Raw genomic sequence first — 57,671 nt, forward strand, 5'->3', positions numbered from 1 at the left:
GAGACGATTGTCGATTGGCTGCCGTCGCTGGAGAAGCTCAACCACCATCACTCCTTGGCGTTGCTGGCAGGAAATCAGAGAAGTTTTGAGAAATTGCGCAAGTCCACATCGCTGCGGGTATATATCGGCCGCTCTGCGTCTGAGACCGAAGAGCTCTTCACATCTCTTCGACCCGCGTTGCATCTGCAATTCGAACAAGCAAACCTCAATCTGCGAGAACTGACTCACCGCAACGTTGTCCATGCCTACATTGGTACCGATGACAACGAGGAATGGATAAATAACAGACTTCGTGCGTTCGACGTCGTTGTAGGGGGCGCGACGACTTGCCCGGACGCGATCAGAAGTTCCCTGATCGACTTTCCTGAGCAGACGAGGATCCTGACCTTGCCGATCGACGGCGATCTGGACGAGATTCGAGCGACAGTAGTTGCGGATCTGGTCGCAAAGACAAGCTCGCTCTGAGGCCGCAATGAGAACTAATTGCGCTGAATGAGTGGAACTGTGAAAGGGTGACAGTGAAAACTAACAAGTTTGTGAAAGCCGTTAAGGACTCTCTGCCGGCACCGGTAGCAAGAAGGGCGAAAGTCCTCGCCAAGACTGTAGTCAGAAACTCCCCTGGAGCTCGGGCTCAAGTCTCAGCCGAGGTCGCAAGGCGAATGCACCGTAATCCCCCGATGCCGACTCTGGCACTCAATCCCACTGAGTCCGATTCCGAAGTACGCCTGCGACTTCCGATCCTGGGTTCCAAGGTTGTCGTGGTTGCGGTCAAAGAAGGACGAAAGTATATCGTCGGTGCAATCGGCGACAACGCAGCGGCGAAGCGCTGGCTAAACGACATGTTGGTCACTCGAACCAGACTGTATCTGGACGCACGAGGCCGCTATATCCATGCTGTCGGCAGCTCAATTGATTCCGATGAAGCTATCGATCTGTTCGATGCTTGCGTCCGACTTGTTATGTCCACTCGAGCCGCGGAAGAGAGTGCGAGCTTCGACCCGGAATCAGCTGTCAGCGCCTATTGGTCAGCCGGAGTAGTCAATTTTGGCGACTGGGCAGGCCCGCATATCCTCAGCCGTTTAACGGGACGGCAGCCGCTTTTGCCCGGAAGAGCAAAGCTCAAGACGCCCGTCGTCTATTCTGTTGGCTCAGTGCTCGGTTGGTTCGATCGAAACAACGTCGATGTTTGGGGCAGCGGGTTAATGCGCCCCTTCACCGAGGCAGAAGTGGCATCTCGCAAGAAGCTCACTGGGGTCAACATCCATGCAGTCAGAGGCAAACTCACCCAGCAGCATTTGGCTGAACAGATTGGATGGGCTGTGCCCGAAGTCTACGGCGACCCTGCGCTGCTTCTGCCTCGGCTCTACACACCTCATCGTGCCAAACAAGGGAAGGTTGCGTTCACCCCACATGGTACGCACCAGAAATACTTTACTCAGAACGTCAGGGGCGACGTCAACCTTGTCAATGTCCGAGCCGACTTCCGGGACGTGGTTGACTCAATCGCAGGGGCACGTGCAGTCGTTTCGACCTCTTTACACGGGCTCATAGTCGCGCAAGCCTACGGAACCCCATGGATATGGCTTCGAATCAGCGATCACCCTCTCTGGGGAGCCGATTTCAAATTCGATGACTTCTTCTCCACTCTCGTTGAAGATGGAATCGCAAAGAGGGATGTCTCAGTAGCCGACCTACCGTCCGTCGACGTCGAGTCTCTCGCGGCAGAAGCAAACCTGCCGGATTTAGCCATCGACCTCGACAGGCTGGCGGACACAATACCTGTTTCACCCGCACGCGAATTCAAAGGGTCGAATCTTGAGGACAGACTCGACTCACCTCTATGATGGCCCAGTCCATCGGGATAGAAGCCAAGTATACGGGGGCGTCAGATATTCAGATTCCCATAGGGTGTTCGAGAGACGAAAAGATCAGGCCAATCAGTTGGCCACTCCAACCTGTACCTGGTCGAGACGCCGTCGACCTCCACAAGCAGCCAAAGACCGATCGATCCTTATCTGATTGAGGCTTGGCGTCGTTGTGAAGCTGGAACACGTACCGGCCAGCTTCCTCCGCCTCTTCGATCGGCTGTAAATCACGATGAGCGAGCGACTCAAAAGCTTCAAGCCGCAACCGTACTCTCATGCCTGTGAGTCGGGTTCTCTGCAGTTCGACAGCGAAGAAGCCACCGTTGCTCGACAGTCGGAACTCCCGTGGCGTTGGGGCCAATCCACGCAACTGCTCGCGAAGTGGAAAGGACTTCGCAATAGAGTCATAGAGTTCCACCCATCGCTGAGAAACCGGGGCGGGCTCAAACGACCGCGCCTTTGTGCGTGCAGCAGCGCGAATCGGATCATCCGTTCCCAAACTCGCCGCTCTGCCGATGGCGGAGGCCAATGCTTCCACATCTCCGCGGGGTACGAGAAAACCGTCTCGGCCATCTGAAATGATCGATCGCGGACCATAGGGGACATCGTAGGAAACTGGGACGGTCCCTCTGCTCATCGCCTCCAGAAGGACGAGCCCGAATCCTTCATACTTGCTGGACAGTACGGAGAACCCGCCCTCGCTAAATCGTGTCTCAGCGTCATGTTGGTGGTCTTCGAAGCTGATTACGTCCTGCAGCCCGCTTTCGTTGACGTACTCACAGACGCTTGCAAAACTATCGCTATTCTGCGGACCTCCGATAATAACCAGGCGATCGACCTGTCGCTTACCATGAGCAATTGAGAAGGCTTTGACAGTGTCCATCAACTGCTTCTCCGGCGCATGTCTGGTCACAACTATCCCAGTCCTCGGCGCACGTCTTTCGTCTGATTCCGACATCGCTGGCGGAAAATTGACATTCGGTACGGTAACTACTCGGCAACTGGGTTCAAGTCTTTCCCGCAGCTTCTCTTCCTGCCGAGTGGACAATGTGACGATGGCGTCGAAGTTCCCCGACGCGCGGAATACGTCACGGTAAGTCTTGCGGAGCGGATCTGAGACGTTATTGCTACGACCGCCCTCGAGGTGATTCACATGCTGCACGAACACTTTCCCGACGTTCGGCCGTACATAGTCCTTGAACGTCCGGGCCACGCGATTGTCGTCGAACGTCAGCATCGCGTGCTGACCGCCAACCAGAGCGTCCAGCCACAGATGTTTCAACTGATGCATAGCACCCTGAAACACGATACGTTTCCTGAAACCTCGCGACAACAGAGTCACGCGGATGCTCTTCGCACTATCGACAACCAGATATGGTCGGCCCGCAGAGTCGAAGTAGGTCCGTCTTTCTACTCCGTCCTTATCGCGTCGGTCCACCTTGTACGCGTCGCCCGATCGGACCGCAGACGAAGGTTGCCGTGGGTATTCGGGGCTTTCGACCTTATCGAGCTTCCCCGCTATCCGTTCAATGGCCTTCACGGTGGCCGGGTCCGCTAACGACGAATAGAAGTTTATGACTTCGGCAGTGCCGAGATCTGGGGCCTTCCTTACCTCGTTGACGATTCGGTCACTGTTCGGCTCATCGTTGAAAGTCAGAATCGTGGTGTTGATTCCGGCTTCCTCGGACAAAGCTTTGCCCCTCCGGAAACACGCTTTGGTCATCCCCCCATGGTTGACACGCACATTGTCCAGTAATGAGAAATACTTGATCATGAATGCGCCCGAACTTCCTCAGCTGCCCCACACCCGGTCGACAACACGGCCGGCCGCTGATCCATCTTCAAGTCTGCAGAACTCTTGGACGAACGTCAGGTACCGATCTGTGGGCGTCCAATCGTCAGAGGAAAGCCTGCGGATTTCTCCAGCCACATCATCGGCATTGCGCACAATCGGTCCCGGCACTGTAGCCGTGTAGTCCAGGTAGAATCCGCGCACACCCTCCGCGTACTCTTCGAGGTCGGGAACGAAAAAGAGCATGGGTTTCTGAGTCACGGCGAAATCAAACATCACGGACGAATAGTCGGTGATCGCAACATCCGCCGCGATATACAGGTCGTTAACCTCCGGATAGTAGGTTACGTCGATGACGTTGCCCTTGCTGATTGCCGTTGAACCGGCACGCGCGTTGTGTCCGTGGCCGCGAACCAGTATCACGTACTCGTCACCCAAATCACCTGAGAGTACCTGAAGATCGATGAAACTGACCATGTTGGCAACCCACGCTTTGGCGGATTGGCTGTCACGCCAGGTTGGGGCGTACAGAATCACCTTCTTTGCGTCCGGTATTCCGAGGAGCGCACGAATGTCATTTTGCCTGGAATCATCGGCCGACGATAGGACGTCGTTTCTCGGATACCCCGTCTCCAGGATCTCTCCGTCGTAGTTGAACTCCTCCGCGAACTTCGTAGTACAGAACGCGTTCGGCGAGACAAGGTAGTCCCACTGCGCAGCCTGCCTGTCCATCCGCTCGATCCAAACAGGCTCGCGGTTCCTGTCCTCCCAGTATGAGTGGCCGATCTTCTTCAGCGGGGTCCCGTGCCAAGTCTGAACATAGGTTTGGTACGGCCTCTTGGTGAACCAGGAGAAGAAGTAGATATTGTTCACCAGGTATTCGGCACGAGACAGAATTTCAAACCACTCAGTGGTGTACATCACGACTGGGATCGCCCCTTCGGGCAACGAAACTGATGGGTCGTTCACTCCCCAATAGAGCTTCAGCTCTGGCCGCCTTCTGCGCAGCTCGTTGTGAATTTCCAGTGCCGAATCCGTAGCTTGCTCACCCAAATATGACTGGAAGAATACAGAATTGGCCATAACGTCGAAATCACCTTCGCGATGCCATCTCTGCAAGCGTGCTTGGTTCAAAGAACCTGTCTCATCGTCGGTTGAGGCAAAGCCGAACGACAGCCACAAAGCACCTCGGCGAGTCTTCGTCAGCCTCAAACGGAAGTCATTTCCAGCACTTTCGGCGGGGAGAGAGCCACCTAGGCTCCTTCCGGGCAGCAAGTTGGAGGATCGTCGTCCTTGGCTCACATTCAGCAGGTAACCGCCATACGGGAGATTACGAGACCGACCGAATTCGTTGATCTGCAAAGTGAATGTGGCAGAGAACTTCCCATCCTTCACTACCACCTCGTCGGCTTTGACTGTCGCACGATTAGAAGTCAACGACATCTCTACAGTCTCGCTACTTGAATCGAAAATATTGCCCTTAAGGCGAAGAGACAGACCGTCCATTGTCACTGAGTCCGCATACGCAAGCGGGCCTTTCCGCACCACTTCCAGAGTCGACCGACGATTTCGTCGCACACCGACTCCGTCGATTGATACCAGATCCGCGGGGAGCGCTGATTCACTGGTAAACAGACGAGTGCTCGTGGTTCCACTTTGCAGACGAAGTTCGGCATTCTTTTGAAGAGCGCCAATCTTAGCCGGTAGTGCTTTGACGGCAAGTTGAGTTCGGCGGGCGCGCCGCGCCTTCGGCAACTCTCGGCTCTTTGAGAATCGTCCGAGATTCACCGTCGTCAGTGTCGCTGGCGTTCCCGCACGTGTCCGAGCTGAGATATCAATCGCCTCACTGCGCGAAACAATATCCTCGACGTAGGTGGCTGCCCGTGTGATTGAGAACTTGAGTTCGGAGTTCTTGCGCATAGACGGGGTGATGATGACTCCGTCGTCGGTTGTCAGAGCTTCCAACCTACCGGCTGACCCGTTGGACACGGCCTTGGTCGCGAGGAAAGTCTCACTCATTCCCAGCTGGTCAATGGAAATGTATAGGCGCAGTGTGTCCTCACCTGTCGCCGTCTGAAGAATTTTTTCCACCGGAACCACTGCCCGGAAAGCTGCGCTGTCATAATTCGGCCACTTTGACTTCGCATATCTCGAAACGAAATCCGCACCTGGCTCGACAGACAAATCCAGGCGGCGACTGTTGATGTCCGATTCGAGATAAAGCCGAATCGTCGGGTTGGGCACTTCGTCCAGATTCACGTTCCGGAAGAATACCCACCCGTCGATGACGAGATTCCGATCCTGCCACAGCACTCTATTTACGGCATGCTCAACGGTCAGTTCATCCCGGCTCAGACGCAAGAGCTCGTCCGGGAACTGCAAACTCACCTCTTCCGGATACTGCGGAACGAAATATACTTGTCCGTCGTCGTCCACGCGGGTCGGAAGATGTGCACCGATCTCGTTGTTGGTCAGCATGACGTGTCCGAGTTCGGCTGGGGTGCCGTTCTTAAAAGCGTACAAAGCGCAGCGAGCTCGGACTTTGATCTTGGCCCGGACGTCTTCCGTGACGTGAGGCTCGAGAAGTCCGATCAGATAGTGGATACGATCCCGATAGTCGTCATCAGCATGCAGTGACTCGGAAATGTACGGGATGAGATCCATTCCCAGGACCTTGGCTATCCAGTACTCGCGGAATCGGCTGTCAGCGTTCTCATTCACGAATTCGTACACCGAAGTTACGACCTCGGCACGGTCGGCTACGTCGTCGTAGGAGCCCTTGTTTTGGGTAATGGAGCTTCCGTCGAACCGAATTCGCCATTTGTAAACTTTGTCCGGTATGACGTCGAAGGCCCTAGCCAGCAAATAAGCTCGAGTAATCGGGTACTGATCCTCGTAGCGTATGCCTTCAGGGAATCTCAGATCGATTCGCTCAATGAACTCCGTCCTGAACATCTTGTTCCAAGCGAAGACGTTGGCAAGTCCCAAAAGGAAATCGTTGCTGGTTGCGCCGATGATGGGTTCCGCGTGCGCGTCCTTCACCCAGCGTGGTACGTACTGCCGGAGGTCGGTCATCCGCCAGTAGGCCCCGACGACGAAGTCGGAGCCTGACTGCAGGAGAGTCTCGACCATCGTCTTATAGGCGTCCGGTGGCACGATGTCATCGGAGTCCGAGAATACGATGAAATCGCCGCTGGCGGCATCCATTCCAGTATTGCGAGCTGCACCAAGGCCAGCGTTTGGCTGCGTGATGACAGTGACCCGTCGGTCCGACTTGCTAAATTCCTCGGCGATCGAGACCGACCGATCTGTCGATCCGTCATTGACAACGATGATTTCCAAGTTCGTGTACGTCTGGTTAACTATCGACCGCAAGCACTCGTGCAAGTACTCTTCGACGTTGTAAACGGGCACGATCACCGAAATAGTCTTCGGTTGCTTAGGAAACAGCGGATCCTTTTGAATGGCCCGCCGGACTAGTGCTCTCGCGTTGACTGGAAGCCTGTCGTAAACGGCTCGACGAAGGTTTCCCTCAGAGTTAACAAAGTCGCGAATACGCGTCGTCACCTGGTCAGCGTTATTTCCCAATTACAACAATTCCCTCTACGGTCAATTTTGACGATCGGAGCCGGTATCTCTGAGCGCACCGCATCGCAGCACCTGATTCCGCTCAACTGTCAGAAGCCAGTTTGTCTGGAGTTCACGCACATTTTAACATCGCGTCACACGGTTTCCTTGGCCTTGAGCCGCCCATGGCGAGTTGTTGATCCTGCACCGGGTCGGGGTCTCCCGATAACGTAACAACAGGCAGCTTGCCGGCGCCCCGCCGGTCTGGCCGCGCCGATTGATCTACCTCACAGATGACGCGCTGGCGCGCGTCTGGTTAGCCTTTACCATTGGACATGGACCGCATTGCATTCCAAAGGTGAGGCTGCCTCACATCGAAAGGGACATCGTGAAAAACCTGATCCGGAAGTCGGCCTTGTGGGCAGTGCGCTCTTCCGCATGGAAAACCACCAGCAAATGGATCAGGGGCACCGAACGGTGGAACCGTCTCGAGGACGAATTCGACGGCAGCTACGTCAAGGCTGAGGTGGTCGTCTATTTCGGTGATCGGAGCTCGAAGTTCTACCAGCTCGAGCAGTGGATCCCTGTCCTTGAAGAGCTGCATAAGAAGCACCGTGTCGTCTTGGTGATGCGAAAGGGCTCCGCTCTGCTTCGGACAATTGAGACCACGAACCTTCCCGTGGTGTTCAAACGCAAATTCGACCCACTGCACACCTTCTATCATGCCAACGACTTCAAGTTGGCGCTCTACGTCAACAACGGGATGACGAACTTCCAGTCGCTGGCCTTCGCACCGATGGTGCACGTACACGTCAACCACGGCGAGTCGGACAAACTGAGCATGGTTTCGAACCAGGCCAAATCCTATGACAAAGTGTTCGTCGCCGGCGATGCTGCGATCGAACGACACCGCAGAGCACTCATCGATTTCAACGAATCCGCTCTCGTCAAGGTCGGACGACCACAGCTCGACATCGAGCGACCTGTGGAACTGGAACCGTCCGATGCGCGAACCATCATGTATGCGCCGACGTGGGAGGGTGAGAATGATTCCAACAACTACACTTCGGTCGATCTCTTCGGTCCCCAGATCGTCGAAGCAGCATTGCAGATTCCCAACGCCCGAGTGATCTACAAACCGCATCCCCGAGTGGAGACGTCCAAGGATCCTGCGATGGCTGAAGCGAATACTCGGATCCTCGACCTCCTCGAGACGGCCAATGAATCGATCTCAGACGAGTCCATGCAACATCAGGTGCTCATGCAGGGCGATATTCTCGCGATGTTCGATGCGGTCGACCTGCTCATCACTGATATCTCCAGTGTCGGGCTCGACTTTCTCTACCTGCACCCCGAAAAGCCGCTTGCGCTGACAGATCGCCGTAATGACACCGCTCGGCTCAATGCCGAAGCACCGATCAGTCGTGCAACGCCGATCATCGACACATCGACCGTCGACAGCTTGAATCAGATGTTCCGGGCGATGCTGTCCGAGGATTCGGCAGCAGACGCTCGTCTCGATCTACGTCGACACTACTTCGGTGACGGAGGAAAGGGGACGTCGACAGCACTCTTCACCGAAGCGGTGTCGAAGCTGATCTCCGCTCGTTCAGTCGATCTGGAGCATTTCCATTCAGATGACAGCATCAACGCCGAGTCCGAGGACGAGTCCGACGGCGAATAGCAGTTGAAGTTGGGACAGAGCCACCAATCGGTGATGTCCCACCTCCGGGCGGTCTTCCTACGTTGCTTTCAGTGGGCGTACCGAGAAGTTCCCTTGCTTCGTGGAGTACCACTCCCACTCCCCCGACTGCATCGCAGTGTGCCTTCTCGGGAGCCGGATCCTCCGCTTCGACGTCCATAGATCGCGGGGCCTCCGCAGATAGACGTCAAACGTCTCACCGATCGATTCAGAGAAATTCTCAAAGTCCACATCGAATGTCACCACCTGCCGCCGCCCCATCCGCCGGGTAGACACCGAAGTGCTTCCGCAGACGAAGAACGTGTTGATATCGCGCGCGGCAACGACCATCTCCAGGCTTTCGAGGACCTGTCGGTGGAGATGCGCGAATTCGAGCTCAATTCTGCAACCTCCAGAGATCGCTTCGCACGAGGCTCTCTTCACCGCGACGGGGAAACCTGACGTGTCGATACGGTCATCGACCAAGTGCGCAGCCGCAGGCAATTCCTCGATGACTGTCTGCCAGCGCCGGTATCCGGTCTCCGGCAGATAGCGTTCGACCGTATCCATGGCAGAATTGCGCATTTCCGCAACGGTATCCGCGCTCAACGAGAGGAATTCCTCGATCTGATCTCCGAGGGCGTCGATATCATTCCTCGGCGTGATGAAGCCGTTGTGGCCCTGCTCGATCAGGTCGCGCGGGCCATATGTGATGTCATAGACGATCGGGATGCAACCAGCACCCATCGATTCCATCATCGACAACGGCAGGCCTTCACTGGTGCTCGTGAGCATGGAGAAGGAAGCCGCTGTCAACCTGTCTGAGACATCATTGACATAGCCGGGCAGCTCCACTCGATCACGAACGTCAAGGGCATCGATGAGCTTTTCCAGTTTGGGCCGTGCCGGCCCCTCTCCCAGGACCGTCAGAGAGACGTCGACACCACGGTCACGCAGTTTCGCCACTGCCCTAATCGGATGGTCCACGCGCTTGAGGTCAATGAGATTGGCGATCATCACGGCCTTACCCACTGACCGTTCCTGCGGAGCCTCGGTCAGCACCGACCCTGCCGGCAGCTCTCCTGTCAGAAGCCTGATGCTGTCTTCAGTGAATCCGAGTGCTCGGACGGCATCCGCCTGCTGACGTGTCTGCACACCGACCACGTCGAAGCGGTCAAAGTTGCGCACAGTATCGACTCTGCGAGGCAACACCTGGCCGTGGTTGCCGTTCCACGGATGACGTAGGTGAGTTCCGTGGAGGAACAGAACGAGCGCGAAATTCCGATTCGAGATCTCGTGGATGAACTCGCTCACCTTCTTGTCATCGACGATGACGACAGCGGGTTCCTTGTTCACTACTGCCTTGGCCCAGGCGTTGTAGAAATCTCGCGGACGTCGCCATTCCGCGATCGGTGCTCCATTCGGAGCACAGAGGATGAACCTGCTGCCCAGTTTCGGATCCCGGATGTCCGCAACCAGCAGGCTCCCATCTTCCCTGTAATAGTTGCGGCGAATGATCTTGCCGCTGCGCGCATGTCGGACTACGTCAAAGAAGGCGGTGATGTTCTCGATTTCACCATCGACGTCCGGAATCGGACTCTGCGACTGTTCACCTTCGAGCTGCGCAAGTTCCTGGTCGGTCCTGCACCGCAGGTCCGACCAGATGTTCATTAGCTCGACGTCATCACGCATCCGCCCCGACGAGACCAACCGATCTCGAATCTCCTCTGTGTCCATTCGAGGGCTGAACGTCAGAATAGTCTGCGACAGCGGCCTCCCGAAATTCTGAAAGCTCCGAATCCGTCGGAGGGCCGCGGTCGTCATTCCACCCATCGATTCGGGGATCCCCCACAGGACATTGTAGACGTGCACTTCATCGGTCCCGAGCTGGTGGTCGGGCTCGTTCTGGACCTGACTGTTGTCGTTGACGTCATGCGTTCGTCGAGCCATAAAACTCACTGATGGTATCCTTCTCAGCTCTGGTCGTGCGGCAGTCTCGGCGCGCTGATCAACGTGTCAGCGTCATGCGACCGTAGTAGCGTGTCTGGCGCCGCCAGTTGACGATCTTGGGGCTGTCCGAGGTCTCCCACTTGGCGCGGACGTTCCACTCGTCGCCGATTTCGGAGTACCTTCCACCGACGATCGTCTGCATTGCGTCAACATAATTGAGCTTGAGGTCCTGCATCAGTCCGATGACCTTATTCACGAGGCCTTCGCTGCGCATTTCGCTCAGGCTGAGGACCGCAGTCTGAGGGTCGAAGGGAACAAAGTCCTCGGTGAGGCCGGCATGACTTGCGAAGACGAAGTTGAGCGCTCCGACATGATCGTTGCCGAATGAACTCGCGATCCTCCTCATCAGAGTGAGACCGCTGGAGCGGTTCTTCCGCACATCATGTTTCGCGGCGAGCAGTGCACTGCCGATTTCGGCCTTCGAGAGCTCGACGATGTCGGCAGAGAACTCACCGGCTGCGGGAACAACGACGAGGCGTTCATGATCAGGGAACAGTACCGGAAGCAGAGCCTGCACCAGGTCAGAATCTGTGGCGAGGTCGCCAAAGGAGACAGCCCCCAAGCTCCGGACCGTCCCGTGCGAGAGCTGTGCCTGGATCTCCTCAGCGCCCTCAGAACTCACTGCGCCGGAAGGCAGCCAGATTCGATACCGGCCGGAGGCGTGGGCATCGATGGACCTGATTACCGGTGCGACCAGTGACTCTTCACCCTTCTCGACAGTCATGAAGACATCTGTGACCTGTGCTTCTGGAGTTGCCTTGTCCACCTTGCTCACTGCCGCATCGATCGCAGCACTGTCTCCGAGGGGAAGCGCAGCCGAAGCCAGATATTCATCGGCAGCGACCATGTCGTCCGCGGTGATCTCTGCCCACTTCGAGTAGATCTCGCTTTCCGAAGCTCCTGTCGCGATGAGTGGAATCAGCACGGAAAGTTTGTCCAAGATCCCGTCCCGAATCGCGTCGAACTCGGCTTCGTCGATGCCGATCAGCCCGCCGAAACGTGAATCCGATTTGTTCTTCGGTTCGAATTCGACCTCGGCACCCACAGACCGTGCGGGCAGGTTCGCGTGCAGTCGCGAGGTCAGAACTCGCTTGTACTTGTAGGCGTAGTCGGCGACCCAGTTGCGGGCCAGTTCCAAGTTCTCCGGGAACGACTTGTCACGGATCGCTGTGACGGTCTGCTTCTTCTTCGGCCCTTTTCCGCCCTTGGTCCAATCGATTCGCACCGTGCCGGACCGGCGGTCGGCCGACGGTGCTGGGAACAGGGTGTCGACCGTCGTCGTGAGGCACCCGGAGAAGAATGCCGGAACGCCGACTGCTCTGAGCACGGCGACCGACTGCCAGTCACGGCATCCCACCGGGCCGTACTTCTTCAGGTAGGCGATGGCATCGGGGGTGAGCATCTCCGGGTAGCGGACGAAGACGGAGAGCAGAATGGGACGCAGGTTCGGGTGGAACGGAATATTGAATGACTTGCCGAAGATGTCATGCATGTACCAGCCGAAGGCGATGTACCAAGTGTCTTCCGGAATATCCTGATAGACGTTGCCGTCTCTGTAGACCTCAACGAGGTTGAGTTCAGCCTCAGATCCTGCGTACTTTCGTTCGTCTTTGACCGACTTGCGGAGCTTCTTGAAGAGCTCGGTGAGCCCCTGATCGCCCGTGAAACTGAGATTCTCGTACCGCAGAAGATGGCCGATCGACGCGATCGTCTGGATATAGTCACCGATGTTGCGGGAGCGGATCCCCGGCTGGTCGTAACTGAGCACACCGAAGTTGCGTGTGCCGGCTGTGGTCGGGAGAGGCTCGAGGTGCTTTCCGCCCGGAAGCCAATCGAGCATGCGGTTGAGCTCGTAGCGCACTGACGAATCCACCTGATCCGACGACCTTCCGAGACGTGACTCGATGAGGGTGCGCACATGGTCGAAGGCTCCGATGCAGAAGGCCGACTCAGCGGTGCGCAGCACTGCTTTGTCGCTCCATCGGTCGGTTTCGCCTGCTTCATTCGAGCGATCCAGGAGTGGCAGGGCTTCCTGCCCGAGGGTGTCGATCGCAGTAGGGAAGTATTCTTCGGCTGCCGAGACGATGATGTCGCGGTCATTGATCTTTGCAAACTCAGCCCACGCCACCTCCGGGTCCGATGACCGCTGATAAGCCATTCCGAGAATCACCCTGCCGGCTTCCTCAGTCGACGCACCGCTGCGGAGGTTGAGACCGATGGACACCGCCTCAGCCAAGTTGCCTTCTGCGACGAGAATCCGCGCCGCGTCGACCACCGATTCCCCAAGAGCTGATCCGTGTGCAAGTGCCTCCGAAAGTGTCGCGTGAGCCTTGACACGCGCCAACTGGCGTGCTTTAGCGTCGACTTCTCGAGTCGAGGGTGCAACCGTCCATCCGTCAGTATCTTCGGCTGTCTTGCCTCTGAGCCCTGAGGCAAGTTTGCGGTACGCGCGAGCGGTGTCCGTTGCGATCTTCTTCGAGGAACCGGCAGACTTCCCGGCCCCTGTCCCTCCAGCGGCTCGTTCACGCACGTACTTCGTCCCGGATGCTCGTTCCACCACGGGCAGGGCACGTCGTGCGATTCCGTGGACGACTGGTTTCACCAGTTCTCGTCCCTTGCTGAAGTACCGGTCTGCGGCGTTTCGTCCAGTGGTCACTCGTTCAGTCCTTTGCAGAAGTTTCGGTGATCGGTCGGTGGTTACGGTCGGCGGTCAGGGGCAATCAGGCACACGCTATCCGACTTCACTGTCAGTTCGATGAACCGTAGCGGCAGCAGTTCTCAGTCGAATGTGCCGAGTCCTGTCTTGCGGAGGCTTGCATCGAATTGCGGGGCAAGAGTCTGCGCATAGGTCGCGGTGATATGAGCGGTATCGAAGTAGGTGATGACTCCGCCGATGACCGGCTCGCATCGTCCGTCCGGACAGAACCAGTCCTGGGGGTAGATGACCGACAGATTCTTCGAATCAATTGTCCTCGCCGAGGCGGCAAGGGGATCCATCCAGTGCCATGACTCAGGAGTACCGGAGCACTGCTCGAGGTCGTCTTCATGTTTGGCAACACAATCCGGCACGGTGACATCGGCCCCGCCCGGGTATGGGGTGTCCCGAATGACCACGACGTCCAAATTAGCATCAACCCAGCGCTGCAGGATCTCACGATGCCCTTCAGGTGCCTTCTTCTCGGTTTCTTCCCAATCCATGCCTTCCAGCGGCGTAGATTGCCGCTCCGACGTGATCACTGCATCGAAGCCGCCTTCGGTCGTTCTCTTCGAGACCCAGTCCGCGTAGCCCTGGCACCCCTTGGTTTCGTCCGGCGTCGACAGGTCCTGGGGCAAGGTCGAAATGCTGCAATTCGAGGCGAGGAACGTCGTGATCGTCAGATCATGCTCGTCGGCCAAGCGCTCGAGCGTCGGCAGCCAATGACCGGCATGCGAATTTCCGACGAGTGCGACATGCTTCGACCCGTCTCCATACGTGCATTCCGGTTTGCTCGCATACGGTGCGCTGGCCCAACAGCCATCAGCATAGGCCTTGGACTTGTCCTTTTTCGCCGCAGCGGGTTCCATCTGCAGCGAGTCCTTGTCTTCGCAGTTGGGATTGTCCTTGGCGCTGGGAAGAAGAATCCCCGCGCCGAGACAGGATTCGGGGTCGTCCAGCTGGGCCTGCAGCTTGTCCTCGTTCTCTTCGACAATAGTGTTGGCGACGACCATCTGGCTGAAACCGAGTGCAGCGACCAACGCCATGGCAAGTGCCGCAAACGCGAAGGTCTTCTTCGAACTGCTGAAGAACGAAGATCTGCGGAATCGGTTCTCTACCCAGGTCGTCGAAGCCCATGCGGCAATGATCGAGGCCAAGATGATGGCGATATTGTCCAGGACGCCGAGGCTCTCCGAGCGTCCGAGCTTGGCTGAGAGGTAAGGCACAAGAACAATGAGGGGCCAATGCCAGAGATAGACGGAGTACGAGATATCTCCGAGGAACCGGATCGGCCGCAGCGACAGCAGCGGAAGCACTGATGCCCGGCCCCGGGAATCGGCAAGGATGACAAGCGCCGTTGACCCCACCGGAACCAGCGCGATGGAGCCGGGAAACGGCATGTCTGCGCGGATGAGGAAGGTGGCTGCCACAATTCCGGCGAGGCCTATCCAGCCGAGCAGAGAGCTGAACGGGAGGCGCTTTGGTCGAACGTAGAGAACGAAGACGGCAACCAGCCCGCCCGCGGCCAGTTCCCACATCCTGGTCGGGGTGATGAAGTAGGCCATCGCCGGTTCGGCAGCCGTGTACCAGATAGAGAAGACGAGCGAAGCAAGAAAGATTCCGAGGACGGTGAAACCGACGATCCTCTTGGACCGGCCGAACTTGGTCCCTACGAAGAACGCCAAACCGATGATCATCGGCCAGACGAAATAGAACTGTTCTTCGACGGACAGCGACCAGAAATGTTGGACCGGCGACGGAGCATTGTCCGCAGCCAGATAGTCGACGCTGGATACGGCGAAGTCCCAGTTGACGACGTAGAGCCCTGCGGAGAGGATCTGGCGTCCGGTATCGGCCCAGATCGATTGTGGAGCAACCAAGAAGGTTGCGATGCCGACGAGGAAGAGGACGAGCAGCGATGCTGGAAGCAGCCGCCGGACCCGTCGTGCCCAGAACTTTGCCACATCGCCCCAACTCCGTGGAGGGGACTTGATGAGGTGGCTGGTGATCAGGAACCCGGAGATGACGAAGAATACGTCGACACCGACGAACCCGCCGACGAATCGATCGGGCCACAGGTGATAGAGCAGAACGATTCCCACGGCCAGAGCGCGCAGCCCTTGGATATCGGAACGGAATCCCGAGGGTTTGGGCGCGCTCGACCTCTGTGGGGAGTTTTCAGCGACGGGGGCTGTCGACTGCATCAATCGGCTCCACTCAGTTTCTCAGTCGGTTGGTTCGGACCCGACTGCGGTCCCTGTCATTACTCGTTCCGGTCGTACGCGGCAGACAGTATGCTCTCCGGGGGACTCCCCCGGTCTGGTTCCTGCTGCTATGACGCGCACCGTTCGCCTTGGCGGCGTGAAGTTACACGATCGGCGGCCTGCCATGCCGAGACATTCGAAGCACACCTCTTCTTGACAGCTTCTGCCGGTCTTCATCTTGACCCCATGGGTCGAGGCGCCATCCGGCGCGCCACCCTTCCATCCAGGCTTTGAGCTGATGCGGCTTGTTGGCCCACTTGATGAATTGCATCAACGTCCAGGAGCCCACGTATGCCCAGCTGAAGGGCCACGGCAGATTGCGCCGCGCCAACCAGACTCGATTCCTCGCGTTCATGTAGAAGTATTCGTCGTGGCGCCTCGGATCGATCACCGGGTGGGCGACGGCGAGGTCGCCCATATACCAGACGATGTAGCCAGCGTCCCAAACCCTCCAAGCGAGTTCGATGCCCTCGTGTGCATACCAGAATGGCGCCGGCCATCCCCCGCATTCGTCGAAGGCTCGACGCTGCATGCAGACTGCGCCTTCCCACACTGAGAACACGTTCGATGAGTGGTCGGCACTTCCCTTCTTCAGTCTGGGAATCCACCGTTTCGGCGCATCCGGCCCACCTGGCTCCTCGACCCTCGGCTGGATCAGTCCGATCTGCGGCTTTGTGCGCATCAGCTGGGCCATCCGCATCAGCGAAGTGTCATCCGGCAGCCACGCGTCATCGTCGAGGAAGAACAGAAATTCGCCATCGACGTGAGGAACGCCTGCATTGCGACCGGCAGGGATTCCGAGGTTCTCCGGCAGTCCCAACTTCTTGACCTGGTCCGGAATGCCTTCCGGCTCCCATCCATTACCAACACAGACGATGTCGAGATCGACGCCCTTCTGCGCCAGCAGTGACTCGAATCCTCGGTTGAGATCGTCCAGCCGTTTGCCCTGACTGAGCACGACAACACCGAAGGTGTAGCGTTTGCTGTCTTCGAAGCGCTGGGAAAGAATCCGTGATGATTCGCTCATGACAGCCTCCTTGATGCCATGATCGACATGAAGTGTCCGATGACCGAAAGCAGGCACAGCGGAGCCATGATGATGACGAGCCACCGTTCGCCGAACAGTGGTTCGGCGCCCGCCGATACGGCTATCGCGGTGACGATGCTCGAGGCCAATGCCATCAGAGACATCTCAACGGAGTGGAAGATGCGGTGGAAAGGCACGAACCGAGCGATTCGTTTGAGCGAGGAAACGACTCCCGGGTTGAGCGCTGTCGCCTCTTTCGAATCCGCGAGTTTGTCGAGTCCGTTGAACGCGCGGGAGACATGAACCATGTCGTTGAGAGCTTTGTTGAGAAGCACCAAGCTGGCCAGGATCGTTCCTGCGAGCAGCAGCGGATAGGAGCCTGCGGGATCGTCGACGAGGTTGTTCCATTCCCCCACTGCCCGCAGTCCGAGTGCGACCGCGACCAGACCTTCGGTGGTGTAGTGGCCGACCTTGTCGAGGAACACGCCTTTTGCTCCGCTGGTGCTTCGCCACCGAGCGACCTCACCGTCACAGCAGTCGATGTACATCTGCACCTGGGAGAAGAAGACGGCAAGTACCGCACCCCAGATGCCCGGAATCAGCAGGCTGAAGGCGATGCACCAACCGGCCAGGATCATCAGGCCGGTGACTCCGTTGGCGGTGATCTTCGTACGCACGAGAAGCATCGTGAAATAGATCGAGATATGCCGAAGGTAGAGCTGCGCCGTCCAGTGCTCGGCGTTCTTCCGACTGCGGACTTCCGGAGGCTGTGCCTTGGCCCGAAGCTCCGACAGCGTCGGATGGTTCGCCGAAGACTTTTCGGGCACGTCCGTTCCTCTCAGATCCATGATGGTGTCCAGTCACGATAGCGCGAAGCCCGCGCCGTCACGGTCAGGACTTGCCCAGCTCGCTCTTGATCCGCGTCGTCGAGATCTCAGGAGTGCGCGGCAGATAGACGACCTCGCACTTGTCCTTGAGGAAGTCGAACTCCCCTTCCCAATCGTCGCCCATGACAAAGGTGTCGATATGGTATTTCTCGACGTCGGTCGACTTCTGCTCCCAATTGTCTTCAGGAATGACGAGGTCGACATAGCGGATGGCTTCGAGCATGTGCTTGCGCTCTTCGTAGGAGAAGTACGACTTCTTTCCCTTGCCAGCGTTGAACTCATCGCTCGACAGAGCGACGACCAGGTAGTCTCCCTGCTCTTTGCACCGTTGGAGCAGTCGAATGTGCCCGTAATGGAGCAGGTCGAATGTTCCGTAAGTGATGACTCGTTTCATGGCTGATTCCGTTCAGAGGTCGAAGCTCACCTCGTGAGCCGCAGATTTAGTTCCGCGTTAGTTTATCATTCTGTTACTTAAAGTTTAGAAAACGTCACACGGGTCACTCAGCACGCTTTACGCGACGTTCGTCCGTCCGAATCCCGATCACACGTTCGCTCGACTGAATGAAGCGAGCGGTCTGCTCACCAGCCGCGGTATCACCTAAGTAGAACTGCGCCAGTTCAGAGACCAAGCCGCATCGCGAGATGGCTTCGTCGATGAGGTCGACGACACTTTCCCCGCTCATCGAGTCGACGGCAGGGCAGCGATCGAGGAGTCCTCCTTCGAGCACTTCGGCGTCTGGCCCGTATGGCTTGACCATCACGAGGGGTTTTCCGGAGGCAAGCCAGTCGAAGGCGACCGACGTCATCTCGACCACGGCGAGGTCGGCCTCGTCCAATTGCCACGACACGTCTGGACTCTTGTCGAGGAATCCCCGCGGATCGGATTCGACGATCTCCGCCACGTCTTCGACAGCCTTCTCGAATTCGTGGCACATCACACCGGTGCGCGGGTGCGGGCGGAAGATCACTCGGTAACCGGCTTCCAGCAGCGAAGTGACGATCTGTGTTCCGTTGTAGGCGATGGTGCCGTACGCCATTGACGGGGAATCACCCTCCCACGTCGGGGCGTAGAAGACCGCCTTGCCGTCAGGGTGTTCGGCTTCGAACTCTTTCCATTCGGGCGGGATCGATCGCGGACGATCCAGCTGGGGCCGCCCCACATCGAACATGCGATCGTCGCTCATGCCGTACAGAGTCTGCTCGATTCGCTCTCGGGCCGCCTGACCTGCGGTGAATACGTAGTCGTAGCCCTTGAGCTGGTTGGAGATCATCGAGATCTTCTCGCTCTCACCGTGGCTGAGGTGCACATGAGCCGGTTCGGGATAGCGGAGGGCCTGAAAGTTGCTTGTCCCCTGGTTGACATAGAACACTGCCCGCAGACTCGGTGCCTGCATGAACTCGTCCAGTCCCTTCGTCAGGCGTGAGAAGCGGACAGGAAACGAGGTGACGCCCTTGAGATGTCTGGCGACGAGTGAATTCCGGACGATGATGCCGAAGGGACGGTCCCCGAAGCCGAGGTCTTTCAGTCGGGACTCGAGCTGTTCGAACGGCCACAGCCACTGTTCGAGCTGGTAGACAGAGCTGAGGTCCCCGGCAAAGTACGCTGCCGCAACGAATGCGTCGTCGTCCTGAGGATGGAAGTCATCAGATAGCCGAGATTCACGAACACGCTCACGCAGTCTCTGCGCGGCGAGCTTGGCCACTGACTGCGCGAACGAGGCACCACGAACTGCGGTGTGCGGCAATTCTGCCGGTAGGAAGGTCATGGAGACTATTGTGCATGCCTATCTGTGCTCCCCCTGAATACGCCTCCGTTCCAGGTGAACGGATGCCCGATCGACAATCGACTCATTCATCGACAATCGGCTATTTTTGGGTGAGATTCTGCGAAAGGGAGTACATGTCACCTGAAAGTCGGCAGCGGTTCGAACGGTCGTCTCTGCGGAAGCGTCCTTCGACCACGCCCCACGACAACGTCGCTCGGGAGACCACGCTGTTCAGCCGGCAGATCATCAACAGCGAACCCCAGGAGCTGACAACTGCGTCGACCTTCAGCGACGCATTGGCCGCGCATACTTCGGAGGGCACACCGACAGAAACGACCGGGTCGATCACTCAGGTGGTTATTCCGCGCTCCACTCCCGAGCTCCTCAACGAGATCGCCTCTGCGTGGGATCTCCATCCGGTTCTCATCGACGACCTATTTCATGCGAATCAACGGGCGAAGGTCGAACGCTACGACGATGTCCTCTTCGTCGTTCTGAAATCAGCGGTCTACATCGACGCGAAAGAGGAAGTCGAGTTCAACGAGTTCCACCTTCTCATGAAGGATGATGTGCTCGTCATCATCTGTCAGGGAGACCGCTTCATCGACGGAACACCGATTCCGGCGGACACCAGCGGAGTCCAGGAGTACTTCACGAACGAGAAGCGCAGCTGGGCGAAAGACCGCGAACTTCTCACGCTCGGACCGGAAGCGCTCATGTACCGCCTGCTCGACACCGTGGTCGACGGGTACTTCCCTGTTCTCGATGGACTGCAGGACGACAAGGACGGGATCGAGAGACAGGTCTTCAGCGGGGACACTGCCGCTGCCGAGCGCATCTATCTCCTCAGTCAAGAAGTCATCGATGTCCTTCACAACTCCACCCACCTCAATCGGCTGACGCAGGCGCTCGGCAACGGCGCCGCCAAGTACGCGATTCCTGACGACCTTCGCGCCTACCTCGACGACGTCACAGATCACCTCACCAGAGTTCTTGCCGAAGCCGGCGAACTGCGCGAGGCCTTGTCCCAGATCCTCAACGTCAATTCCACGCTGGTCGCCCAACGACAGAACGAGGACATGAAGAAGATCTCCGGCTGGGCCGCGATCCTCTTCGCCCCCACCCTCGTCGGAGCGATCTACGGAATGAACTTCGACGATATGCCCGAACTCCACTGGGCGTTCGGCTACCCGATGGCGCTGGGTCTCATGCTCGGACTAGGTGTTGTGCTCTACGCCGTCTTCCGCGTCAAGAAGTGGATGTGAGTCCGGTTCGGATGAAGCGACCGCTGAAGTTTCCGTACTTGGTCGAATAGAGATGCAGCTTATCTGAAGACGTGAAAGCTGAGTCTTCGGCACAGGTTATACGGACTCTTTCGAAGCCTCGGTCGAAGACGAGGTCGAGGGAGAAGTCAACATATCCGTCGGCGATCGCACCGATCCGTGTATGTGGAACCTCGGCCGTGATCAGATCTCCGCTCCGGTCGGCTTCGACTCGTCCGAAGAAGGTTCCAGTCCGCGACTTCCAAGAGACGAACATCTGCTCGGGTATGTTTTCCCCAAGGTCGGACGCTCTCAGGGCGATGGTAATTCCGTTCGCAGTGACTTCAGCAGTGTGAATTTCTGCGTGAGCGTTCTCGGCACGGACGATTGGGGCGAACGGCTGTGCCGCCAGCACCTCTCCCCACCGTCGGACGATGGGATCGTGAAAGAAGTCCGCGGCCCGCGCGACGGCGTTTCGGCGCATCGTCGTAACCTCGCCCTCTGACAGCGACAGGAATGTCGAGATTGCAGCGGACAGTCCTTTGACGTCGCCAGGTGCGACGAGGAATCCGCTGACCCCGTGTTCGATGATGTCTGCGGGGCCGAAGTCCACCGCATAGCAGATGGGGATGCACCCGGCCGACATGCTTTCCAACACCACCAGCCCTTGGCCTTCGAATCGACTCGTCAAGAGACTGAACGAGCTGGAGAGAAAGTTCGACTTCGCTCCATCCACGTGGCCGTGCAGTCTGACGCGGTCGACTGCGTCTTTGCTCTCGATGAGCTCGGTGAGCATCGGTCTGTCTTCGCCGTCCCCGTACACGTCGAGTGTTATCTGCTGATCATGGGCTGCGACGTCCGCAATGACTGCGATCGCGTCTTCCACGCGTTTCTGAGGCGACAGGCGAGCAATCATGGAACCTTTGTGGCGAGGCCGTGGTCGGTCGGGGTCTCCATGCAGATCGTCCGTCAGGTTCGACACCGTCATGAGCTTTCCAGCTGACAGATCCAGCCCCTCCATTGCGTATCTCTGCGAATCGGTGAGCGTGGTCGTCACATCGAAGGCGTCAAGATGGCGGAGGTAACCGAATTTCTCTTCAGCCAACGCCCCTGTGGCCTCATCATCCGCATCGGCAAGAAAGTGATTGTGGTTGACCATGCAGAGAACCACATTGTCGCGCCGATACTCGTGGATGAAATTGCCGACGAAGGCCGAGTCACAGATGAGGTATGCAGGCTTGTCCCCGATGACGACGTCGAGCCATGCCTGATAGAACTCTCGCGCCGTTGACCATTGCGCGATCACATTCTGCTCACGGTCGAACAGCGTGATCCGGCGACCGCCTCGGCGTCCGGCCTTCTTCATGTCCTGACGATCAATGACAAACAGATGCCCGCGATCATGGTATCTGTCAGCCTGGAGCAGTCTTCCTTCGGAATCTTTCCTCAGTTCAGTCCATTCCTGACCGGTCCGATCCAGGACATCATCAGCCGCTGATGGATCGGGTTCGATCGTGCCGATCATTCGCCGCAATTTCCGGTCGGACCACGTTGTGAGGTCCTGCCACAGGTTGCGGATCTTCACCCTGCGATCGATGGCCCCGGCCTCACGGAGCTCGCGCTCCCGGTCAAGGCCTTTCATCTCCGGACTCAGAGTCAGAATCTCCACGTGCCGATTGTCGAGTCGAGCGAAAGCGGAGCTTCGCTCGAGCGCGACCGTGGTCATGCCTCCGTAGTCATAGCCGATTGTCCAGGTCAGGGTGAAGTAATTGCCTTCGGGCAGGAGACCACGATGAGGGAAGCGGTGGGGATGAGAGCGCCTCGGAGATGCTTTGGGGATGCTGTTCACTACAGAAATATAAGTCGAGCGTGACAGCCCCGACCGTCGACACACCACAACTGATAGGTGATATGCATTTCACGAGGCACCTTTGCGCATTCGGCTGCACAGGGCCGTTCACTATGCGGCCGGCCGGTCGAAGAACAGTCTGCGTTCCCTGACGAGGATGATCACAGAGAGGACGAGCATCAGGCCGGTCTCAATGATCTTCGAGTCTGGGTCGGTCATGAAGATCTCCGCGGACATATTCGCCGAGGCGTGGAAGATCACCGGGACGAGGATACTGCGTCCGCACCGAAAATACAGCCAGTTCATCACGAGCACGAACGCCACCATCGAGACCGGGAAGTTCAAGGTCTGCAGTACACCTGATTCGACGACCTCGTTCTGGTAGTAGCCGTCGATGAACGACAGCGGCACATGCCACAGCGCCCAGATGAGTGTGAAGAGCATCGACGCCGAGAACAGCCGCATCTTCCTCACCAAGGTGTCGGTGCCATAGCTGTGCCAGGCGAGCTCTTCGATGACGGCGGCCCCGATGAGCGTCACCCAGACCGGCATCAGCCCCGTGGAGAAGGTGAACCCTCCCCGCAATCTGAACTGACCTGGGTCGTAGCCGAAGAACAGAGACAGCCCTTGAGCTGCCATCAGGGTCACAGGAACCAGGAACACCGCCGCGACAAGGAACGGCCACCGTGCAGAACTCGGCCACTTCAGCCTATTGACGATGTCGGCTCGCAGCTCCGGCCGGTGCCGGACAAGAGCGAAGACCACGGCAAGAGGGGCGAACAGCCCCGCTAATGACAGCGCCAGGGTCGCGACGAGCACGGTCTGATTCTGCTCCGGCAGATGACTGAGGTAGGCGGCCGCGAACCAGAACGCCCACGGCACGCGGACGGACGGCAGTGGGCGGCCGCCTCGGCGAGGTCATTCATTTCCCACCCGTTCGTCCACTCTGCCGATGACGTTCACAGCACCTTTGCCGCACGGTCGCCTGCGCTTCGTAGCGTCGCGGACGTGAATACACAGAGAGAGACATCCACACGCACCCGTCCGTTCACGATTCTCGCCACTGCCGTTCTCGCGGCTTCGGCCACCTTCGGTGCCGGCCTCGCGCCCGCGGCCGCCACCGGGCTCGGATCCGCCGGTGAAGCACCGGGACTCGGCTCCCCCAGCGATTTCACCACCCCTGACAAGGTCGCCGACATCGAATTCCCGACGACGATCTCCCACCGAGGCGGCGCCAACGTCTACCCGGAAGAATCCATGGAAGGATTCACCGCCTCGGCGAAGGACGGATTCCTCCCCGAGATGGACATCCAGTTCCTCGAAGACGGCACCCCCGTCCTCATCCACGACGACACCGCAGACCGCACCCTCAACGGCGTGACCGGACCCATCCGGGAACTCAGCCGTGAGGAATGGGACTCGGCCACGATCAAGCACCCGGTCGGCGGAGAGGAAGCCGCCACCGTCACCCTCGACGAACTACTCGACGAAATGGGCGGCGAGGTCGTCCTGGTTCCCGAGATCAAGCCCGGGGCCACCCCCGAGGAGGTCGACCGGGTTCTCGACGAATTCGACGAACGCGGACTCAAGGACTCCCTCGTCGTCCAGTCCTTCGACTTCGAAGCGGCGAAGACGATCGCCGACCGCGGATACACCTCGCTCTACCTCATGGGCTCGACCATGCCGAAGGAATCACCGGCCGAGATCAAGGACGCCGGAATCGAATGGGTGGGACCGAGCAAGAAGCTGCCGACGAACAAGATGCGCGAACTCGACAAGGCCGGCTTCCATGTCGCCCCGTACACGCTCGAGACCGCGAAGGACGGACAGCGCCTGCCCGGGTTCATCGACGGCTACTTCACCGACGACGCCTGGACGGACTGAGTTCCCCGCACCGATAGCCAGTCAGCGGGATCCGGGAGAGGGTCGGAAATTCAGCGCCGCGAGTGCCCGCGACGTTGAGTAGACTGCACGAATGGAGCCTCTCGAACGCGGCACCCCGATCCCGGACCCGCTGACACCCTATCTCGAGGTCAACCGCTCCCAGCCGCGGCACGAATGCTGGGTGACCGGTCACATGGTCGCCGGTCTCGACGGAACCGCTGCCATCCACGGGCGCGTCGGCGCGCTGTCGACAGAGCCCGACCAGGACCTCTTTCGACGGATGCGGCAGATCGCCGATGTCGTCATGGTCGGTGCTCAGACCATCCGCAATGAAGGCTATGCCCCGATGCACCTGGACGAGTCCGCCCGAGTCCAGCGTCGAATACGGGGACAGTCCGAGATGCCGCCGGTAGCCATCGTCAGTCGCAGTCTCGACCTCGACTGGTCGTCACAGGTCTTCGCCGAAGCACCCGAACACGCACGCACCATCGTCATCACGTGCGCCAAGGCCGATCCAGTGCGGCTGGCGGCCGCCGAACAGGCGGCCACGGTCATCATCGCCGGTGAGGAGCGGGTCGAACCAGCCGCCGCTCTGCAGGCCCTTGCCGGTCTCGGCTACCGGGTCGTCCTGTGCGAAGGCGGACCCCGGTGGCTCGGGGAGCTCGTCGCCGCAGACCGCCTCGACGAGCTGTGCCTGTCGATCTCACCAATGATGGGCGGCGATGCGCTGCCCGTCAGCGTCGCGCCGCCGGGAGCCGGCATCGCACAGTTCTCGCTGAAGTCGACGATGGTCGCCGATGACACTCTCTTCCTCCGCTACGAATCGAAGACAGCAGACGAGGGACGATCATGAGCACCTCCGGGCTCGACGACCTCATGGGCTCGGTCGATTCCCCGCTCATCGTCGTCACCACCTCGGCGGAGGGCGAACGTGCCGGATGCTTAGTCGGATTCCATTCCCCGGCGAGCATCGATCCGGAGCACTACTGCTTCTGGCTGTCGAAAGCCAACCACACCTACCGGGTGGCGCTGCGTTCCGAGCGTTTCGCCGTCCATTTCCCCACCACCGCGGACAGCGAGCTGGCCCGGTTTTTCGGGTCGCGCTCCGGATCGGAGACGGACAAGTTCGCCGGTCTTGACTTCACCGTCACCGAGGATGGGGTGCCGTTGCTCGCGGACCTGCCCAACCGTCTCATCGTCGAACGCATCGCGATGCTCGACGACGGGAGCGATCACGTCTGCCTCACTGCACGTGTGATCGCGACCGAGTTCGGGCAAAGCTTCACTCCCCTACGGCCTTCTCAGCTGGGGGACCTCAAGCCCGGGCATGGCAGCGACGAACGGGCAATCCGCCCTTAAGCCGGCCGTCAGGGCACGAGAGGCACCTCCAGCAGAGGACTTCGTTCTGGCGCGCAGGGCACCGCCGGTCCCGAACCGCTCTCAGATGGCGAAGAAGCCTTTCGGGGAACTGTTCCGCGGATACTCGAAGCAGATCACCATGCTCATGGCCTGCTTGCGGTGATGATGATCGTCATCACGCCGTTGGGGCGGCTGACAGATTCCATCGGGCTCATCGGCACCCACTTCTTCAACGAGACTGCCGGCCGGCCCATCGACGGTACGACACCACCCGGTTCCGAGGACGAGAAACTCGCCGAGATGGGCTATGACCTCATCGGCTCCAAAGACAACCCCACCGACGGCCACTCCGGCATCGGTGACAAGCACACCTCACGCTGAGGTGCCCCTCACTTCCGATTGCCGAAGAAAGGTCTTTGAGGATCGGAGCAGAATCAGCGTCGACTGGTTCAGACTCGGACGTCCTCTGCGTCGATGTCGGAGCGCAGGCCGCGCCAGACCGGGTGCCGCAGGCGCCCGGCCCCGGTCAGGCCCGAGAACCGGACCTCCCCGACGAGGTCGGGTCGCACCCAGTGGGCCTCTCGCGACTCGTCGGCCGGCACGGTGAGCGCCGGCGTCTTCCGAGACCGGCGATCGAGACTGGAACGCAGACTCCGCAGGGCGGCCTCGTCGAACCCGGTGCCCACACGCCCCAGGTAGACGAGGTCGTCGCCGTCGTGGGCGGCGACCAACAATGAGGCGAAGCTGTCAGAGCGTTCGCCTTCTCCGGTCCGCCAGCCGACAATGATGACATCTCGGGTCGAGGCATGCTTGAGCTTGGCCCAGGTGCGAGTGCGCTTTCCGGGAAGATAGATGCTGTCGGTCCGCTTCGCCATCACCCCTTCGAGGCGAAGCTTCCGGCTGGACTCGAAGGCGGCATCGACGCTGCCTTCAAAAGCATCGGGCACCTGGATGTGGTCACTTTCGGCCACGAGTTCGAACAGACGTTCGCGACGTTCCGTGTACGGTTTCCGCAGCAACGAGGATCCGTCGGCATGGAGGACGTCGAAGAGCATGAGGTAAACCGGGGTGCGTCGCCGCTCTCGTTCGACATCGCTCTCCCGGCTCAACCCCATTCTGCGCTGGAGTCTCCCGAAATCCGGTCTGCTGCCCTGTCCGAGAGCGACGATCTCCCCGTCGAGGACGCAGTCGACATCGACACAGTCGACCAACTCGCGAAGCTCCGGATAAGTGCTCGTCATGTCACGACCGTTGCGGCTGGTCAGCTCAACGCTGCCGTTGCGGTCCCCGTCACCCGGCTGCACCCTCGCCAGAGCGCGGATGCCGTCCCACTTCATCTCGAAGGCCCAGTCCTCGGCTTCCCTGCGCACGGAGTCGATGTCGCCGATGCTCGCAAGCATCGGAGACAGATCTGTGGGCAGAGCCTCCTTCTTCGAATTCTTCAAGACTTGCTTGCTCGAGGAACGACCAGTCGGCGTGCTCTTCTTCGAGGAACGGTCTGCCGCCGACTGCTTCTTCGGCTGGTCCTCCATGAGGTGGATCATCCAGTTCTTCTCCGGGTCCTTGTTCGGACCGTGGCCCCTGGTGTTGAACAGTGCGAACCGCCGCACTCCCCCGAGGCCGCCGTCCTCGCGCCCGTGGAGGACCGCGATGATCTCCTTGCCCTCCTGCCACTTCTCGATGTCGCAGGTTCCGGAGTCCCAGATCTCCACGTCGCCGGCTCCGTACTCCCCATTCGGTATCGTGCCTTCGAAGCTGCCGTATTCGAGGGGATGGTCCTCGGTCTGTACCGCCAGGTGGTTCTTCCCCGGGTCCGTCGGCGGCCCCTTCGGCAGGGCCCAGGAGACCAGCACACCGTCGTGTTCGAGTCGGAAGTCCCAGTGGAGGCTCCTCGCATGGTGTTCCTGGATGACGAAGGTCAGTTCGTCCCCGCTCGTTCCCTGTTTCGCTGGCACGGGTTCGCTCGTGCGCTTCGGATCCCGTTTGGACCGGTAGATTTCCAGCCGGTCGCGCTCGTCTTCCGGCGCCGAGGCGGTTCCTCCGACCGCCTCCGCGAGGGGTTCGAGAAGATCCCCGAGGTCGTCCACGCGGTCGAGGACCTCCTCGAAGCGCACCTGCTCGACGGTTGCCGGATCATCGAACTCGTCCCAACTGCGGGGAGCGGCGACCATTGGGGTGAAGCGTCCGCGCAGCGAATACGGGGCGACCGTGGTCTTGGACGCCGAGTTCTGCGACCAATCGATGAGCACCTTGTTCTCCCGCAGCGCCTTCTTCATCGCTGAGACGATGAGATCTTTGTGGTCGGCCTCCAGGGTGCGGGCGAGCTCATGGGCAACATCGGAGACCTCCTGCGAGCTCGCCGATCCGTCCAGCGGTGCATAGAGGTGGACGCCTTTGGACCCGCTGGTCACCGGGTATGCGTCGAGTCCCATGCCCTCAAGCAGTTCACGCACGAGCTGAGCCACCTCGATGCAGTCGGCCAATTCGCGTCCCGGACCAGGGTCGAGGTCGAAGACCATCCGGTCGGGGTACCTGTTCTCGGAATCGATCGTGCCGGGATCCTTCGACCCGGCACTCACCCTCCACTGAGGCACATGGATCTCGAGCGCGGCCATCTGCGTGAGATACGTCAGCGTCGCGAGATCGTTGACCAGGGGATATCGTTTGGTGCCGGTGGAATGTCGGATCGCGCGTGTCCGGATCCACGACGGAGCGGATTCGGGCAGGTTCTTCTCGAAGAACACATCCCCCGGATCATCGGGAGTGCCGACACCGTCGACCCAGCGTTTGCGCGTGGCGATCCGGTCCCGGGCATGGCGGATGAGGTGCGGGGCGATCGTGGCACAGTAATCGAGGATCTCGCCCTTGGTCGTGCCGGTCTCCGGATAGAGGACCTTGTCCAGATTGCTCAATGTCAGCCGATGGCCCTCGACCGTCACCTTCTGCTCGCGGCGTGCCATTGGGCACCTCCTCCTGCGCACTGTTCGTGCCTCTGCCCACGATCTTCTCTCACGGTACTGGGCAGAACAGGTCTGCGACAGGGGGTGCGGAAGCGCTCCACCGCGTCTGCGCGGTCTTGGCGCTCTTCAGGCCGACTCGCTCTTCCGGCAGGCTCGCTCTTCCGGCAGGCTCGCTCTTCAGGCCGGCTGGGGAGCGGCCCTCCTCACAGCCAGGGGCGCATCGGCACGAGCGCCCGTTCGGCGAGCTTGACCAGCTGATGTCGGTCGAGCCAATCTGTGCCGAGCTCCACGCAGTGCGCGGAATCTCTGTCGAACACCTTCTCCATCTCGGCGGCGAAGGCGCTGTCGATGACTTCGACATTGGTCTCGTAGTTGAAGGTCAACGACAGTCGGTCGATGTTCGCCGTGCCCACCGTCGACCATTCGCCGTCGACGGTGGCGACCTTCGAATGGATCATGCTCGCGGTGTAGAGCAGGACCGTGACCTTCGAGTTGATCATCTGTTCGAAGAATCCCCGTGAGAGCCAGTCCCCGAGGATGTGGTTGGATTCCTGCGGAACCATCACCCGCACGTCGACTCCCCTATCAGCCGCCTCGATCAGTGCCTGCAGAAGCTGTTGGTCAGGGATGAAGTAGGGAGTCGTCAGCCAGATTCGCTTCTGTGCGCGAGCGAAGGCGTTGAGGTACATGCTCCGGATCGGGTAGACGAGGTGGATGGGCAGGTTGGCAGCGACTCGCAGCTTCGACTCCCACACTTCGGGCGGGACCCAGGCGATCTGTTCGTCGGAGTCGTGGAACTCATTCCACACCTGCGCGATCGTCTGTCGAAGCCCCCATGCTCCTGGACCGACGGAGCGCAGATGGGTATCGCGCCAGTGACGGGCATAGAGGGAGCCGATGTTGAATCCGCCGACGAAGGCCACATCGTCGTCGATGACGAGGATCTTCGAATGGTTGAATCCCGAATGGCGCAGAGGCCCACGCCAGAACTGCCGCGCCACTGTCGGCAGGCGCAGGACATGGATGCGTTCCGACAGCTGCTGGTAGAAGGACGACGGGATCGTGAGGTTCGCGAACCCGTCGTAGATGAGGTGGATCTCCACTCCGCGATCCGCCGCCGCATTGAATGCGTCGATGAACCTCTGGCCCACCTCGTCGTTCTTCCAGATGAATGTCTCCATGAGGATCGACTCACGCGCCGAATCGATCGCATCGATCATGGCCTCGTACAGGGTGGAACCATCGGTGTAGATGTTGAGCTCGGACTCTTCGACCGTTGAACTGAATGTTCCCGGACGTGGAGCGGTGCGCGTTTTGCGTCCCCGTTTCTGGATCAGGTCGATGACCATCGAAGCTGCGATGGTCGCCGGCACGGCACTGGCCAGTCCGGCGACCGCCCAAGGCACGATTCGACGGCTGATGTGACTGGTGGGAGAAACTCTCAGAGGAGACATCCGCTCACTCTATCCCCTCCGCATCGGAGTGCCCTCGCCGAGCGAAGCTGCTCACTCGTCGGGGACCGCTCCCGCAGCAGGGCGACGGCCCTTAGACTGCTTTCCTGAGTTGAATGCGTCTCAGCGGAACATCGATGCAAAGGAGCCGACAATGCCCCACCAACGCTCAGTGGCGGAATACCTCCGGCGACCGGAGTTCGCCACCGACCTGCTGCAGATCGCCAAGGGAGTGATCGCGGCCACGGGCGCATGGTGGTTCTCCGACGCCGTGCTCGAGAGCCAGATGCCGTTCCTCGCTCCGTGGACTGCGTTGCTGACGGTCCACGCCACCGTCTACAGGTCGTTCTCTCGAGGAGTGCAGACGACGATCGCGTCGACGATCGGCGTCGGCGTGTCCTTCCTCATCGGCAACTACCTCGGTGTCGGTATCTGGACTTTCGCTCTGGCGATGTTCGTCGGTCTGGCCGGTGCCCGCCTGTCATGGATCCGTGACGAAGGTGTGGCGATCGCGACGACCGCGATCTTCATCCTCGGTTCCGGTTTCGATTCTCAGCAGCCGCTGCTCGTCGACCGACTCCTCGAACTCGCCCTCGGGGTGGCCTTCGGCCTTGCCGTCAACCTCCTCATGATCCCACCGCTGCGGGATCGACAGGCGGCCCGCTATATCGACAGCGTCAATCGGCAGACGGGCGAAGTGCTCGCCGACATGTCGAAGCAGTTCTCCCACACATGGGACTCTGATTCCGCACAGGAATGGTTCGAGCGCACGGAGGCCATGAGCCGGGAGCTTGAGTCGGCGTGGCAGACCGTGCGATTCGCCCGCGAGAGCAGACGCATCAACCCCCGCACCGCCATGCGGATCGGCAGCTCTCACGGCCGACCTGCCGCACCGGAAAGTGCCCCTCACGACGAGGAGGAAGGCTATGAGAGCATCTTGCTCAGAGTCGACGAAGGCATCTCACACCTGCGCAACCTTGCCCGTACTCTCCGTGAGGCATCGTCGTCGGAAACCGAATGGAACACGCAGTTCCGTGAGGAGTGGGCATCGATCGTGGCCGATGCCGGACGGGCCATCGCCGATCCCGACAGTGAGGTCGAACCGGTCTTCGACAGGCTCGAGCAGCTCTCAGCCGATATCTCACAGGATCGAACGCTCCCGACGACCACCTGGCCGCTCTACGGCTCCCTCATCACGAGCCTGCGCCACATCGTCGTCATCGTCGACGACGTCGCCTCGGCACGCAGAGCCCGAGAGTCCGACTGAGGCCCGGGGCCAGACGCTTCGAGCTCGTCGATCTCGGGCAAGGGGGTAGCCAGTGCCCGGATCCTGCGTTTCAATGGGGGCATGAGAGCTATCTGGACCGGATACATCGCCTTCGGCCTTGTGAATGTGCCCGTGAAGCTGTACTCGGCCACGGAGAACCACGACGTCCGGATGCACCAGGTCCATGCGAAGGACGGAGGGCGGATCCGCAATCAGCATCGCTGCGAGGAATGTGGTCGGACAGTCGACTACGACGATATCGACAAGGCCTTCGACGACGGGGAGCACCGGGTCATCCTCACCGACGAGGACTTCGAAGCTCTCCCCGCAGACGACGACGATGACATCGACGTCCTCCAATTCGTGCCCAGCGACGAGATCGACCCCATCATGCTCGAGAAGTCCTACTTCCTCGAGCCGACGTCGAAGACACCGAAGGCCTACCTCTTGCTGCGTCAGACGCTCGAGAAGACGGAGCGGACAGCGATCGTGAGGCTCACACTGCGCACCCGGACTCGTCTGGCCGTGCTGCGGGTGTGCGGAAAGGTCCTCATGATCCAGACCCTGCGCTGGGCCGATGAGATCCGAGACGTCGACTTCAAGGGAGTGAACTCGAAAGCGAAGATCTCGGACAGAGAACTCGACATGTCGGAGAAGCTCGTCGAGTCATACTCCGAGGACTTCACCCCCGAGGAGTTCAGCGACGACTATCAGGTCGAACTGCGCAAACTCATCGACGCGAAGATCGAATCGGGCGAGAGTTTCGATGTCGAGAAGACGTTCGACGAAGACGATTCCGAGGACACCGGCGGTGGAGATGTCATCGACCTCATGGAGGCACTGCGCACATCGGTGGACCGGTCCCGATCGTCGAAGAAGGACCGGACGAAGAAGAAGGCCGACTCGAAGCAGAACACGAAGAGATCAACGTCGAAGAAGTCGGAGACGAAGAAATCGAGCCCGAAGAAACGCACCGGCTGAGACGGCGACGAGAGTGGCCGTCCTCCGACCTGAACACAAGCCGCCCCCAATGCAGCTGACGACGCTGACACGATAGGAGCTGTTCACACCATGCCGAAGACGACGAAGACGGGAAAGCCGAAGGACAGCGAACTGCCCTCGACCTTGGAGAAGTCGAGCCAGAAAGCCCAACGTACCTTCGCCAAGGCCTACGACTCGGCCTTCGACCAATACGGGGATGAGAAACGAGCTCACCAGGTCGCCTACGACGCCCTCAAACACAGTTTCGAGAAGGTCGGCGACAGATGGGTGGCGAAAGATTCGCCTGGACCTTCGGACGCGCAGAGCTCAGGCGGGAAGAACACCAATCGCGCAACGCCCGGCGGAGTCGATGCGAACGCGTCGAAGGAGCACCTCTACGCGCAGGCGAAATCGCTGAACATCTCCGGAAGGTCGACGATGACGAAGAAGGAGCTTGTCGACGCACTGGAGAAAGAGAGCAAGCGGAAGACGAAACAGAATTCCTGAGACCGGCCTGATTGCCGCCCAGGTGCCTCCGATGTGCAAGGAAGAAGACGATGACCGACCAGCTGACCTTCCAGAACCCCACCACTCGATATCCCGACATCACACCTCCGAAGCAGGACCAGCCGGAACCGGGACTCGACGCCGACCTCATTCCCGGCACAGATCGCGGTGAGGACAGCTACACCGGCACAGGCAGGCTTCGCGGCCGCAGGGCGCTCATCACCGGCTCGGACTCGGGAATCGGATCCGCCGTCGCGATCGCCTTCGCCCGAGAGGGGGCCGATGTCGCCTTGGCCTATCTGCCCGCCGAGGAGGAGGACGCCCAACACGTCTGCGGGGTCATCCGCCAGGCCGGTCGCAAGGCCGTGCCTCTCCCGGGAGACCTGTCCGATCCCGAGTACTGCCGCGAAGTGGTCCGCCGGGCGGCAGAGGAACTGGGCGGGCTCGATGCGGTGGTCAACAATGCCGGCCGGCAGATCGCCGTCGAAGACATCGCCGACCTCACGGACGAGCAGTGGGAGGACACATTCCGGACGAACATCCACGCGATGTTCCGGGTCTCCCAGGCCGCGCTCGAGCATCTCGAGCTGGGTCGACGATCGTCAACAGCACCTCCGTGCAGGCGTATTCGCCGTCCGCCCACCTCATCGACTATGCGTCGACGAAAGCGGCGATCAACAACTTCACGAAGGGTCTGGCCACTCAGTTAGCCCCGAAGGGGATCCGGGTGAACTCCGTGGCACCGGGACCGATCTGGACCCCGCTGCAGGTCTCCGACGGGCAGCCGAAGGAAGCCCTTCCGCACTTCGGCAAGAACACACCGCTGGGACGGGCAGGGCAGCCGACCGAGCTCGCGCCCGCGTACGTCTTCCTGACCTCGTCGGAGTCGAGCTACGTGGTCGGTGAGACCCTCAACGTCAACGGCGGCCAGCCCACCCCGTGAGCAACCGCTCCAGGAATCAGCTGCCTGCTGGCGATCATGATCTTCTTCTTCGTCGCCTATATCGTCGGGGTCTTCGGCTGATCCGACCGCAGCGAAGACTCAGGGACGGTAAGAGAAACGGGAACAGCCCGGTCCTAATCACGGTCCTGCGTCGACCGTCCGCTCCCGTCATCAGCCAGTACGCCCTGCGGGCAGTCGGCTTCGGTCATGGCAGAGAGGAACCGCAGCACGGTCTGGCGCTCCCGGCTGTTCAGGGCCGCGATCACGTCGAAGCGACGGGCATGCTGGCGACCCACCGACTCGTGCGCTGCCTGCGCGGTCTCCTCTGTCACCTCGATGCTGGTGGTGCGCCTGTCGTGGGGGTGGGGGACCCGGATCAGGTGCCCACCGGCGACGAGGCGATCGACGAGTTTCGTCGTCGAGGCGCTGGAGATCCCGACGGCAGCAGCGATGTCCTTGGGAGTGACGATGAGCCCCTGGCGCTGCGCGCGGATGAGCAGGCGGATGGTGCGCATATCACTGTCGTTGAGCTGCATATACCGCCGCGACGCCTCGGCGAGGTCGCGTTCGGCCTCGTGCCATTTCCGCAGGGCCTCCATCACCGCGGTGCACTCCGCGATCTCGGATTCGGACAGGGCCGAGCGATCGGAGAACTCCGATTCATTCGAGAAATAGCTCAGGCCAGCTGTCTTCGAGTCTGCGGACGGCACGCTGACAGCATACCGCTGACGTGTTAGATTGAACTCTCGCCTGGCTAAAGAAATTGGAGAGCGTCCTGACCGTCGAATCCCGCCTCGTCGAAGTCCTCGCCGCTGCTCGGCGACGCTCTCGAGTCCGAACCCAGCAGTACGAACAGCTCTGGGAAGCGCTGTCGAGGATGGCGTTGGGCGGAAAGATGATCAGGCCCCGCCTGCTCATCGATGCCCATGAGGGCCTGGGAGGCACGGCAACGCAGGCCGCGACGGACGCCGCCGGCGCGATGCAGCTGCTGCACATCGGCCTGATCATCCACGATGATGTCATCGACAACGACACCGTCCGGCGAGGAGAGATGAACATCACCGGTCAGTTCTCCTCCGAGGCCATGCTCCTCGGCGCCACGAGCGCCGCGGCGCAGACGTGGGGGATCTCCTCGTCCCTGCTCGCCGGTGACCTCATGCTCAACGAGGCCCAGTCCCTCCTGGCGCGCCTCGCCCTCGACACCCCGCGCCGGCTCGCCGTGCTCGACATCTACGATGAGACGATCGCCGAGAGCGTCGCCGGAGAACAGTCCGACGTGTGGCTGAGCCTCCACCTCGACGAGGCCGACTCCGAAGACGTGCTCACGATGATCGGACGCAAGACCGCTGCTTACTCATTCGAAGCCCCGCTGTCCATCGCCGCGGTCCTCGCCGGAAGCGACGACAGCCTGGTCGAGCGGCTGCGCGCCATCGGCCGCCGCATCGGCATCGTCTATCAGCTCAGAGACGATGTCCTCGGAGTCTTCGGCGATGAGCAGGAGACGGGCAAATCTGTACTCGGCGACCTCCGAGAAGGCAAGGAGACCCTGCTCATCAACACGGCCCGAGCCCATTCGGCCTGGCCCCAGGTCGCCCATCTCTTCGGCGACCGGGCACTTGACGCCCAGGGCGGCTTCCGGCTGCGGCAGGTCATCGAGGAGTCCGGGGCGAGGGCGTTCGTCGAATCGATGATCGCCGAGCACTGCGAGACCATCGCCGGGCTCATCGCCGAGGCGGAGCTTCCGCAGGCGCTCGCGGGCAGACTCGCGGACCTCACCTCCGCCTGCAGTCTGAGGCGCGCATGAGCGGGGCCGATCGGCACCGTCCGAGCCGACGGGCGATGCCCAGCGATGAGCCGGCCGGTCCCCCGGTCGAGCAGGTGCCCCTCGAACACGGTCCCGACCTCTGGCGCATTCGCTCCTTCGACGCCGCCCGCCAGGTGCTGCGGGCCCGACACCTCACGACTCAAGCCGGATTCACCGCAGAGCGGATTCCTCGCGGCATCTTCCGCCGCCACCCGATCCTCATCTCCGACGGGGAGTCCCATGACTCACAGCGCCGAGAGCTCGCCCGATTCTTCGCCCCCGCCGTGATCGCCGACAGGTACGGCGAGCGCATCGATGCTCTCGCGCAGGACACGGTCGGCCGGGTTGCCGAGACCGGCCGGTGCCGCCTCGACGAGGTGGCTCTGCACTTCTCCGTGGCCGTGACCTCCGAAGTCGTGGGACTGACCGAATCCTCCATCGCGGGCATGTCGCGGCGGCTCGAGGGATTCTTCACCCAGCCGCCGGTCGACCTCGCCGCCCCCGGTTGGGGCCGGACCCGGAAGCAGTGGCTGCAGGCCGCGGTCAACGGCCTCGTCCCGATCGTCCGGTTCTACCTCGCCGACGTCCGACCGGCGCTTCGGGCCCGACGCCGCAGGCAGCGCGATGACGTCGTGTCCCATCTCATCGGGGCCGGACACAGCACGTCGGACATCCTCGTCGAGTGCGTCACCTACGGCACGGCCGGGATGGTCACCACCCGCGAATTCATCACCATGGCGTGCTGGCACCTGCTCTCAGACGGCGAGCTCGGGGCGGAGTACCTCGCGGCCGACCGGCCTCGCCGGTTGGAGATCCTCGAGGAGATCATCCGCCTCGAACCGGTCGTCGGCCACCTCTTTCGACGCGCTCAGGCCGACATCGAGGTCACGGCACCGGATCGCACCGTGACGATCCCCGCCGGGGACCTCATCGACGTCTGCGTCCGCGCGACGAACACCGATGAAGAGGCGATGGGACCCGAGCCGCATTCCCTGTGCCCCGTGCGGCACACCGCAGAAGCCGTCCCGGCGGTCGGCATGAGCTTCAGCGACGGTGCGCACAAGTGCCCGGGGCAGTCGCTGGCGCTGTTCGAGACCGATGCCCTCGTCCATCGCCTGCTCGACCGCGGCCCGCGACTGGTCGCCGAGCCGGAGATCGGCTGGGACAGCGTCATCTCGGGCTATCGGCTGCGTGGACTCCAACTGGCCTTCGACGAGTGCTCCGGCCCGGAGAGGAGACTGTCGTGAGCGCCTTCGAGTATCTGCTCCTCATGGGCGCCTGCGTCCTCATCACCCTGCCGCTGGAGCTGTTCTTCCGGGCTCGGGTCTACCGTCGGTGGAGAACCGTGCTGTGGGCGCTCGTGCCCGTCATCGTCGTCTTCTGCCTCTGGGACGTCGTCGCTATCGCCCGTGACCATTGGGTGTACAACCCGCGATTCGTCACCGGCATCCACCTCGGCAACCTGCCGCTCGAGGAGCTCGTGTTCTTCATCGTCATCCCCCTGTGCGCCCTGCTCAGCTATGAGGCGGTCGGCACGGTGCTCACGGCGGTGCGCAAGCGCACCCGGCCGGGAAGCCTGCCCCGGCAGGACAGTCCACCCCGGCCCGCAATCCAGTCCCGGCCACACGAGCGCACCGACCGGCCGCCCGAATCCGAAGGAGGCGGCGAACGATGAGCGTGCCCGAGTACACGATCATGACCGTCGTCGGAATGATCCTCGTCGTCGGCCTCGAGCTGTTCGTCTTCCGCTCAGGCATCTTCCGCCGGGCGAAGTACTGGGCGGCGCTGAGCATCTGCCTGGTCTTCCAGTGCTTCGTCGACGGCTGGCTGACGAAGCTCTCTGACCCCATCGTCATCTACAATCCGCAGGGGCTCAGCGGTATCCGGTTCCCGTGGGACATCCCGATCGAGGACTTCGGCTTCGGCTTCGCCATGATCACCGCCGTCCTCATGCTCTGGCAGTGGCGCCTGAACAGGCACGCTGCGTCCACCGGAGAGGAGAGCACATGAACCGCCGCGCCTCCCAGCCGCGCCCCCGCGACCGGCACGCGATCCTCACCCCCTCCCACCCGGGCCGTCCGCGACTGCTGCGGCCCAGGCGAGTGACCGTCGTCGGCGGAGGCATCGCCGGACTGGCCGCGGCCACGGTCCTCGCCGAGCACGGGGCCACTGTGCACCTGGTCGAAGCTGAGTCCAGCCTCGGCGGACGGGTCCGGGCCTGGAGCCTCGACGCGGGTCGGACTATGAGCCGCGGATTCCATGCCTTCTTCCGCCAGTACTACAATCTCCGCAGCCTGCTCGCACGCGCCGATCCCGGCCTCGACCGTCTGGTCCCGGTCACGGACTATCCACTCGTGGGTCGGGACGGTCTGCGCGACTCCTTCGCCCGGATTCCGCGGACTCCACCGCTCAGTCTCGCGGGATTCGTGCTCACCAGCCCGTCCTTCCCGCTGCGCGGTCTGGCCGACGTCGACCTGACGACGGCATTCGAACTCATCGACGTCGACTTCCCGGACTCCTATCGACGCTACGACGGAGAGTCGGCCGAGCAGTTCCTCGACCGGCTGCGGTTCCCGGTCGGGGCGCGGCATCTCGCGCTCGAGGTCTTCGCCCGCTCGTTCTTCGCCCACCCCGCGGACTTCTCCGCCGGGGAGCTCGTCGCGATGTTCCACACGTACTTCACTGGCTCCGCCGAAGGGCTGCTCTTCGACGTCCCCGACGACGACTACGACACCGCACTGTGGTCGCCCCTGAGCGAATACCTCGCCGAGGCGGGGGTGCGGATCGAGACCGATACCGCGGTCACCGCGCTCAGCCCTCCGGACAGAGCGGGCCGCACCGGGTGGCGCGTCGAGACGACGAGCGGGACGCTCGAGAGCGATGCGCTCGTACTCGCCGCTGATCCGCGGAGCACTCGGACGCTGCTGGCCGGACTCGAGGACTCGGTCGACACCGACGCGCTCGGACACGCAGCCGGCTCACCGGACGCAGGCACGGGGACTCGCGAGCGGTGGCTGAGCAGAGTCACCTCGCAGCGGAACGCCCCGCCGTTCGCGGTGCTGAGACTGTGGTTGGAAGACGAGGTGGATCCGAGCCGCCCGGCCTTCCTCGGCACGACCGGCTATGCGCTGCTCGACAACATCTCGGTCCTCGAACGCTTCGAGGCCGGGGCCGAGAGATGGCGGCATACGCACGGCGGCTCCGTCGTCGAACTCCATGCCTATGCGCTCGGCACCGCGCATCGGGGCGGCGCGCGAGCGATGCTCGAGTCCGAAGATGTCGACCGGGAAGCCGTGACACGCCAACTGCTGGCCGACCTCCACGCTGTCTACCCTGAGACAGCCGACATCGCCATCACCGCCCAGGAGCTGCTCATCGCCGACGACTGCGCGCTCGCCGACACGCGGGCGTACAACGACCGCCCCGGCGTCACCACCGCGTTTCCGGGACTGGTGCTCGCCGGGGATTCGATCCGCTGTGAGGCACCTGTGGCGCTCATGGAACGCGCGGCGACGACGGGGTTCATGGCCGCGAACGAACTGCTCGCCGGTTGGCGGGTGGAGGGAACCGAGATCTGGTCGCCGCCTCGGCGCGGTCTGCTCCGCCGGGGTCTCCTCGGCGCACTGCGCAGGAGTGGGGGAACGGGGACCAGGCGAGGAGCAGGCACCGGGCGCTGACCGCCGACCCCAAGTCCCTCACGGTGCAGGGATCGGCAGTGGTCCCGGGCTGGAGTCTCCGCGGAGGCGTTTGAGGACGAGCTCGGCGCTGATGAGGCACATCGGCACGCCGACCCCGGGCGCCGTCGTGGCACCGGCATAGAACAGCCCGTCGACTGCCTTCGAAGAGTTCTGCCGGCGAAACATCGCGCTCTGGCGCAGTGTGTGCGCAGGTCCGAGCATTCCGCCGAGCCAGGAGTTGAAGTCCTCGGCGAAGTCCGTCGGTCCCAGCGTCCTGCGCACTCTGATGCGCTGGCGCAGGTCGGGGATGTCGGCCCATCGGGCGATCTGGTCGATCGCACGATCGGCGGCCGCTTCGATCCGCGGATCTCCTGTCCCGTCGTCTCCCCCGGCCCCGAGTCCCGCATCGGCGGGGACGGGGATGAGGAGGAAGAGGTTCTCGTGCCCGGGCGGAGCGACAGTGGGATCGGTGGCGCTGGGACGACAGACATAGATCGAGGCCGGTGAGGGGATCTTCTGCCTGGACCCGAAGATCGCGTCGAAGTTCGCCGCCCAGTCCTCGGTGAAGAACAGCGAATGGTGCGGCAGCGCCTCGAGTTCGCCTTCGATGCCGAGGAAGACGAGCACCGCGCCGGGACCGCTCGTCACCGACGTCCAGGACCGTTCGGGGAAGCTCTGGTCCTCGGGAGAGAGCAGTCTCGTCTCCGTGTGGTGGAGGTCGGCGGCGGAGACGACGACATCGGCAGAATGCGTGTGTGCGCGTCCGTCCTCGTCGGTCCAGTTCAGGCCGGTGACTCGACGTCTGGTTCGGCCGCGCCCGGCTGGCCCGCGCTCGGCTCGACCTCGCCCTGCTGCCTCGGTGTCGATGTGCGTGACATCGGCTCCCGTGTGCAGGCGCACCCCGGAGCGTTCGGCCAACCGGACCAGGGCGTCGATGATCGTATGGAACCCGCCCATGGGGTACCTGACACCTTGGGCGAGGTCGAGCGTGCTCATGAGGTGGTAGATCGCCGGTGCCCGTCTCGGGTCGGTGCCGAGGAAGATCGCGGGGTACTGGAGGATCTGGCGCAGCACCGGATCGTTGAACGAGGCTTCCGCGAAGCCGGCCAGCGACGTCCCCATCTGCCGGACCAGTTTCGGGAGGCCGCCGAGGATGTCCCGATGGAGCAGTGACCGCGGCGAGGTGAAGGGGTTGTAGAGGAAGTGGGCGAGCGCGAGCTCCTTCGTGTGCTCGGCCGAGACGAGATAGTCGTCGAGGGCATCTCCCGTGCCTCGCTCGACGCTTTCGAAGGTCGCCCGCACCCGGGACCTGCCCTGTGGGATCGTCAGTTCTCGCGTGCGCCCGGGGGCGCCCGTGCTCTCATCGACCGGCCCCGGTGGGCTGAATACGGTGTAGCCGGGATCGAGCGTGCGGAGGTCGAGTTCGGCCTCGGCGCTGGTGCCGGCGAGAGCGAAGAAGTGTTCGAAGACCTCGGGCATGAGATACCAGGAGGGCCCGGTGTCGAAACGGAAGCCCTTACGCTCGAACACGCCGATGCGCCCGCCGAGTTCGGTGTTCTTCTCGTACAGGTCGACCGAGTGCCCTTCGCGGGCGAGGAGGATAGCTGTGGCCAGCCCGGCGGCTCCCCCGCCGATGATGCCGGTGCGCGGGCTGCTGACGGCACCGGAGCCGCTCCGCCGGTTCACTTCCGACCTTCGCGGGCTGAAGTCATGACTGCGTGGGCTGTCAGTCGAGCCTTCACGGCGCTCGGGACCCGCACCCGCTGTCGGTAGAGCTCGGCGACGGGAGTAGAGGCAATCCTCTCGGTGAGCCCGGTGAAGAGCGCGCAGGCGCAGCGGACCGCAGTACGCGCGTCCTTCGGCAGTCCGGTGATGGCATCCTGGGCGGCGTCGAGCTGCTGCCGGATCGTGTTCACCCATTCGGCTTTCTCAGCCTCGGTGAGTCGGTGTCCGGAGGTGAGGTAGCTCCGGCCGAGGCGCTGATCATCATCGGCCAGGTCGCGCAGGAAGTTGACATTCTGGAACGCCGCTCCCAGCTGCCGTGCCCCGTACTCGAGCCGGGCGACCTCGGCGGGGGTGCGGTCGAGATCGATGAGGAAGACCTTGAGACACATGAGTCCGACGACCTCGGCGGACCCGAAGACGTACTCGGCATGTTCCTTCGCGTCGAAGCCGCGGACCGGCGACGCGGTCGCCGCCTCGGTCCTACGACCGGAACCTGTGTCCGCGGATTCCAGGTCTGCCCGCATGGAGGCGAAGAACGGGTCGATGAGCTCGGCGTCGATGCCGGCTGCGCGAGCGGTCCGGGCGAAGGCATGGATGACGAGGTTGTCACTGATGCCGTTGCGCAGCGCCGCGTGGGTGGCGGATGCGAACCGGTCCAGCATCTCCCGCTGCTCGGCCTCGTCAAGCCCTGCTTCGAGGGCCAGGCCATCGACAATCTCATCGGCAATGCGGACCAGGGCGTAGATATTGCGGATATGGTGCCGGTTTCTGGCTCCGAGCAGTCTGACCGCAAGACCGAAAGAGGTCGAATAGCTCGCGATCACGGCCCTGGACGCATCTTCAGCGGTGCGCGTGTAGAGCTCATCGGTTGCGGTGCGGCTTCGCGGCGTCATGTTCGTTAGCTTAGCTAATGAAATGCCCGAGGCGCGAATCTCCCTTGCGGGCCGAGGCGACGTCGCTCGAGGACGATGCGGAAGGGCCCGGGGATGTCGATGCGGCCCTGCAGCAGAACGGAGTTATCCGGCCAAGAAGGGGCGACCAAGCCCTCCGCGCGCGAGAGGTGGAGGCCCTCAGAGGTCAACGCAATCCGATTGACGAACCCCGCGGATCTGTAAAGACCCTTCCGCACGAACTTTGCCCTCAATAGCGTGATTGCCGACACGGGAACCCCTGCGGCTCCTCGAACCGATTCGGAGGAAGACATCATGACTTCACCCATACAACTCGCCCGCACCTACGCGCGCTCCTATGAGGCGTCGTCGCGCAAGGGCAAGGGCACGATCCTCGACTCACTCACCGAGGCCACTGGGTGGACTCGCGATCACGCGCGCCACCAGCTGCGCAGCCAGTCCCATCAGATCAGGGCCGGAGTCTCCCTCGACGCCGTCGTGGACCGCCGTCGTCTCAAGCCGAAGAAGTTCTCCCCCCAGGCCCAGCGGGCTCTCGAGCTGGTGTGGAAGTCTTCCGGCCGCCCCTGCGGTAAGTACCTCGAGGCGGGGATGTCCGACTGCCTGGACTCCTTGGAGAGGCACGGCCACCTCCGTGAGGGACAGCACGGCTATTCGTCCTCGGTGCGGAAGGAACTCCTCGACATCTCCGCGGCGACGATCGATCGGTACCTGCGCGACGCCAAGGCCGGCGACCACGACGATTTGTGGCTGACCGGCACCGGGGCGGGGATGCGTGCTTCCCTCCCGCGACAACGCATTCGTTCGCTCCTCGAGCCCGAACCCGGCTACTTCCTCGTCGAACTGCTTACGATCACGACACCGACCGACGAGGACTGCGTCACAGTGACATTCACCGACGTGGAGATCGGGTGGGTGCACACGAGGACCTTCGCCCCCGGCACGCAAGTGGTCGACATGCTCGCGCAGATGGTGCGCGCGGTGCCTTTCATCGTCACCGGAATCCTGTTGCCGCCGGCGGTCCCGGACAGCGCCATCGAGAAGTGGGCAGAGGACAACCTCATCGAATTCCACTGCATGAGCGATCTCCGACAAGGGTCTCGCGTACCCGATCGGACGTTCAGCGGCCTCAACCTCCCGCTCGGCACGCCGCACGACATCGATGCCGAGGTCGCGAGAGTCAACCAGCTGTGGTCGGCCCTGGCCGACCGCCTCAATTACTTCATGCCTGTCAAGAACCCGGTGGGCTGGCGCCTCTCTCCTGCAGGACAGCGTCGACGCGAATACGATCGTCCGGGCACGCCGGTCTCCCGACTCCTCGCATCCGGCATCCTCTGTCCCGAACAGACTCGAGAGCTGTGTGAGAAGAGTCAGGGGCTTGACATCGCCCGGCTGACCGCACGCGTCGAAGATCTGAAATCGACTCTGCGGTGAAGGGACACTTCGCCGACAGGTCCGGCGGTAGGCGACGAGAAACGGCCGACGGAGGCCATTGATGAAGGTCCCGACATGGACGAATACTGAAGACAGCGATCCGAGGGTCGACACCTGAGACACGATTGGAGTGGCATCTCTGATGGACGAGACCTCGGCAGAATCGACCGACGACAACGTCGGAATACCCAGCGATGCGGCTGCGGACCCCGCGCCGATCGATCCCGAGTCCGAGCGGCATCAGCTGACAGCGCAGATCGGCGAGTGGGCACGCTCGCTCGTCCTCGAACCCGATGACCTCGTCCTCAAAGTGATGGTGGACGAAGCGCTGCGAATCATTCCCGGGGCCGATTACGCGTCGCTCTCACTCGTCAGCCGCGATGACCTCATACGGTCCCGAGCTCCCTCGGACTTGGTCCCCGAGCGACTGGACGCGCGCAGTTTGCCCATTTCGAGTGTGAGGATCTCAGCGAGGTCCCACCTGCGCTCGTCCATGAGATCCGCCGCTCGGGCGAGCGGTGCAGAACGTTCCCGGACATCGGTCGTCCGCCATGTCTGGAAGGCCGCGTCGGAGGCATCGATGACGGCGGAGATCTCCTCGTCGCTGGCTGTGGGAAATTCCTTGAGGACCTCTCCGGTCGCCGGGTTCGTGGTGTTGAATTTCGCGGTCACGGCTTCTCCTTTCCTCGAGGTTCGTCACGGTGCTCTGCGGAGCAGCAATCATCTCCGCTCCGCGACCTCTGCCGAACCGAGACTCCACCGTCCCAAACGTCGACGTCCGCGACCAGCCCCTTACGGTGCCCGACGATTGCCTCTACAATGCGCACGGAGATCGGGGTCGTCGATCACAAGCAGAATCGCTCCGTTGTCGAGATCACTTTCGAACTTCTCTATTTCATCGGAGTTGAAGCCGTACCGCTGAAAGCGGTTCCTGAGTTCGTCGCCTCGCTCGTTGTATCGCTCGTCCACGAGTTCTCCGAGTCCTTTCAGAGTTCCGTCGGCACCGACCACCTCGTCGGTGCTCTCCGCATCGTGGGCGAAGACGTGCAGGGCTGTCTTCGGTACGCCCTCCGACGCGAGCTTCACCAGTTGATTGAGCACACCGATGTCGTCGTGAAAGGTCTTCACGATCGGTTTGTGATCCGTCACGTCTGACTTCTGAGAGTTGAGATCGTCGTCGCTTCCCATGCCGCTCAACATAGCATTGCAGAGCCGCGTCGGCACGGCTGATTCAGTCAGTCCGCTCAGGCTCACCCACCATTCCGCGGCCTCCGGAGCAGCACCTTCAGACCCCATGCGATGGCACCGGAGATCGCTCCGACCACCACTCCGATCAGAAGGCTCGAGGCGACTGCGAACGAACGGAAGATGAGCGACTGCGCCGTCGGGTCGAGGCCTGCGAGGTTCCCTCCGAGCTGCGGCGGGTTGTCACCCAGGGAGTGATTCCACAGGATCTGATGCCCGAGTGCCAGGAAGACTCCATAGCAGAGCCCGACTGCCAGGAGGGTGATGAGAGGTCTCGGCACACGTGTGATCAGGACGGTGACGATCCAGACGAGCGGCGGCAGAAAGACGAACAGCGCATTGACGGATGTGCCTTCTTCGATGATGTTCAGATCGTGGAGCACCACTCGCGGTGCCGCCAGAAGCGCGAGACCCACGATGGCGATGACAGGCAGGCCGAGCCGGTGCCGCGGTGTGGTGGGATCGAGTCGGGGCAATATGGAAGATGCCTGATCTTCCGGTGGACTCTGTTGATGAGGCATGATGAGTGTCCTGTTTCATGAGGACAGTCGCATGCCCTCGCCGTCGTTGACACCCTCCACGTTAGGAACCGGCGCACGGATCCGCATCGGCCCCAAAGCGACACTTGAGTCGCTTCTCGTCAACCTCGCCTGCGTCAGGAAGCGACTCAGGCAGGCACGCCGTTGAGCATGCTGGCGATCAGCCCCAGCACCGCCAGGCCCGCGATGACGTACACGATCACACGTTTGCGCATGGTCCGGATTCTACTGCGACTCCCCCGGTTAGTGTCCATGGTGCCCGACGACGAGTCGCCGTCACCACGGGTTGGCCTCCTGCCAGCGGGTGAACCAATAGCGGTCGCCTTGGTAGTGCGACTTCTCCGGCTTGCACCCCTTGAGATCCGAATGCTCCCCCAGCCAGGTCCGCACCATCGGCATGACCTCGTCCAGACGGTCGACCCAATCATCGAGCGGCAGCAGCAGAACCGAACCGTCGACGGAGGTCAGACGGCATGAATAGTTCGGCAGGCCCTCGGTGATCTGCGAATGCGTATATCTGATCTGGTCGCAGCCGGTGGTGAGGTAGAAGCGGATGAACTCACCACAGACATAGGAGCACAGCGTTTTGAAGTTCCGGTAGCGGATCATCCATGCCGGGGGATCATATTCAGACATGTGTTCTATTCTAAGTCTTCGGTCTGACAGGGAACAGCGGATCGGAGGAATCTGCCCTCACCCGTCGTCAGCGGGGCGGTCGTCAGCGGCGGCGGGAGCTCACGCGGATGAGGATCAGCGCGAGGATCACGCACAGCACATAGGTGATGCCGACGGCGACCCAGCCGATGACGAAGCCGCCGGGCGAACCGACGATGACGCCCATAAGCAGCGGGCCCAAGGCGAAGCCGCAGAACATTCCGGCCGTGACCATGCCGCTGGCCGAGACCATCGAGGATGCCGGGATCGCGCGCATGAGCGCGGCCATGAGCACCACCGAGACCCCGAGAGCGGAGATGCCGTGGAAAGCCACGGCCACCCAGACAAGCGCAGACCATGCGGCGACGTCGGCGATGAGGAACAGCACCGCTCCACCCAGGGCGATGAGAGCGAGGACCAATAGCAGGCGGGGGCCTGATGCGCCTTTGGCCATGCGTCTGGCCCAGGTAACGCGGGCGATGACGCCGATGACGCCGGCCAGTGCGGCAGTGGCGCCGCCGAGGACGAGGCTGAAGCCCATCTCGCGCACGGCGAAGAGCGGTATGTACACGTTCGTCGCCTGCACGCCGATGCCGTTGGTCCATCCGAACAGCGCCAGTGCCCAAACCATGCCGGGGTGCTTGGCCGGGCGGGTGGGTGCCGGTTCAGGATCGGGGTGGGCCGCCTCGGCGGGGGTGTCCGTTGAGGGTTCCGGGGTGGTGGCGGCCGCCTCGGTGGCGGTGTCTGATGCAGGTTTCGGAGCGCTCAGCAGCGGGGTGGTGCGCAGCGAATACCAGGTCATCGCGAGCAGGATGAGTGGGATGACCGCGATGGTCAGGGCGGCACCGCGCCACCCGACACCGAGCGCGAGAACCGGGAAGGCAAGGCTGGCGATGAGCTGGCTGACCTGGACTCCGGACTGCTTGATGCCGACCCAGCCGATGCGCTTGGTGTCGGGGACGCGTTCGAGGAGGATCCGGTTGGTCACTCCGTTGGGAAAGGATTGAGCGATGCCGGACAGGGCTGCGGCCAGCAGAAGCATCGGGAACCCGTCGGGAACGGCCACGAGCAGGAGTGCCAGCGTGGCGAGGACGAAGATGAACGCCATGAGCGAGAGATCGGAATGCCGATCGGCGAGGCGGCCCAGGGTGGCGTTGCCGATCGCGGCGGCACCGAAACAGGTGGTGGCGAGCAGGCCGAAGTGGGCTTCGGAGATGCCGAGCTCGGCGATGATCGAATCGCTCGTGGCGCTGAGCCCGTAGAGCATGATGGGCCCGGCAGCGACGGCCCCGAGGAGGACGGTGAGCAGACCGATGCCAGGTGCCTTCTGGTCATGGCTGGTCATCGTACACCTCCTGTCGCATGCTTCAAGTCAGCATGCTAGCCGGAGGCGAATGGCGGGTGGCGAGGTGTCTCAGCTGGTGCGATTCAGCCTTTGGAGCGTCGCACGGAAGACCGGTAGGCCAGTGCAGTGTCGATGGCGAGGATGCCGGCACCGCCGATGAGGACGGCGAGCGCCACTACGATCGGGTGCGGCTCATTCCATGCCAGCAGCCCACACAGCACGGAGGCGAAGATGACGATGAGCACCCCGTTGCGGCAGCGCCGGACCAGGCTGGCCTTCTCATCCGAGTTCTCAACGGCCTGCAGCGTGTAGGTCATTGTCACTCCATCTCGTTGTCGGCATTTCCGCAGCGTGTGGCGGTGATGCACAGTGGTCTGTCTGTCGCGCCCTTCCCGTTCGCACGGAAACGGCACCGAGAGCCACATTAGCCTCGAGTTCGCGCTCTTATCGCCACATGAAGAAATTGTTGAATGTTGCAGATCTTTCACAAAGGCCGCCCCGCCCCGAACGGCAGGGGTGGATGACTTCCCGCCGCCGAAGAGAGGCCGGTCGATCGTTATGGCTGTGTTACCGAATTCCTCGGGATTCAGGGCCGGTCCGCTACATCACTCGACGAATCGACCGCGGTCGCCTGACAGCCCTGCCTTGAGTATTGTGGCCGCATCGTCGGCCAGGATCTCGTTCACCCCGTCTTCGAACTGGTCGAGGGCGGTGGCGACGAGTTCGTCCGGGCGGTTCTTGGGGACATCGATTCCTGCCATCATGTCGGTGTCGGTGCTTCCAAGCAGCATCGAGCTGACCTGGATGCCGGCCCCAGCCAGCTCTTCACGCAGCCCGTTCGACATCGCCCAGTTCGCCGCTTTGGACGCCCCATAGGAGTTCGAGTGTTCGTAACCCAGCCAGGCCATGACAGAGGAGACGTTGAGAAAGGCGCCGCGGCCGCGCTTCCGCATGGCCGGGGCGAACGCCCGGACCATACGCAGGGCACCGAAATAGTTGATGTCGATCTCTCGCCTGATATCGCTCATCTCTCCATCGATGAGGCGGGCGAATGAGGAGAATCCTGCGTTGTTGATGACGATGTCTGCTTGGCCGACCGCGCGAGCCGCCTCCTCGACCTGCTGATGGTCGGTGACGTCGAGACTAATTGGTTCGACTCCGGGCACGTCGACTGACTCTGGACGGCGCGCTGCCGCATAGACTCTTGCGGCGCCGCGCTCGAGCATCTGCGTGGCGAACTGAGCCCCCAGTCCGCGGTTCGCTCCGGTGATGACGACAACGCTGTACTTGATCTTCATGACTGTGCTTCCTTTCGCATCTCCCACCGGTTCAGGCGGGTGCTTCGATGCTAAAATCTGACGTGGACGTCAGCTTCAAGGCAAAGAGACACATGTCACAGATTCCGCAGTCGCCGGCCCTGTTATCGATCGGTGAGACCGCACGTCGTTCCGGCAGCAGTCCGCGTGCCCTGCGCTACTACGAGGAACAGGGCCTCCTCGCGCCGGAGCGCACCGAGGGTGGTCAACGTCGCTATCCAGCTGACGCTGTTGAGCGGGTCCTCCTTTACCGAAGGCTCATCGACGCCGGCCTCGGCACCGAGGTGATTCGAGAGCTTCTGCCCTGCATGAATGGTTCAGCGACTTCTGACACCGTGGCCACGCTGCAACGCGAGCACAAGAAACTGCTTGCTCAAGCCAGGGAGCTCGAGGCGACCGCAGGCAGGCTGGAAAGCATCCTCGAATCGCTCTGAACTCCCGAGAGCGGTGTGCCGGTGAGAGTCTCGGACGACGCGCTTCAGGGAGACGCAGAGTTTGTCACTGCGTTGAGCGCCGTGTCGACATCGGCTTCGTCGTTAAAGAGGTGGAATCCGAAGCGCATGTTCCCTCCGGCCTGCGAGTATCGCACTCCAGCCGCGTCGAGCCGGTCGAGAGCCGCGGGCCACGACTGCTGGGCGTCGTCGAGGTCGATCGTCACGATGGCTGAGTTTGACTCCTCCAGACCGAGCCCGGTTCTGAAACGGTTGGCCAAGGCGAGGTCGTGGGTGTGGATCTGGTCGACATCGACGTCGAGCAGCAGTTCGAGCGCTGGAGCCGTGCCGACCCACGAGTGCCAGGCCGGTGAGATGTCGAAGGCGCGAGCACCGTCGGCCAGATGCATCGGCATCCCGTAGCTGGCTGCTCCCCCGGCAGCGAACCACCCGGCGGCCAGAGGCTTGAGCCGGTCGAAGCACTCCGCACGGCGGGGATGAGAGTCGTCGGCGGCTGCCAACTGCGACGGCATCGTGAGGAACGCCGTCCCGCGCGGGCGCACAGCCATTTGTAGGCGGCGACGGCGAGGAAGTCGACCTCGGAGGCGTTGAGCGGCAGCCATCCGGCCGCCTGCGTGCCGTCGAGGACAGTGAGTGCCCCAACTTCTCGGGCGGCACGGGTGGTCGCTGGGATGTCGGCGACCTCGCCGGTCGCGGACTGTGCGGCGGAGAAGGACACGAGCGTCGTGGACTCGTCGACCGCCTCGGCGAGGGTGTTCAGCGGCGCGGTGCGCACCCGCACCCCACGGTCGGCGTGGACGGCGAAAGGGTAGACCCCGGAGGTGAACTCGATGTCGGGGATGAGGACCTCCGCGCCGTCGGGCAGCGCAGCGGCGATCGGGGCGAGCAACTGGGATACGGCGGCCCCGGTGGCCACCTGATCTGAGGGAACACCGACGAGGCGACCGAAGAGTTCTCGGCTGGTGTCGACCGATTCCGCCCACCGCGGCCAGGGGACGCTTCCGGCCCGCCACTCGTCGAGGGATCGTTGCAGCGCGTTCCATCCGCGCCTAGGCGGCGGACCGTAGGAGCAGGAATCGAGGAAGGCCTTCTGCACGTCCCATTCGGTACGGGCCTGCGCGATAGTCAGACAGGAGGTGGAGCTGGTGGGATCGTCATTGATGTCCATGCCAGCGAATCTAGCACCGGAACCGCGGGGCCGCCTCGGCGAATTCAGGCCACGCGCTCGGGGTACGAGTAGGCGTTGAACCTGCCCTTGCGGTTGAAGCCGATGACGGTCACGCCTACGTCTTTGCCGTGGTCGACGGCCATCGCCGAGGGGGCGCTGACGGCGGACATCATCGGGATGCCGGCCATGGCGCACTTCTGAACGAGCTCGAACGATGCCCGCGCGGACACCTGCAGCACGGTCTGGCGCAGCGGCAGGCCCCGGTTGGCCATGGCCCAGCCGATGACCTTGTCGACGGCATTGTGCCGGCCGACATCCTCACGACCGACGAGTAGCTCGGGTTCTGCGTTCGGGTCGTCACCGACGGCGAAGAGTGCAGCGGCATGGACTCCGCCGGTCTTGTCGAAGATCTCCTGCGTCTGCCGCAGACGATCGGGCAGTTCACCGATCCGAGCCGCGGAAAGCAGCTTGGGGAACTCGTATTCTCCATGGTCCTCGACATGAAAGGCGCCAGGAATGAGGGGATATGCAGAGGTCTTCGTGACGGCATCGGCGGCCGCGGTTCCGCAGATCCCGCACGACGATGAGGTGTAGACATTGCGGGCCGGAGCCGTCTCGGGGTTCCAGATTCCCGGGGCCAGGCGCACCTGGGCCACGTTATAGTTCCGGCTGCCGTCGGGGGCGAGTCCGGCGGAGAAGTTGACCTCCTCGATATCGTCCATCGACGTCACGACCGCCTCGGAGAGCAGATACCCGGCGATGAGTTCCACGTCGTGGCCGGCGGTGCGCATGGTCACGGTGTACTGCTCACCGTTGAGCTGGATCTCCAGCGGCTCCTCCCCCGCCAGGGAATCCGGGCCAGCCGAGATCTCACCGGTGGCGTCGAACTTATACACCCGGGCTCGCACGGCCTTGCGCATCTGCATGTTCTCGTTCCTCTCTCAGACCCGGGGACCGTGGTCGGTAGTGTCCTCGACGGAGGTCTGGATGTGCTCGAGGAGGTCATCGATGACGGTGATTCCGTCCTTGACCCCGCCCTTCGAACCAGGGAAGTTGATGACGAAGCTGCGCCCCCGCACTCCCGCGACTCCGCGGCTCATCACCGCCGAGGATGTCGACTCGAGACCCTTGCGCCACATCGCATAGATGAGGCCCGGGGACTGGCGCTCGAGGAGTTCGGCAGTGAATTCAGGAGTGCGATCGTCGGGAGCGAGCCCGGTGCCGCCGCTGGTGACGATGATGCGAGGACGATCAGCCTCCGGGGTGTCGACAAGGAGTTCGCGCAGGGCCCGGCCAACGGGTTCGCCGTCGCGGACGACGATCGCCTCAGGTGTCTCGTATCCGCGACCGCGCAGCCAATCGACGAGGATCGGTCCCGTCGTGTCCGCGGCCTCTCCCCTGGCCGCCGAGGTGGAGGCGATGATGACGGCAGCCTTGCGTCCCGCTCCGAGGAGTTCGCTGTTCTCTTCGCTCACCTATCTGCCTTCTTCCCAGTTCAGTCGCTCCCGCTTGCAACGCACATCGCACGCGGCACGTGCGCACTCTCGCGGGGCACAGTCATTGCCTCCATTGTCCCACTCCGGCCGGGGATGACCACAGACACCCACGGCTCCAGGCGGCCCATTTAGAAGGCGTCCGTTTCACCGGCACAGGTGTGAGGATCGTCAATCCTTGTCACGCGGATTCGACCCACCGACCATGGAAGCGCCCACAACCACAACGGAGTGGAACCGGATTCCCCGAGGAGGATGGACAAAGTGCCGACACCAGATGCGGTCTCTGCCGAGATCGCGGCCAGAGTCGCCGCCGATATTGAAGCGCGCAGGGACCGAATCAACGAAGGCTTCTCTCGCTTCTATGCTCCGTTGGCCGTCGTGGCCTTCGTCCTCACGTTCCTGCCCTACTACCGCTCCGCACCGGAGGACTCGACTCAGTACGGCGGCCTGTGGCAAGAACTCGCACGCACCGGCCATAGTTTTGACGCCGCAGCCGTGATGATCTTCCTCGCACTCATCGCCCTGCTCGCCGTCGCGGCGATTCGGAAGCTACCGGGGCCGGGCTTGTTCGCTGCGGCCGCGCTCAGTCTGATCATCGGCATCATGGTCTGGACCGCCCCGGGCTTCTCGGATCCGCCAGACCTCACCGATGCCGGAATCCTCGACATCGCCTTCTCCTTCACGGCTGCGGCGATGATGCTCACCCACGTCGCTTTGCTGGTTATCTATCGTCGGCGATAAGTAGTTGCCAGCGTCTTGCCATCGTCGGCACATACCGTGTGATTGCAATTTCAACCAATTTTGGAGATCACCGTGTACGCAACGACCGGACTGCCGACCTTCGCCCGCGACATCATCACCCTCATTGCCCGGATCACCCTCGGCGCAATCTTCATCGCCCACGGTTGGCAGAAGTTCAATGAGTGGACCATTGCCGGAACAAGCGATTCGTTTGCGCAGATGGGAGTGCCGTTGGCCGATATCGCGGCCCCGGTAGCGACCTTCATCGAGCTCATCGGCGGAGCGCTGCTCATCCTCGGCGCGCTCACGCCCATCGTCGGATTCCTGCTGGCGGCCAACGTCATCGGCGCCCTCATCATCGTCCACCTCGTCCCGACTCCGTTCGTCGATCAGGGAGGCTGGGAACTCGTCGCAGCCCTCGCCGCCGGCGCACTGCTGATTACCGCCGCGGGCCCCGGTCGCCTGAGCGTCGACCGATTCCTCTTTGCCGGCAAGGCAAGCAAGCGGAATAAGCGCACGAGCGATTCTCACGCCGTGACTGCGGACGCCTGAGCCTCCGCAGACGACTGGCACTTGGTACCGCCAGGGCCTGGCGAAAGCACCGCCATAGGTAGGCGAAATGGTCACAGAAAATTCAAGGGAGCGTGACCATTTCGCCCACCGTAGTCATCGCCCTCGCCACGGGCCGTCCTCGGCACCTCACGCAACGCAGGTAATGTGAGAACGAAGCGCGGTAACCACAGCGCCAGCGGCAGCTAAGCAGTCATCAGAAGGAGAAGCGGTGGAGGACCTGAGCCTGAGCACGCTCATCTGGCTGCGCATGGCCCGCTTCGTCCAGAACAGCAACCAGCTCTCCAACGACCACCTGCGTCAGTTCGGACTCACCGTCGCACAGTTCGAGGCCCTTGCCCATATCCGCAATTTCGAACCGATCACGCAGTCCGCTCTCGCCGAAGGACTGACCGTCAGCGGCGGCGGGATCTCCCGCATGCTCGCCCGGCTCGAGTCCGAGGACCTGATCTCCCGCGAACAGGACTGGAAGACCAAACACATCTCGCTGACGCCCAAGGGCCGCGAACTCCTCGAACGCGCGTTTCCCTCGCAACTGGAACAGCAGGCGTCTCTGTTCGACGATTCCTTGAGCGAGGACGAGAAAGTGCAGCTGCATGCGCTCATGAAGAAGCTCTACGACACCAGCCGGAAGCGCGGCGAGAACCCGCGGGAATAATCGCGCACCCGTCTCAGTTGACATGGCAAATGACATTTTCGTCGCCGTCACGAGGAGACACCTTGAGCGAGTCCGCGCAGCTGCCCACCACCCCACAGCAGCATTCCGGAACGGCTGGATCACAGCCGTCACAGCAGCCGAACTATATGCAGGAATTCGGCTTCGACCGAGGCCAGGGACTGCAGTTCGGCATCTACAGCCTCGGCGATCATCTGCCCGACCCGCACGACGGATCTCGCGTCGATGCCGGCCAGCGCATCCACGAATTCATCGGCTACGCCCAGGCCGCCGAGGATGCCGGACTCGACTTCTTCAGCCTCGGCGAGAGCCATCAGGAGTTCTTCGCCTCGCAGGCCCACGCGGTCATCCTCGGAGCCATCGCCCAAGCAACGGACACCATCCGCATCGGCAGCTCCTCGACGATCCTGTCGACCTCGGACCCGGTTCGCGTGTTCGAGAACTTCGCGACGATCGATCTCATCTCCGGCGGTCGTGCCGAGCTCGTCGCCGGTCGCGCCTCCCGGATCGGCCTGTTCGAACTCCTCGGCTATGACCTGCGCGACTACGAAGAACTGTATGAGGAGAAACTCGATCTGCTGCTCCAGATCAACCGCGAGAAGCAGGTGACCTGGTCCGGTCAGTTCCGGGCGCCGCTCAACGACGCCGAAGTCCTCCCCCGCCCCACCGGGCAGGCGCTGCGCATCTGGCGTGCCGTCGGCGGAGCGCCGGCGAGCGCGGTTAAGGCGGGACTGGCCGGGGTTCCCATGGTCATGGCGCACCTCGGCGGGACTACCTCGGTGTTCAAGGGCACCGTCGATGCCTATAGGCGCGCAGCCGCTCATGCCGGGTTCGATCCGGCCACCCTGCCGATCGCCACGGCCGGTTTCTTCCACGCGGCCGAGACCTCACAGCAGGCGTTGGCGGGAATGTATCCGCATATCAACGAGGGGATGAAGCGCACGAACGGGCAGGGCATGCCCAAGCAGCATTTCGCGCAGAGCGTCCACCCGGCGTCGATTGCGAACATCGGCAGCCCGCAGCAGATCATCGAGAAGATCCTTCACCAGCATGAGGTCTTCGGTCATCAGCGCTACCTCGCGCAGATCGACTTCGGCGGGATGCCGTACGCGGAGGTGATGAAGCAGATCGAGATCATCGGCACCGAGATCCTGCCCGCCGTGAAGAAACACACCGCCACCGTGCCTGAAGAGTCTGTCTCCGAATCCTCCGGTTCCGCATTCGACTCCGATTCCGCCGAGGAGGCCCTGTCATGAAGATGGTTCTGCTGTCCGGGTCGAACGTCGGGACGAAGACCCGGACCGTGATCGATCACCTCGCCGAGGCGGTCGCCGCCTATGACTCGACCATCGACGTGAGCGTCATCGACCTTGCCGAGGTGGACATGGTCTTCTCCGACGGTCGGAACTTCACCGAGTACACCGGCGACACCGGTCGGGTGGCCAGGGAGCTCATGGACGCCGATGCAATCATCATCGGCACACCGATCTTCCAGGCGTCGATTCCGGCGGCGCTGAAGAACGTGTTCGATCTTCTGCCTGTCAACGCGTTCCTCGACAAGGTCGTCGGCGTCATCGCCACGGCCGGTTCGTCGAAGCACTATCTCATCCCTGCTCAGCACCTGCTGCCGATCCTCAGCTATATGAAGGCGCAGGTCGTTCAGCCGTATGTATTCGTCGGTGAGAGCGATCTGCACCGTGGCGAGATCGTCAGCCACGATGTCCTGCAGCGCCTCGACCGCCTCGTGGAGGACACGATCGTCCTCACCCGCACTTTTGCCTCGATTCGGGAGGAGCGGGACGCCGCCTACGGGTTCTGATCGTTCAAGAGCGTTGTCCGCCCACCGCCTGAATATGCGACCTCTGCGTGAAGCGCCCCGTGACCAAGGTCAGGCGCGCAGACGCTCGAGGTGCGCAGCCAGCAGCGCGCGAGCACGCTCGGAGGCAAGAACCTCGGGGTGAAGCGCCGAGCGCAGGGTCAGTCCGTCGATAAGAGCGGCAAGGGTCTCGGCCTCGGTTTGGGCATCGAGACCCGCACGCAGGACTCCGCGGCTACTCATGCTCTCAATTACTTGGGCCATGAGATCACGAGTGCCGCGCACTGCAGTTTCGAAGACGTCGGCAAGCTCTGGTGTCGTTCGAGCCTCCTCTTCGAAGGCCAGCCACACCACTGACTCCCGACGCCGAGTCTCGTCGAGCGGCAGCAGTTCGGAGAGGAAGTCAACCGTCAGCTCTTTGGCCTGATCGTGATCGATGCTCCCGGAATCAAGTTTGGGAAGCATGTCAGCCAGTCGTGTTTCCAGCCGAGCCCCGACACGCTCGACGAGAGTATCGAGCGCGAAACGTACTATCCCGTCGGCGCCGGAGAAGTAGTGCCTGATGGAGCCGATGGCCAAGCCGGTTTCATCGGCAATCGTCCTCAGCGAGACCTTGGAGAGTCCCTGCCTGAGGACAATGGAGAAGAGCGCGTCGGCGATGAGCTCTCGGCGCTGAACAGGGTCGACGAATTTCGGCATAGATCTTTTATAGCACATCCATGCTACAACGTGCTATCGTTTTAGCACGCACCTGCTAATACATCAAAGGAGATCGCCCATGTCACCCCTCCTCATCGCCCTCGGAGTCATAGCCGTCATCGTCGTCGTCATCGTTCGACGCTTCCGCGGAGAGCCCGTCGACGCCAAAGATCTCGCAGTTCCACCGTTGATCCTGCTGGGACTGGCCATCAAGGAACTGTGGGGATTCAGCCATTGGACACTGACGAACGTCACCTTCCTGACCGCCTCGGTGGTGGTCGGCGTCAGCTTCGGAATGCTGCGCGGAGCTTCTACGGTCCTCTTCGAACGAGACGGGACTCTCCACCAGAAGTACACGGTGAAGACGATGATCATCTGGGCATGCAGCCTGCTCGCGGGGCTGGGCCTTCATTTCGGAGCTCAGCTCATCGGCGCCGAAGAAGCCGTTCGCCCCATGACACTGAGCATCGGATTGAGCCTGCTCGGCGAAGCGATCACCTGCGGCGGGCGGGGCCTGCAGTCGGGCATTCCCTTCAGCAATCGCGACGCAATGCGCAACGGCGCAGACACGTCAGCGCTGACCGATTTCGTCGACCGCGTACGCCAGAGATGAACAGCAGCTTGGGCGCTTTCGACTCAGTTCGGATACAGCACGGTTTAGGGTGAACAGCACGGTTTCAAACACGGGCTGTTCACCCTAAAGCGTGCCTTTACGATTCGACTGGAGCGCGCCCGCTTACGCTCCCGTACTGCCGGACCACTCCGGCAGCACCGGTGCCCCAGATCACCGGATTTGCCGGGCCAGGTGGCCCTGGATAACCTGAAACTGGAAGGAACCAGCCGGGACGACCCGGCTGCGAACGAATCACGATGAGGACGGCCTCAGAGACAGGAAGACCTTTCATGACCGCCGCCCTCCGCACCATCATCACGCCGACCGCGATTCTTCGGCTCATCCTCGGCTGGGGCGTTTTCATCGCCCTGCAATTCATGGGCTCTCTGCTCGCTCCACCAGTGCCCCTGCCGCTTCTCGTGACTGCGCTTCTGGTCATCATCGCGGTCATCCTCATCTGCGCCTTCGGAGTCGTCACCGAGGCCGAGCACTTAGCGGACCGCCTCGGCGATCCCTACGGTTCGCTCGTGCTGACGATCTCAATCTGCCTCATCGAGGTCATCCTCATCGCCGCGGTTCTGCTGGGTCCCGGCGATCACGCGACGATCGCTCGCGATTCGGTGATGGCGGTGTCGATGATCATCCTCAACGCCGTCATCGGCCTGTGCCTGCTCGTCGGCGGACTGCGCCATGGCGCGCTCACCCACAACCGCACGGGTGTGTCGAACTACCTGGTCATGATCGTCGTCTTCGCCGCTCTCGCCTTCGCCGTGCCC

53 protein-coding genes and 1 pseudogene (2 of these 54 cut by a window edge) are annotated in these 57,671 nt (G+C 61.9%); 26 read left to right on the top strand and 28 right to left on the bottom strand.

Annotation, left to right across the window (positions count from 1 at the left end; genetic code table 11):
- Together AC2W7L_RS02230 and AC2W7L_RS02235 are read left to right on the top strand one after the other, a co-directional pair.
- Positions 1-465, top strand: partial view of a CDP-glycerol glycerophosphotransferase family protein gene (locus AC2W7L_RS02230; protein WP_486003085.1) — the 3' portion only. Its footprint begins 1,476 nt before the window's first position; the window shows 465 of its 1,941 coding nt (coding positions 1,477-1,941); its start codon lies beyond the left edge, outside the window; its stop codon occupies positions 463-465.
- Positions 466-677: 212 nt separating this feature from the next.
- Complete coding sequence (locus AC2W7L_RS02235; RefSeq protein ID WP_486003086.1) at positions 678-1,844, top strand: polysaccharide pyruvyl transferase family protein; 1,167 nt, start codon at positions 678-680, stop codon at positions 1,842-1,844.
- Between the two features lie 49 nt (positions 1,845-1,893).
- On the opposite strand, the gene AC2W7L_RS02240 is transcribed toward AC2W7L_RS02235, so the two are convergent.
- Both AC2W7L_RS02240 and AC2W7L_RS02245 read right to left on the bottom strand, forming a co-directional pair.
- On the bottom strand, positions 1,894-3,639 hold the full coding sequence (locus tag AC2W7L_RS02240; protein WP_486003087.1) for a glycosyltransferase: 1,746 nt from the start codon (positions 3,637-3,639) through the stop codon (positions 1,894-1,896).
- A gap of 18 nt (positions 3,640-3,657) precedes the next feature.
- A complete protein-coding gene (locus tag AC2W7L_RS02245) occupies positions 3,658-7,224 on the bottom strand; it encodes a bifunctional glycosyltransferase/CDP-glycerol:glycerophosphate glycerophosphotransferase (protein WP_486003088.1) in 3,567 nt (1,188 codons plus the stop codon).
- Positions 7,225-7,501: 277 nt separating this feature from the next.
- On the opposite strand from AC2W7L_RS02245, the gene AC2W7L_RS02250 reads away from it, so the two are divergent.
- Positions 7,502-8,908 (top strand): CDP-glycerol glycerophosphotransferase family protein, encoded by a 1,407-nt coding sequence (locus tag AC2W7L_RS02250; protein ID WP_486003089.1) that lies wholly within the window; start codon positions 7,502-7,504, stop codon positions 8,906-8,908.
- Positions 8,909-8,965: 57 nt separating this feature from the next.
- Here the strand turns inward: AC2W7L_RS02250 and AC2W7L_RS02255 are convergent, their stop codons facing one another.
- From AC2W7L_RS02255 to AC2W7L_RS02285, 7 genes are all read right to left on the bottom strand, one after another.
- Positions 8,966-10,855 (bottom strand): glycosyltransferase, encoded by a 1,890-nt coding sequence (locus AC2W7L_RS02255; protein ID WP_486003191.1) that lies wholly within the window; start codon positions 10,853-10,855, stop codon positions 8,966-8,968.
- A 58-nt stretch (positions 10,856-10,913) separates the two neighbouring features.
- The gene (locus AC2W7L_RS02260) at positions 10,914-13,190 is read right to left on the bottom strand and encodes a glycosyltransferase family protein (RefSeq protein ID WP_486003090.1); all 2,277 of its coding nucleotides are present in this window, start codon (positions 13,188-13,190) and stop codon (positions 10,914-10,916) included.
- A gap of 503 nt (positions 13,191-13,693) precedes the next feature.
- The gene (locus AC2W7L_RS02265) at positions 13,694-15,814 is read right to left on the bottom strand and encodes an acyltransferase family protein (RefSeq protein WP_486003091.1); all 2,121 of its coding nucleotides are present in this window, start codon (positions 15,812-15,814) and stop codon (positions 13,694-13,696) included.
- Between the two features lie 163 nt (positions 15,815-15,977).
- Positions 15,978-16,901 carry a glycosyltransferase family 2 protein gene (locus AC2W7L_RS02270; protein ID WP_262778371.1) on the bottom strand — a complete coding sequence of 308 codons (924 nt, stop codon included), beginning with the start codon at positions 16,899-16,901 and terminating at the stop codon, positions 15,978-15,980.
- On the bottom strand, positions 16,898-17,728 hold the full coding sequence (locus AC2W7L_RS02275) for a CDP-alcohol phosphatidyltransferase family protein (protein WP_486003092.1): 831 nt from the start codon (positions 17,726-17,728) through the stop codon (positions 16,898-16,900). Before AC2W7L_RS02275 ends, AC2W7L_RS02270 begins: the two co-directional genes overlap by 4 nt.
- Before the next feature lie 64 nt (positions 17,729-17,792).
- On the bottom strand, positions 17,793-18,182 hold the full coding sequence (tagD, locus tag AC2W7L_RS02280; RefSeq protein ID WP_039206950.1) for a glycerol-3-phosphate cytidylyltransferase: 390 nt from the start codon (positions 18,180-18,182) through the stop codon (positions 17,793-17,795).
- Positions 18,183-18,285: 103 nt separating this feature from the next.
- Positions 18,286-19,554, bottom strand: a complete 1,269-nt coding sequence (locus tag AC2W7L_RS02285) for a CDP-glycerol glycerophosphotransferase family protein (RefSeq protein WP_486003093.1) — start codon at positions 19,552-19,554, stop codon at positions 18,286-18,288.
- 134 nt (positions 19,555-19,688) lie between these two features.
- Between AC2W7L_RS02285 and AC2W7L_RS02290 the strand changes: the two genes are divergently transcribed.
- Entirely contained in the window at positions 19,689-20,819 is a 1,131-nt protein-coding gene (locus AC2W7L_RS02290) for a magnesium and cobalt transport protein CorA (RefSeq protein WP_486003094.1), read from the top strand.
- Here AC2W7L_RS02290 and AC2W7L_RS02295 read toward each other — a convergent pair.
- Together AC2W7L_RS02295 and AC2W7L_RS02300 are read right to left on the bottom strand one after the other, a co-directional pair.
- A complete protein-coding gene (locus AC2W7L_RS02295; RefSeq protein ID WP_486003095.1) occupies positions 20,803-22,182 on the bottom strand; it encodes a glycosyltransferase in 1,380 nt (459 codons plus the stop codon). The genes AC2W7L_RS02290 and AC2W7L_RS02295 overlap by 17 nt on opposite strands.
- A gap of 594 nt (positions 22,183-22,776) precedes the next feature.
- Complete coding sequence (locus AC2W7L_RS02300; RefSeq protein ID WP_486003096.1) at positions 22,777-23,547, bottom strand: CPBP family glutamic-type intramembrane protease; 771 nt, start codon at positions 23,545-23,547, stop codon at positions 22,777-22,779.
- 126 nt (positions 23,548-23,673) lie between these two features.
- On the opposite strand from AC2W7L_RS02300, the gene AC2W7L_RS02305 reads away from it, so the two are divergent.
- The 4 genes from AC2W7L_RS02305 (at position 23,674) to AC2W7L_RS02320 (ending at position 26,289) form a co-directional block, all read left to right on the top strand.
- On the top strand, positions 23,674-24,549 hold the full coding sequence (locus tag AC2W7L_RS02305) for a glycerophosphodiester phosphodiesterase (protein WP_486003097.1): 876 nt from the start codon (positions 23,674-23,676) through the stop codon (positions 24,547-24,549).
- A 91-nt stretch (positions 24,550-24,640) separates the two neighbouring features.
- Entirely contained in the window at positions 24,641-25,402 is a 762-nt protein-coding gene (locus AC2W7L_RS02310) for a dihydrofolate reductase family protein (protein ID WP_486003098.1), read from the top strand.
- On the top strand, positions 25,399-25,908 hold the full coding sequence (locus AC2W7L_RS02315) for a flavin reductase family protein (RefSeq protein ID WP_486003099.1): 510 nt from the start codon (positions 25,399-25,401) through the stop codon (positions 25,906-25,908). The genes AC2W7L_RS02310 and AC2W7L_RS02315 overlap by 4 nt, the downstream gene beginning before the upstream one ends.
- Before the next feature lie 162 nt (positions 25,909-26,070).
- Positions 26,071-26,289, top strand: a complete 219-nt coding sequence (locus AC2W7L_RS02320; RefSeq protein WP_486003100.1) for a hypothetical protein — start codon at positions 26,071-26,073, stop codon at positions 26,287-26,289.
- A 68-nt stretch (positions 26,290-26,357) separates the two neighbouring features.
- Here the strand turns inward: AC2W7L_RS02320 and AC2W7L_RS02325 are convergent, their stop codons facing one another.
- The gene (locus AC2W7L_RS02325) at positions 26,358-28,868 is read right to left on the bottom strand and encodes an ATP-dependent DNA ligase (RefSeq protein WP_486003101.1); all 2,511 of its coding nucleotides are present in this window, start codon (positions 28,866-28,868) and stop codon (positions 26,358-26,360) included.
- A gap of 203 nt (positions 28,869-29,071) precedes the next feature.
- A complete protein-coding gene (locus tag AC2W7L_RS02330; RefSeq protein WP_486003102.1) occupies positions 29,072-30,322 on the bottom strand; it encodes a phospholipase D-like domain-containing protein in 1,251 nt (416 codons plus the stop codon).
- A 151-nt stretch (positions 30,323-30,473) separates the two neighbouring features.
- Here AC2W7L_RS02330 and AC2W7L_RS02335 point away from each other — a divergent pair, with 151 nt between their 5' ends.
- The 4 genes and pseudogenes from AC2W7L_RS02335 (at position 30,474) to AC2W7L_RS02350 (ending at position 34,017) form a co-directional block, all read left to right on the top strand.
- On the top strand, positions 30,474-31,586 hold the full coding sequence (locus AC2W7L_RS02335) for an FUSC family protein (protein ID WP_486003103.1): 1,113 nt from the start codon (positions 30,474-30,476) through the stop codon (positions 31,584-31,586).
- Positions 31,587-31,667: 81 nt separating this feature from the next.
- Positions 31,668-32,567 (top strand): non-homologous end joining protein Ku, encoded by a 900-nt coding sequence (gene ku / locus AC2W7L_RS02340; RefSeq protein ID WP_486003104.1) that lies wholly within the window; start codon positions 31,668-31,670, stop codon positions 32,565-32,567.
- A gap of 90 nt (positions 32,568-32,657) precedes the next feature.
- Positions 32,658-33,074 carry a ChaB family protein gene (locus AC2W7L_RS02345; RefSeq protein WP_486003105.1) on the top strand — a complete coding sequence of 139 codons (417 nt, stop codon included), beginning with the start codon at positions 32,658-32,660 and terminating at the stop codon, positions 33,072-33,074.
- Positions 33,075-33,124: 50 nt separating this feature from the next.
- Positions 33,125-34,017 (top strand): annotated as a pseudogene (locus AC2W7L_RS02350) (SDR family oxidoreductase).
- Between the two features lie 134 nt (positions 34,018-34,151).
- On the opposite strand, the gene AC2W7L_RS02355 reads toward AC2W7L_RS02350, so the two are convergent.
- Positions 34,152-34,727, bottom strand: coding sequence for a MarR family winged helix-turn-helix transcriptional regulator (locus tag AC2W7L_RS02355; RefSeq protein ID WP_486003106.1), 576 nt, complete (start codon positions 34,725-34,727; stop codon positions 34,152-34,154).
- Positions 34,728-34,780: 53 nt separating this feature from the next.
- Between AC2W7L_RS02355 and AC2W7L_RS02360 the strand changes: the two genes are divergently transcribed.
- The 5 genes from AC2W7L_RS02360 to AC2W7L_RS02380 are packed head-to-tail and all read left to right on the top strand — an operon-like array spanning position 34,781 to position 39,498.
- Positions 34,781-35,821, top strand: coding sequence for a polyprenyl synthetase family protein (locus AC2W7L_RS02360; RefSeq protein ID WP_486003107.1), 1,041 nt, complete (start codon positions 34,781-34,783; stop codon positions 35,819-35,821).
- Entirely contained in the window at positions 35,818-37,068 is a 1,251-nt protein-coding gene (locus tag AC2W7L_RS02365; protein ID WP_486003108.1) for a cytochrome P450, read from the top strand. Before AC2W7L_RS02360 ends, AC2W7L_RS02365 begins: the two co-directional genes overlap by 4 nt.
- Positions 37,065-37,496, top strand: a complete 432-nt coding sequence (locus AC2W7L_RS02370) for a lycopene cyclase domain-containing protein (protein WP_167198742.1) — start codon at positions 37,065-37,067, stop codon at positions 37,494-37,496. Before AC2W7L_RS02365 ends, AC2W7L_RS02370 begins: the two co-directional genes overlap by 4 nt.
- Positions 37,493-37,831, top strand: a complete 339-nt coding sequence (locus AC2W7L_RS02375) for a lycopene cyclase domain-containing protein (protein WP_265417972.1) — start codon at positions 37,493-37,495, stop codon at positions 37,829-37,831. Before AC2W7L_RS02370 ends, AC2W7L_RS02375 begins: the two co-directional genes overlap by 4 nt.
- Positions 37,828-39,498, top strand: a complete 1,671-nt coding sequence (locus AC2W7L_RS02380) for an FAD-dependent oxidoreductase (RefSeq protein WP_486003109.1) — start codon at positions 37,828-37,830, stop codon at positions 39,496-39,498. The genes AC2W7L_RS02375 and AC2W7L_RS02380 overlap by 4 nt, the downstream gene beginning before the upstream one ends.
- Before the next feature lie 18 nt (positions 39,499-39,516).
- Here AC2W7L_RS02380 and crtI read toward each other — a convergent pair whose 3' ends face one another.
- Positions 39,517-41,184: a phytoene desaturase family protein gene (gene crtI / locus AC2W7L_RS02385; protein WP_486003110.1), complete on the bottom strand. Its 1,668-nt coding sequence runs from the start codon at positions 41,182-41,184 to the stop codon at positions 39,517-39,519.
- On the bottom strand, positions 41,181-42,116 hold the full coding sequence (locus AC2W7L_RS02390; protein ID WP_486003111.1) for a phytoene/squalene synthase family protein: 936 nt from the start codon (positions 42,114-42,116) through the stop codon (positions 41,181-41,183). The genes crtI and AC2W7L_RS02390 overlap by 4 nt, the downstream gene beginning before the upstream one ends.
- A 312-nt stretch (positions 42,117-42,428) precedes the next feature.
- Between AC2W7L_RS02390 and AC2W7L_RS02395 the strand changes: the two genes are divergently transcribed.
- On the top strand, positions 42,429-43,565 hold the full coding sequence (locus AC2W7L_RS02395) for a hypothetical protein (RefSeq protein WP_486003112.1): 1,137 nt from the start codon (positions 42,429-42,431) through the stop codon (positions 43,563-43,565).
- Positions 43,566-43,916: 351 nt separating this feature from the next.
- Here AC2W7L_RS02395 and AC2W7L_RS02400 read toward each other — a convergent pair whose 3' ends face one another.
- The 7 genes from AC2W7L_RS02400 to AC2W7L_RS02430 form a co-directional block, all read right to left on the bottom strand.
- Entirely contained in the window at positions 43,917-44,237 is a 321-nt protein-coding gene (locus AC2W7L_RS02400) for an aldehyde dehydrogenase family protein (protein ID WP_486003113.1), read from the bottom strand.
- Positions 44,238-44,357: 120 nt separating this feature from the next.
- Positions 44,358-44,819, bottom strand: coding sequence for a general stress protein (locus AC2W7L_RS02405; RefSeq protein ID WP_486003114.1), 462 nt, complete (start codon positions 44,817-44,819; stop codon positions 44,358-44,360).
- On the bottom strand, positions 44,816-45,286 hold the full coding sequence (locus tag AC2W7L_RS02410; RefSeq protein ID WP_486003115.1) for a hypothetical protein: 471 nt from the start codon (positions 45,284-45,286) through the stop codon (positions 44,816-44,818). The genes AC2W7L_RS02405 and AC2W7L_RS02410 overlap by 4 nt, the downstream gene beginning before the upstream one ends.
- A 339-nt stretch (positions 45,287-45,625) precedes the next feature.
- Positions 45,626-45,985, bottom strand: a complete 360-nt coding sequence (locus AC2W7L_RS02415; RefSeq protein ID WP_265417992.1) for a hypothetical protein — start codon at positions 45,983-45,985, stop codon at positions 45,626-45,628.
- Between the two features lie 82 nt (positions 45,986-46,067).
- Positions 46,068-47,348 (bottom strand): MFS transporter, encoded by a 1,281-nt coding sequence (locus AC2W7L_RS02420; protein WP_486003116.1) that lies wholly within the window; start codon positions 47,346-47,348, stop codon positions 46,068-46,070.
- A gap of 83 nt (positions 47,349-47,431) precedes the next feature.
- The gene (locus tag AC2W7L_RS02425; RefSeq protein WP_486003117.1) at positions 47,432-47,665 is read right to left on the bottom strand and encodes a hypothetical protein; all 234 of its coding nucleotides are present in this window, start codon (positions 47,663-47,665) and stop codon (positions 47,432-47,434) included.
- Between the two features lie 288 nt (positions 47,666-47,953).
- On the bottom strand, positions 47,954-48,646 hold the full coding sequence (locus tag AC2W7L_RS02430) for an SDR family oxidoreductase (RefSeq protein WP_486003118.1): 693 nt from the start codon (positions 48,644-48,646) through the stop codon (positions 47,954-47,956).
- A 62-nt stretch (positions 48,647-48,708) separates the two neighbouring features.
- Here AC2W7L_RS02430 and AC2W7L_RS02435 point away from each other — a divergent pair, with 62 nt between their 5' ends.
- On the top strand, positions 48,709-49,098 hold the full coding sequence (locus AC2W7L_RS02435; RefSeq protein WP_486003119.1) for a MerR family transcriptional regulator: 390 nt from the start codon (positions 48,709-48,711) through the stop codon (positions 49,096-49,098).
- A gap of 44 nt (positions 49,099-49,142) precedes the next feature.
- Here the strand turns inward: AC2W7L_RS02435 and AC2W7L_RS02440 are convergent, their stop codons facing one another.
- The 4 genes from AC2W7L_RS02440 to AC2W7L_RS02455 are packed head-to-tail and all read right to left on the bottom strand — an operon-like array spanning position 49,143 to position 51,759.
- A complete protein-coding gene (locus AC2W7L_RS02440) occupies positions 49,143-49,322 on the bottom strand; it encodes a hypothetical protein (protein WP_486003120.1) in 180 nt (59 codons plus the stop codon).
- Positions 49,319-50,284 carry an aminotransferase class V-fold PLP-dependent enzyme gene (locus AC2W7L_RS02445; protein ID WP_486003121.1) on the bottom strand — a complete coding sequence of 322 codons (966 nt, stop codon included), beginning with the start codon at positions 50,282-50,284 and terminating at the stop codon, positions 49,319-49,321. Before AC2W7L_RS02445 ends, AC2W7L_RS02440 begins: the two co-directional genes overlap by 4 nt.
- A gap of 44 nt (positions 50,285-50,328) precedes the next feature.
- Positions 50,329-51,210 carry a formate dehydrogenase accessory sulfurtransferase FdhD gene (gene fdhD, locus AC2W7L_RS02450; RefSeq protein ID WP_486003122.1) on the bottom strand — a complete coding sequence of 294 codons (882 nt, stop codon included), beginning with the start codon at positions 51,208-51,210 and terminating at the stop codon, positions 50,329-50,331.
- A gap of 15 nt (positions 51,211-51,225) precedes the next feature.
- Positions 51,226-51,759 carry a MogA/MoaB family molybdenum cofactor biosynthesis protein gene (locus AC2W7L_RS02455; protein WP_486003123.1) on the bottom strand — a complete coding sequence of 178 codons (534 nt, stop codon included), beginning with the start codon at positions 51,757-51,759 and terminating at the stop codon, positions 51,226-51,228.
- Positions 51,760-52,041: 282 nt separating this feature from the next.
- On the opposite strand from AC2W7L_RS02455, the gene AC2W7L_RS02460 reads away from it, so the two are divergent.
- The 5 genes from AC2W7L_RS02460 to AC2W7L_RS02480 all read left to right on the top strand — a co-directional run bounded on the left by AC2W7L_RS02460 (position 52,042) and on the right by AC2W7L_RS02480 (position 55,586).
- A complete protein-coding gene (locus AC2W7L_RS02460; protein ID WP_486003124.1) occupies positions 52,042-52,521 on the top strand; it encodes a hypothetical protein in 480 nt (159 codons plus the stop codon).
- A gap of 72 nt (positions 52,522-52,593) precedes the next feature.
- Positions 52,594-53,073 (top strand): DoxX family protein, encoded by a 480-nt coding sequence (locus AC2W7L_RS02465; RefSeq protein WP_486003125.1) that lies wholly within the window; start codon positions 52,594-52,596, stop codon positions 53,071-53,073.
- 229 nt (positions 53,074-53,302) lie between these two features.
- Complete coding sequence (locus AC2W7L_RS02470) at positions 53,303-53,749, top strand: MarR family winged helix-turn-helix transcriptional regulator (protein WP_486003126.1); 447 nt, start codon at positions 53,303-53,305, stop codon at positions 53,747-53,749.
- A 62-nt stretch (positions 53,750-53,811) separates the two neighbouring features.
- Positions 53,812-55,023, top strand: coding sequence for an LLM class flavin-dependent oxidoreductase (locus tag AC2W7L_RS02475; RefSeq protein ID WP_486003127.1), 1,212 nt, complete (start codon positions 53,812-53,814; stop codon positions 55,021-55,023).
- Positions 55,020-55,586, top strand: a complete 567-nt coding sequence (locus tag AC2W7L_RS02480) for an NADPH-dependent FMN reductase (protein WP_486003128.1) — start codon at positions 55,020-55,022, stop codon at positions 55,584-55,586. Before AC2W7L_RS02475 ends, AC2W7L_RS02480 begins: the two co-directional genes overlap by 4 nt.
- Positions 55,587-55,655: 69 nt before the next feature.
- On the opposite strand, the gene AC2W7L_RS02485 is transcribed toward AC2W7L_RS02480, so the two are convergent.
- Positions 55,656-56,282, bottom strand: a complete 627-nt coding sequence (locus tag AC2W7L_RS02485; RefSeq protein ID WP_423058798.1) for a TetR/AcrR family transcriptional regulator — start codon at positions 56,280-56,282, stop codon at positions 55,656-55,658.
- Positions 56,283-56,361: 79 nt separating this feature from the next.
- On the opposite strand from AC2W7L_RS02485, the gene AC2W7L_RS02490 reads away from it, so the two are divergent.
- Both AC2W7L_RS02490 and AC2W7L_RS02495 read left to right on the top strand, forming a co-directional pair.
- Entirely contained in the window at positions 56,362-56,895 is a 534-nt protein-coding gene (locus tag AC2W7L_RS02490; protein WP_486003129.1) for a hypothetical protein, read from the top strand.
- A 290-nt stretch (positions 56,896-57,185) separates the two neighbouring features.
- Positions 57,186-57,671: the start of a calcium:cation antiporter gene (locus tag AC2W7L_RS02495; RefSeq protein ID WP_486003130.1), read on the top strand. Its footprint extends 711 nt past the window's final position; the window shows 486 of its 1,197 coding nt (coding positions 1-486); the start codon lies at positions 57,186-57,188; its stop codon lies beyond the right edge, outside the window.

The organism is Brevibacterium sp. LAARM3_SD1, assembly GCF_057364765.1.

Excerpts from the sequence above, each read along its gene's own strand:
- AC2W7L_RS02235 (WP_486003086.1), top strand. The coding sequence starts at position 678 with ATGCCGACTCTGGCACTCAATCCCACTGAGTCCGATTCCGAAGTACGC.
- AC2W7L_RS02240 (WP_486003087.1), bottom strand. The coding sequence starts at position 3,639 with ATGATCAAGTATTTCTCATTACTGGACAATGTGCGTGTCAACCATGGG.
- AC2W7L_RS02255 (WP_486003191.1), bottom strand. The coding sequence starts at position 10,855 with ATGGCTCGACGAACGCATGACGTCAACGACAACAGTCAGGTCCAGAAC.
- AC2W7L_RS02265 (WP_486003091.1), bottom strand. The coding sequence starts at position 15,814 with ATGCAGTCGACAGCCCCCGTCGCTGAAAACTCCCCACAGAGGTCGAGC.
- AC2W7L_RS02270 (WP_262778371.1), bottom strand. The coding sequence starts at position 16,901 with ATGAGCGAATCATCACGGATTCTTTCCCAGCGCTTCGAAGACAGCAAA.
- tagD (WP_039206950.1), bottom strand. The coding sequence starts at position 18,182 with ATGAAACGAGTCATCACTTACGGAACATTCGACCTGCTCCATTACGGG.
- AC2W7L_RS02285 (WP_486003093.1), bottom strand. The coding sequence starts at position 19,554 with ATGACCTTCCTACCGGCAGAATTGCCGCACACCGCAGTTCGTGGTGCC.
- AC2W7L_RS02290 (WP_486003094.1), top strand. The coding sequence starts at position 19,689 with ATGTCACCTGAAAGTCGGCAGCGGTTCGAACGGTCGTCTCTGCGGAAG.
- AC2W7L_RS02295 (WP_486003095.1), bottom strand. The coding sequence starts at position 22,182 with ATGAAGAAGGCCGGACGCCGAGGCGGTCGCCGGATCACGCTGTTCGAC.
- AC2W7L_RS02310 (WP_486003098.1), top strand. The coding sequence starts at position 24,641 with ATGGAGCCTCTCGAACGCGGCACCCCGATCCCGGACCCGCTGACACCC.
- AC2W7L_RS02315 (WP_486003099.1), top strand. The coding sequence starts at position 25,399 with ATGAGCACCTCCGGGCTCGACGACCTCATGGGCTCGGTCGATTCCCCG.
- AC2W7L_RS02320 (WP_486003100.1), top strand. The coding sequence starts at position 26,071 with ATGATGATCGTCATCACGCCGTTGGGGCGGCTGACAGATTCCATCGGG.
- AC2W7L_RS02325 (WP_486003101.1), bottom strand. The coding sequence starts at position 28,868 with ATGGCACGCCGCGAGCAGAAGGTGACGGTCGAGGGCCATCGGCTGACA.
- AC2W7L_RS02330 (WP_486003102.1), bottom strand. The coding sequence starts at position 30,322 with ATGTCTCCTCTGAGAGTTTCTCCCACCAGTCACATCAGCCGTCGAATC.
- AC2W7L_RS02335 (WP_486003103.1), top strand. The coding sequence starts at position 30,474 with ATGCCCCACCAACGCTCAGTGGCGGAATACCTCCGGCGACCGGAGTTC.
- ku (WP_486003104.1), top strand. The coding sequence starts at position 31,668 with ATGAGAGCTATCTGGACCGGATACATCGCCTTCGGCCTTGTGAATGTG.
- AC2W7L_RS02345 (WP_486003105.1), top strand. The coding sequence starts at position 32,658 with ATGCCGAAGACGACGAAGACGGGAAAGCCGAAGGACAGCGAACTGCCC.
- AC2W7L_RS02365 (WP_486003108.1), top strand. The coding sequence starts at position 35,818 with ATGAGCGGGGCCGATCGGCACCGTCCGAGCCGACGGGCGATGCCCAGC.
- AC2W7L_RS02375 (WP_265417972.1), top strand. The coding sequence starts at position 37,493 with ATGAGCGTGCCCGAGTACACGATCATGACCGTCGTCGGAATGATCCTC.
- AC2W7L_RS02380 (WP_486003109.1), top strand. The coding sequence starts at position 37,828 with ATGAACCGCCGCGCCTCCCAGCCGCGCCCCCGCGACCGGCACGCGATC.
- AC2W7L_RS02390 (WP_486003111.1), bottom strand. The coding sequence starts at position 42,116 with ATGACGCCGCGAAGCCGCACCGCAACCGATGAGCTCTACACGCGCACC.
- AC2W7L_RS02395 (WP_486003112.1), top strand. The coding sequence starts at position 42,429 with ATGACTTCACCCATACAACTCGCCCGCACCTACGCGCGCTCCTATGAG.
- AC2W7L_RS02415 (WP_265417992.1), bottom strand. The coding sequence starts at position 45,985 with ATGTCTGAATATGATCCCCCGGCATGGATGATCCGCTACCGGAACTTC.
- AC2W7L_RS02420 (WP_486003116.1), bottom strand. The coding sequence starts at position 47,348 with ATGACCAGCCATGACCAGAAGGCACCTGGCATCGGTCTGCTCACCGTC.
- AC2W7L_RS02425 (WP_486003117.1), bottom strand. The coding sequence starts at position 47,665 with ATGACCTACACGCTGCAGGCCGTTGAGAACTCGGATGAGAAGGCCAGC.
- AC2W7L_RS02430 (WP_486003118.1), bottom strand. The coding sequence starts at position 48,646 with ATGAAGATCAAGTACAGCGTTGTCGTCATCACCGGAGCGAACCGCGGA.
- AC2W7L_RS02445 (WP_486003121.1), bottom strand. The coding sequence starts at position 50,284 with ATGGACATCAATGACGATCCCACCAGCTCCACCTCCTGTCTGACTATC.
- fdhD (WP_486003122.1), bottom strand. The coding sequence starts at position 51,210 with ATGCAGATGCGCAAGGCCGTGCGAGCCCGGGTGTATAAGTTCGACGCC.
- AC2W7L_RS02480 (WP_486003128.1), top strand. The coding sequence starts at position 55,020 with ATGAAGATGGTTCTGCTGTCCGGGTCGAACGTCGGGACGAAGACCCGG.
- AC2W7L_RS02485 (WP_423058798.1), bottom strand. The coding sequence starts at position 56,282 with ATGCCGAAATTCGTCGACCCTGTTCAGCGCCGAGAGCTCATCGCCGAC.
- AC2W7L_RS02490 (WP_486003129.1), top strand. The coding sequence starts at position 56,362 with ATGTCACCCCTCCTCATCGCCCTCGGAGTCATAGCCGTCATCGTCGTC.